This is a genomic window from Cellulomonas gilvus ATCC 13127, assembly GCF_000218545.1.
GTDB classification, from domain to species: domain Bacteria; phylum Actinomycetota; class Actinomycetes; order Actinomycetales; family Cellulomonadaceae; genus Cellulomonas; species Cellulomonas gilvus.
The window spans coordinates 1-57,671 of sequence record NC_015671.1; the positions used below are offsets into that span (position 1 = coordinate 1).

Sequence of the window (57,671 nt, forward strand, 5' to 3'; positions counted from 1 at the left end):
ACGACACAGACCGAGGTAGGACGTGGCACAGGACGAAGAGCTCTCCCGGGTCTGGGGTCACGTGGTGACCACGCTCGAGGAGAGCCCGGACATCACGCAGCGTCAGCTCGCGTTCGTCCGGCTCGCCCAGCCGCTCGGGCTCCTCGACGGGACGATCATCCTGGCGGTCGGCAACGAGTACACCAAGGAGTACCTCGAGACCAAGGTCCGCGCCGAGGTCACCTCGGCGCTGGGCTCGGCGCTCGGCCGTGACGGTCGGTTCGCGATCACGGTGGACCCGAGCCTCGTCGACGACGCTCCCCCGGCCGTCCGTGCGATGACGTCCGCCCCCGAGCTGGGCGTCGTGACCGACGGGACCGACGAGCGCGGGGCCCCGAACCGGACCGTGCCGACGGACGCCGACACCGGCCGGCACGAGCGGTCGCCGATGCTGAGCGAGTCCGCCGAGCCCACGCGCCCGGTGCGCGAGACCGCCTCGTCGCGACGCCCCGCCGCCGAGCCGGCGCGGCTCAACCCGCACTACCTGTTCGAGACGTTCGTCATCGGCTCGTCCAACCGGTTCGCGCACGCGGCGGCCGTCGCCGTCGCGGAGGCGCCCGCCAAGGCGTACAACCCGCTGTTCATCTACGGCGACTCGGGTCTGGGCAAGACGCACCTGCTGCACGCGATCGGCCACTACGCGCAGAACCTCTATCCGAGCGTGCGCGTGCGCTACGTGAACTCCGAGGAGTTCACGAACGACTTCATCAACTCGATCTCCGAGGGCAAGGCGGGTGCGTTCCAGCGCCGCTACCGCGAGGTCGACGTGCTCCTCATCGACGACATCCAGTTCCTGCAGGGCAAGGAACAGACGATGGAGGAGTTCTTCCACACGTTCAACACGCTGCACAACGCCAACAAGCAGGTGGTCATCACCTCCGACCTGCCGCCCAAGCAGCTCAACGGCTTCGAGGACCGGATGCGCTCCCGCTTCGAGTGGGGACTCATCACCGACGTCCAGCCGCCCGACCTCGAGACGCGGATCGCGATCCTGCGCAAGAAGGCCGGCGGCGACAACATGCAGGCGCCACCGGACGTCCTGGAGTACATCGCCTCCAAGATCTCCACGAACATCCGTGAGCTCGAGGGTGCGCTGATCCGCGTGACCGCGTTCGCCAGCCTGAACCGGCAGCAGGTGGACCTGTCGCTGGCCGAGATCGTCCTCAAGGACCTCATCACGGACGACCAGACCACCGAGATCACCGCCACCCAGGTCATCGGGCAGACGGCCGCGTACTTCGGCCTGAGCATCGAGGACCTGTGCGGCTCGTCCCGCTCGCGCGTGCTCGTCACCGCACGCCAGATCGCGATGTACCTGTGCCGTGAGCTCACGGACTTGTCGCTGCCCAAGATCGGGCAGGCGTTCGGCGGACGGGACCACACCACGGTGATGCACGCGAACCGCAAGATCCGCGAGCTGATGGCGGAGCGCCGGTCGATCTACAACCAGGTCACCGAGCTCACGAACCGCATCAAGCAGCAGTCCCGAGGCTGACGACAGTCTTCTCCCCAGGTTTTTCCACAGGGCGAGGGACAGCGCTGGGGATCACGTGAAAAGCATCACGCATCGGGCGTAACGGACGCTCCCGTGGCACTTATGCGGCCCTGACCAGCGATGACGCCCCTTCGACTGCGTGCACGGGACCCAGGCGCACCCGAACCCGGACAGAGCAGGACAGACCGGGGCGCGAATCGGACGACCCTCATCCCCAGGTCCAAGCATGCATGGGACGAATACTCACACCTGTGCACAGGCCTGTGGACGACGGTGGACGACGCACGCAGAGATGTGGACGCGGGGCGACGCCACGGTGGACGACGAATGACACGTCCGCGACCGTCCACCGTCGTCCACCGACCGCCCGGTGCCGCGCACAGCCGGCGTGCACATCCCGGATGGCACGCCGACCTGCACGGATGTCATCTCGTCCACACCGTGCACAGGTGCGATGACGACGACGAGACTTGACCAGGGGGATGATCCACACACCTTCGCTGGGCGAGGACGGCGAGCCGGACCGGCTCCTGGCCACGGCCCCGGTGCACCCGCACGGAGCCCGGACGAACCACACGGTCAGGCGCCTCCGGTCACGCCACGGGCGTCGGACCTCTCGCGTAGTCTTCGCCTCACGACGGCCCCGCGCCGCTCGCAGGAGACGCCGTACGACGAGAGGTAGTGGTCCATGAGGTTCCGGGTCGAGCGCGACGTTCTCGCCGAGGCCGTCACCTGGACGGCCCGCAGCCTGCCGACCCGGCCGCCCGTCCCCGTGCTGGCCGGCGTGCGGATCGAGGCGGACGCATCGGGCACCATCCAGCTCTCGAGCTTCGACTACGAGGTCTCGGCACGCTCGCAGATCCCCGCGGACGTCACGGAGCCCGGGACGGTCCTGGTCTCGGGCCGCCTGCTGGCCGAGATCTCGCGCTCGCTGCCGGACAAGCCGGTCGACGTGTCGCTCGACGGCACCAAGGTGGTCGTGACCTGCGGTGCGAGCCGCTTCACGCTGCTCACCATGCCGGTCGAGGACTACCCGAACCTCCCGGTGATGCCGCCGGTGACCGGCACGGTCGACGGCGACGCGCTCACGCACGCGGTCGCGCAGGTCTCGGTCGCGGCCAGCCGCGACGACACGCTCCCGCTGCTCACGGGCGTGCGCGTCGAGATCGAGGGCGAGAAGGTCACGCTCCTGGCCACGGACCGCTACCGCCTCGCGCTGCGTGAGCTCACGTGGACCCCCGCGTCGCCCGACATCTCGACCGTCGCGCTCGTCCGTGCGCGCACGCTCTCGGACGCGGCGAAGTCGCTCGGCAGCGCCGGCTCGGTCGCGGTGAGCCTCTCCACGGGTGCGGGTGTGGACCTCATCGGGTTCGAGGCTGCGGGACGGCAGTCCACGAGCCTGCTCGTCGACGGCGACTACCCCGCGGTGCGCCGTCTGTTCCCCGACGAGACGCCGATCCACGCGATCGTGTCGACGGGTCAGCTCGCGGAGGCCGCCAAGCGTGTCGCGCTCGTCGCGGAGCGCAACACCCCGATCCGCCTGAGCTTCTCCGAGGGTCAGGTGGTGCTCGACGCCGGTCAGGGCGACGACGCGCAGGCGTCCGAGGCGCTCACGGCGACGCTCGAGGGTGAGGACATCTCGGTCGCGTTCAACCCGCAGTTCCTCGCGGACGGGCTCGGCGCGCTCGACACCCCGTTCGTGCGGCTGTCGTTCACGCACCCGAACAAGCCGGTCGAGTTCACGGGTCAGGACTCGCTCGAGGGCGAGGACGACAAGAGCTACCGCTACCTGCTGGTCCCGATCCGCTTCGCCAGCTGAGCGATCGCGGAGAGACCAGCACGACGAGCGTCGACGCCGCTCGCTGCGGCACAGTGAGGCCAGCACGACGAACGGCACGACGCGCCACGAGGGAAGGACGCTCGTCATGAAGATCGGTCTGGTGGGCCTGGGCAAGATGGGCGCCAACATGCGCGAGCGCCTGCGGCGCGCGGGCATCGAGGTGGTCGGTTTCGACAGGAACCCCGAGGTCACGGACGTGGACTCGCTGGCGGACCTGGTCGAGGCGCTGCCGCAGGGTGAGCGCGTGGTGTGGGTCATGGTGCCGTCGGGACCCGTGACGGACGGCGTCATCACCGAGCTCGCGGGCCTGCTGGCACCGGGCGATGCGGTGATCGACGGCGGCAACTCGTACTACCAGGACGACGTCCCGCACGCGGAGCTGCTCGCCGCGCACGGGATCGGGTTCCTGGACGCGGGTGTCTCAGGCGGAGTGTGGGGGCTCGAGAACGGGTACGGCCTGATGGTGGGCGGCGACGCCGCGCTGGTCGAGCGGGTCATGCCGGTGTTCGACGCGCTGCGCCCGCCCGGTGAGCGCGTGGACGGGTTCGTGCACGCGGGCACGGTCGGCGCCGGCCACTACGCGAAGATGGTGCACAACGGCATCGAGTACGGGCTGATGCAGGCGTACGCCGAGGGCTACGAGCTGTTGGCGGCGAAGGACCTGGTCACGGACGTGCACGGCACCATGCGCGCGTGGACGCAGGGCACCGTCGTGCGCTCGTGGCTGCTCGAGCTGCTGGTCCGCGCGCTCGAGGAGGACCCCGGCCTGGCCGCGATCGACGACTGGGTCGAGGACTCGGGCGAGGGCCGGTGGACGGTGGACGAGGCGATCGACCTCGCGGTGCCGGCACCCGTCATCTCGGCCGCGCTGTTCGCGCGGTTCGCCTCGCGGCAGGGCGAGTCACCCGCGATGAAGGCGGTCGCGGCGCTGCGTCAGCAGTTCGGCGGCCACGCCGTCAAGCCCGCGCCCTGAGGACCTGATGTACGTCGCGCACCTGCACCTGACCGACTTCCGGTCGTACCCGCACGTCGAGCTCGCGCTCGACCCTGGGATCACGGCGTTCGTCGGCCCGAACGGCCAGGGCAAGACGAACCTCGTCGAGGCGGTCGGCTACGTGGCGACGCTCAGCAGCCACCGCGTCCCCACGGACGCCGCGATGGTGCGGGCGGGCACGGCGCGCGCGGTCGTGGGCACCAAGGTCGTCCGCGAGCTCGAACCGGGGCGTCCGCGCGCCACGGTGGTCGAGGTCGAGATCACCCCGGGCAAGGCGAACCGCGCGCGCGTCAACGGCGGCAGCCCGGTGCGCGCGCGGGACGTGCTCGGGATCCTGCGCACGGTCCTGTTCGCGCCCGAGGACCTCGCGCTGGTCAAGGGTGACCCGGACGGGCGGCGCCGGTTCCTCGACGAGCTGCTGGTCCAGCTCGTGCCGCGCACCGCGGCGACGGTCGCGGACTACGAGCGCGTGCTGCGGCAGCGGTCGGCGCTGCTCAAGTCCGCGGCCGCGGCGGCGCGCAACCGGCAGGGTGCGGACCTGCGCACGCTCGACGTGTGGGACGGCAAGCTCGCGCAGCTGGGCGCGCGCATCGTGGTCGAGCGCCGACGACTGGTCGCCGCGCTCGCCCCGCTGGTCGCCGAGGCGTACGAGCAGGTCAGCGCGGGTCAGGGCGCCGCCGTGATCACCTACCGGGCCTCGCTCGACAGCGCGCTCGAGGACCAGTCCCCTGCCCCGCTGGACGCGCCGGCCGAGCTCGTCGAGGCACAGCTGCTCGAGGCGATGGGGCGGCTGCGGCCCAAGGAGATCGAGCGCGGGGTGTGCCTGGTGGGTCCGCACCGGGACGACCTGGTGCTGACGCTCGCCGACCTGCCGGCCAAGGGGTACGCGAGCCATGGCGAGTCCTGGTCGTTCGCGCTGGCGCTGCGGCTCGCGTCCTGGCGCGTGCTGACCGAGGGTGCCGGGCACGAGGGTCCGGACGACGAGCCCGTGCTCATCCTGGACGACGTGTTCGCCGAGCTCGACGCGCGCCGCCGCGAGAGGCTCGCGACGCTCGTCGCACCCGCGCGCCAGGTGCTCATCACGGCGGCGGTCGCCCAGGACGTCCCCGAACCGCTGGCCGGAGCGCGCGTGGACGTCATGGGCGGTGAGGTCGCGCGTGTCCTCTAGGCGCCCGCCGGCCGCCGAGGCTCCCCGCCCGTTGCGGGAGCTCGTGGAGCTGACCCCCGAGCGACTGGTGGCCGCCGCGGCGCTCGGCCGCGCCAAGGAGAACGCCCGGCGCCGCGGGCTGCGGCCGGGTGAGGCACCCCGCCGGCGCGCCGACGTGCAGCTCGGCGACGCGCGGCCGGGCGGGCGGGACCCGCGCACGGTCGCCGAGACGCTGGACTCGCTCGTCGGCCAGCTGGCGTGGGCGCCCGGGGTGGCGGGCGGGACCATCCAGGCGCGGTGGGCCGAGCTGCTCGGCGCCGAGGTCGCGGCGCGCGCGAGCTACGTCTCGTTCGACGCGGGTGTGCTGACCATGCGCGCGGACTCGACGGCCTGGGCCACGAACCTGCGCTGGGCCGTGCCGACGATGCTGCGCACGCTGGCCACCGAGCTGGGTGAGGGAGTCGTGCTGCAGATCGAGGTGCAGGGCCCGGGCGGACCGGGCTTCGGCCGTGGGCCGCGCAGCGTGCGCGGCCGCGGCGTGCGTGACACGTACGGGTGAGCACGTCGCCCGGGGGAACGGTTCCACGCCACGCACCCGTTCGCGAGGGTCCCGGCCCGCCGGACAGGTAGACTTCTCGGGTCACTCTTGGCGCCCTGGCGCCCGGAACTCCAGCGTCACGGAGTGATCTGCCCTCCTCGCGGTCGGGCGGCCCGCTCCGGCGCTTTTCGCGGATCCTGAGGAGCACCACCGCCCGTGGCCGAGCAGCCCAGCACACAGCCGCAGTCCGACGGCTCCTACGACGCCGACGCGATCACCGTCCTCGAAGGACTCGAGGCCGTCCGCAAGCGACCGGGCATGTACATCGGCTCGACCGGTGAGCGCGGTCTGCACCACCTGGTCTACGAGATCGTCGACAACTCGGTCGACGAGGCGCTCGCGGGGTACTGCGATCACATCGAGGTGACGCTGCGCGCCGACGGTGGCGTGCGCGTCGTCGACAACGGGCGTGGCATCCCGGTGGCGATCCACCCCACCGAGGGCAAGCCCACGCTCGAGGTCGTCATGACGATCCTGCACGCGGGCGGCAAGTTCGGCGGCAGCGGGTACGCGGTCTCGGGCGGTCTGCACGGCGTGGGCGTGTCCGTGGTCAACGCGCTGTCGAGCCGTGTCGAGTCGGTCATCAAGCGTGACGGCTACACGTGGGAGATGGACTTCGAGAACGGCGGCAAGCCGGTCGGCACGTTGCGGCAGGGCGAGCCCACGCAGGAGACCGGCACGCAGCAGACGTTCTGGGCCGACGACACGATCTTCGAGACCGTCGAGTACGACTTCGAGACGCTGCGCAGCCGCTTCCAGCAGATGGCCTTCCTCAACAAGGGTCTGCAGATCACGCTCACCGACGAGCGTCCGCAGCACCTGGGGACCGAGGACGAGGTCGCGGGCGAGTCCGAGGGCGACAGCGACGCACCCGCGGCGCGCGTGGTCACCTACCGGTACGACGACGGGCTGCTCGACTACGTCAAGCACCTCAACTCGGCCAAGCGCGTCGAGCTGGTCCACCCCGAGGTCATCGACTTCGAGGCGGAGGACACCGAGCGCCGCATCTCGGTCGAGGTGGCGATGCAGTGGACCACGGCGTACTCCGAGTCGGTGCACACGTACGCCAACACGATCTCGACGACCGAGGGCGGCACGCACGAGGAGGGCTTCCGTGCGGCGATGACCGGTCTGATCAACCGGTACGCGCGGGACAAGAACCTGCTCAAGGACAAGGACGACAACCTCACGGGCGACGACATCCGCGAAGGGCTCACGGCCGTGATCTCGGTCAAGCTCGGCGAGCCGCAGTTCGAGGGGCAGACCAAGACGAAGCTCGGCAACACCGAGGCGAAGACGTTCGTGCAGCGCGTCGTCAACGACCAGCTCGGCGACTGGCTGGACTCGCACCCGAACGAGGCGCGGGACGTGATCCGCAAGTCGATCCAGGCGGCCGCGGCGCGCATGGCGGCGCGCAAGGCGCGGGAGGCCACGCGGCGCAAGGGCCTGCTCGAGTCGGGCGGCATGCCGGGCAAGCTCAAGGACTGCCAGTCCAACCGCCCGGAGGAGTGCGAGGTCTTCATCGTCGAGGGCGACTCGGCCGGCGGCTCGGCGGTGCGCGGTCGCAACCCCCGCACGCAGGCGATCCTGCCCATCCGCGGGAAGATCCTCAACGTCGAGCGCGCGCGCCTGGACCGCGCGCTGTCCAACCAGGAGGTGCAGGCGCTCATCACGGCGTTCGGCACCGGCATCGGTGAGGACTTCGACCTGGCCAAGCTGCGGTACCACAAGATCGTGCTGATGGCGGATGCCGACGTCGACGGTCAGCACATCCGCACGCTGCTGCTGACGCTGCTGTTCCGGTACATGCCCGAGCTGATCATGCACGGGCACGTCTACATGGCCCAGCCGCCCCTGTACCGGATCAAGTGGTCCAACGCCGAGCACGACTACGTGTACTCCGACCGTGAGCGCGACGCGTTCGTCACCGAGGGCACCGCCGCGGGCAAGCGCCTGCCCAAGGAGAACGCGATCCAGCGCTACAAGGGTCTGGGCGAGATGGACTACTCGGAGCTCTGGGAGACCACGATGTCGCCCGAGCACCGGACGCTGCTGCAGGTCACGCTGGACGAGGCCGCGGCGGCCGACGAGGTCTTCTCCGTGCTGATGGGCGAGGACGTGGAGGCGCGGCGCTCGTTCATCCAGCGCAACGCCAAGGACGTGCGCTTCCTCGACATCTAGCCCGTCGGCCCGGGCTGACGAACCTCTGCGTGACCACGAACTGACGAAGGACTGACGTGACCGACATCCCGAACGGCGACGGCATCGAGCACGGCCGGATCGACCAGGTCGACCTGCAGCTCGAGATGCAGCGGTCGTACCTGGACTACGCGATGGCGGTCATCGTCGGGCGCGCTCTGCCCGACGTGCGCGACGGCCTCAAGCCCGTGCACCGCCGCGTGCTGTACGCGATGTACGACGGCGGCTACCGGCCGGACCGCCAGTTCTCCAAGTGCAGCCGCGTCGTCGGCGACGTCATGGGCAAGTACCACCCGCACGGCGACACCGCGATCTACGACGCCCTGGTGCGCCTGGTCCAGGACTGGTCGCTGCGCTACCCGCTGGTGGCCGGCCAGGGCAACTTCGGCTCCCCCGGCGACGACCCCGCGGCCGCGCCGCGGTACACCGAGTGCAAGATGGCCCCGCTCGCCATGGAGATGGTGCGGGACATCGACGAGGACACGGTCGAGTTCGGCGACAACTACGACGGCCGCACGCAGGAGCCGCAGGTCCTGCCGAGCCGCTTCCCGAACCTGCTGGTCAACGGCTCGGCGGGCATCGCGGTCGGCATGGCGACGAACATCCCGCCGCACAACCTGCGTGAGGTCGCCGCGGGTGTGCAGTGGCACCTGGACCACCCGGACGCGTCCAAGGAGGAGCTGCTCGAGGCGCTCATGGAGCGCATCCAGGGGCCCGACTTCCCCACCGCCGCCACGATCCTCGGCCGGCGCGGCATCGAGGAGGCGTACCGCACGGGTCGCGGCTCGATCACCATGCGCGCCGTGGTCGAGGTCGAGGAGATCCAGGGGCGCATCTGCCTCGTCGTGACCGAGCTGCCGTACCAGGTGAACCCGGACGCCCTGGCCAAGAAGATCGCGGAGCTGGTCCGCGAGAACAAGGTCGGCGGCATCGCGGACATCCGCGACGAGACGTCGGGCCGCACCGGTCAGCGCCTGGTGATCGTGCTCAAGCGCGACGCGGTCGCCAAGGTCGTGCTGAACAACCTGTACAAGCACACGCAGCTGCAGGACACGTTCGGCGCCAACATGCTCGCGCTCGTCGACGGCGTGCCGCGCACGCTCAGCATCGACGCGTTCGTGCGGCACTGGACCGCGCACCAGCTGGACGTGATCCAGCGGCGGACGCGCTACCGGCTGCGCAAGGCCGAGGAGCAGATCCACATCTACCGCGGCTACCTCAAGGCGCTCGACGCGCTGGACGAGGTCATCGCGCTGATCCGTCGCTCGCCGGACGCCGAGGAGGCCCGCACGGGCCTGATGGAGCTCCTGGACGTCGACGAGGTGCAGGCCAACGCGATCCTCAACCTGCAGCTGCGTCGGCTCGCCGCGCTGCAGCGGCAGGAGATCCTGCAGCGCTACGCCGAGCTCGAGGCGCAGATCACGGAGTACAACGCGATCCTCGCCTCCGAGCTCCGGCAGCGGACGATCGTCTCCGAGGAGCTCGCGGAGATCGTCGAGAAGTTCGGCGACGAGCGTCGTACGCGCATCCTGCCGTTCGACGGCGAGGTCAGCGTCGAGGACCTCATCGCCGAGGAGGAGATCGTCGTGACGATCACCCGCGGCGGGTACGCCAAGCGCACGCGCAGCGACAGCTACCGCGCGCAGCGCCGCGGCGGCAAGGGCGTCAAGGGCGCGCAGCTGCGCGAGGACGACCTGGTGGACCACTTCTTCGTCACGACCACGCACCACTGGTTGCTGTTCTTCACCAACCTGGGTCGCGTGTACCGCGCCAAGGCGTACGAGCTGCCCGAGGCGGGCCGGGACGCGAAGGGTCAGCACGTCGCCAACCTGCTCGCGTTCCAGCCCGACGAGAAGATCGCCCAGGTCCTGGACCTGCGCGACTACGACCGCGCCGAGTACCTGGTGCTGGCGACGCAGCGCGGGCTGGTGAAGAAGACGCGCCTGACGGAGTACGACTCCAACCGCTCGGGCGGCGTGATCGCGATCAACCTGCGCGAGGACGAGGACGGTCTGCCCGACGAGCTCGTGGCCGCACGTCTGGTCGACGCGGACCAGGACATGATCCTGGTCTCGCGCAAGGGCCAGTCCGTGCGCTTCACGGCGGACGACGAGCAGATGCGGCCGATGGGCCGTGCGACGTCGGGCGTCAAGGGCATGGAGTTCCGGGACGACGACGAGCTGCTCGCGGCGGACGTGGTCCGCGAGGACGCGTACCTGTTCACGGTCACCGAGGGCGGCATCGCCAAGCGCACGGCGCTCACGGTCGAGAACTACCGCCAGCAGCGACGTGGCGGCCTGGGCATCAAGGTGGCCAACCTGCCGGAGCAGAACGGGAACCTGGTGGGCGCCCTGGTCGTGGACCCGGACGACGAGGTGCTGGTGATCATGGAGCGCGGCAAGGTGGTGCGCTCGGCGGTCTCCGAGGTGAACGCCACGGGACGCAACACGCAGGGCGTGATCTTCGCCAAGCCCGACTCCGGGGACCGGATCATCGCGGTCGCGCGGAACACGGAACGCCAGGAGACGGACGAAGCCGGTACCGTGGTCGGCGGAACCGACACCCCGGCGCCTGCTGACGGGGTCACCGCACCGGCCTCGACCGAGGCCACCGGCCCGGCCGAGAGCCAGTCCGACGACTCGTCCGCGGAGGACGCATGACCGATCCCGCACCCCCCTCCATCCCGCCGCGCCAGCGACCCACGAACCCGCCGACCACGTCGGCGCGTCCCGGGAAGACCTCGGCGGGGCGTGGCGGCGGGGCGCGGGGACCGGCCACGGCCGGCTCGTCGGCGGGACCGGCTGCGGTGCCCACCGGGCAGGCCGCGTCCGTCCCGGTGCCGCCGCCGCCGGCCCCGTCCGGCGGCAGCACCGCGACCCGGCCTGCGGGCGGGTCCTCCCCGAGCGGCGCAGCGACGCCGCCGGCACCCGGCGCGGAGCACGACCCGCCCACGCCGCTCATGGTGGCCGTCGACCGGACGACCGCCTGGTTCAAGAAGGCGGCCGGTGCGACGAGCACCGCCAAGTCGACCGCGACGCGCCCCACGACCGAGGACCCTGCCATGACGACGACTCCCGCGACGCGACCCGACACCGCGCCCGCCTCGGTCCCGCCCGCCGGCGCGGGCGGCGGCAAGGCCAACCCGGCCGGCTCGTCGGCCCGGCCGGCGACCGGCCGCATCCCCACCGTCTCGGCCGCGGGCGGCCCGCGACGCGTGCGGCTGGCGATCTCGCGCATCGACCCGTGGTCGGTGATGAAGCTGTCGTTCCTGATGTCGGTCGCGTTCGGCATCCTGATCGTGGTCGCGGTGGGCGTGATCTGGTACACGCTCAACGGCCTGCACGTCTTCACCAACATCGACGGGCTGGTCAAGCAGGTCACGGGCACCGAGGGCAACATCGACATCCTCAAGTACGTCGAGTTCAAGCGCGTGATCTCGGGCGCGACGCTGATCGCCGTGGTCGACGTGTTCCTGCTGACGGCGCTCGCGACCATCGGGGCGTTCCTCTACAACATCGTCGCCGCGCTGGTCGGCGGCCTGCACGTGACCATGACGGACGAGTGAGGCCGCACCACCCGGTTTGGGCGGCAGGCGGGCGCTGAGGTAGTCTCATGCGGCGCGCTGCTCGACGGTGCGCGCACGGGCCTATAGCTCAGACGGTTAGAGCGCTTCCCTGATAAGGAAGAGGTCACAGGTTCAAGTCCTGTTAGGCCCACTCTCGACCACGTGGGGGACCCGATGAAGAAGCTCCTGCTCCTGGCGGCGCTGGCCGCCGTCGGCTACGTCGTCTACCAGAAGGTGGCGCAGGACCGCGACGAGCGGGACCTGTGGTCCGAGGTCACCGACACCTTCGAGTGACACCCGTGCGCAGCGCCTGATCTCCGGTCGGCGCGGCGCGAGGGGCCATGGCGCAATTGGTAGCGCACCTGCTTTGCAAGCAGGGGGTTAGGGGTTCGAGTCCCCTTGGCTCCACCATCGTGACCACGCGGGAGACCGCGTCCGCGCGTCCCCTGGCTCAGGCGCCGCGCCGTGCGGCCGAGGCGCGGAGCGCCGTGCGCATCAGCAGTCCGGCGACCAGCGCCCAGAAGGCCGAGCCGACGCCCCAGATGGTGACGCCGCTCGCGGCGAGCAGCAACGCGACGACGGCGGCGACGCGGTCGTCGGGGTCGCTCACGGCGGCGAGGAGCGCTGCGGCCAGGGTGGACAGCAGCGCGAGCCCGGCGACGGACTCGACGAGGCCGGGCGGACCGCCGGCGACGAGCGACACGAGCGCGGGCGCCAGTGGCGCGAGCACCAGGTAGGTCCAGCCTGCCGCGGCCGATGCCCGCCACCGCTCGGCGGGGTCCGGGTGGGCCTCGGGCGAGGCGGGCAGCGCGGCGGTGATCGCGGCGAGGTTGACGGCGTGCGCGCCGGCGGGTGCGCCCAGCACCGTGCCGAAGCCGGTCAGCAGCATCGTCGGACGCCACGGTGCGGTGTACCCCGCGGCCGCGAGCACCGCGACGCCGGGGACGTTCTGCGAGGCCATCGTGACGATCCACAGCGGCAGCGCGAGGCCCAGCAGCGCTGTGCCGTCGAGCACGGGCATGGTGAGCGTGACGGACGGCAGCCCGGGCCAGCTCTGCGTGCCGTCCTGCACGCCCACCACCAGCGCGACGCCGAGCGCGACGACGAACGCCGCGGGCGCGGCCCAGCGCGGCGCGAGCAGGTGCACCACGAGCCACACCGCGACCACCGGCGCGACGACGAGGGGCGTGGCCGTCAGGGCGTGCACGGGCGCGAGGCACAGTGGCAGCAGCACGCCCGCGAGCATCGCCTGGGCGAGCGTGACGGGGATCGCGGCGACGAGCCGGCCCAGGCGTGCCCACAGCCCTGTGGCGGCGATGAGCAGGCCCGTGACGGCGAACGCCCCGACCGCGGCGGGCCAGCCCGACGCGGTGCCCGAGGCGGCGACGAGCAGGGCCGCGCCGGGGGTGGACCAGGCGAGCGTCACCGGGATCCGGTGCCGCCGGCTGAGCCACACGGTGCCGGCGCCCTGCAGCACGCACAACGTGACCAGGCCGACGGCGGCCTGGTCCGGGTCGGCACCCGTCGCCCGCAGACCCGCGAGCACCACCGCGAACGAGCTGGTGAACCCGACGAGCGCGGTGACGATGCCGGTGGTCGTGGTCTGACCGCGCGCGGCGGTCAGCGTGCGGGGCGCGGGCGCGGTCACGAGCCGAGACTAGGGGGCCGACGCGTGGCACATCACCCACTCGGCGCCTCGCGTGCGGGATGTCCGATTTGCGAGGATGACGGCTGGTGCGCGACGACGCCGTGGCCACCGGACCGAGGAGAAGCACCGTGCGCAAGACCCTGGCCGCTGCCGCGGCCGCCCTGATCGTCGTCGTCGGCCTCCTGGCGACCCCCGCGTCCGCGGTGCCCGTCCCTGCGGGACCCGTGCCCGCGGCCGGCGCGCCGTCCGCGGTGCACCACGCGGTCACGGCCCGCCTGGTGACGACGGGCGGTGCGCCGGTGGTGCTGCGTGAGGTGCGCATGGTCTCGACGCCGGGCAGCCCGGGCACGTACCGGGGCACGAGGTCCACGGACGGGACCGGCACCGCCCGGTTCCCCGACGTCCCGGACGGGACGTTCGTGGTGACGGCGTCGGTGCCGAGCGCCTCGGGCGCGGTGCAGGTGCGCCGGACCGTCCGGGTCGCGGGACAGGACGTGCGGACGACGATCGAGGTCGCGGTCGACGCGGCGCTGTTCGGCGCGGTCACGCGCGCCACGCGGCCGGTCGGGTCGGCCCTGGTGAGCGCGCGTCGGGTGGGCGCCACGGCGTGGTCGCCGACGGCGACGAGCGCCGCCAACGGCGTGTGGAGCATGACGGGCCGCTCCCCCGGCCGGTACGTGGTGATGGTCGACGGACGCGAGCGGGGCTACCTGACGACGTACTCCGGCGGCACCGTCCGGCTGCCCGACGCCGTCCCGGTCCGGGTGCGGGCGGGCGAGGCCGTACGGGCTGACGTGCGCACCGTGGCGGCCGCGACGCTCGTCGGACGCGTGCTCGACGACGACGGGGACCCCGTGGCGCGCGCGTACGTGCACGCCGACAACCTCGGGCGCTTCGGTTCGGCGGACGCGGTCACCGGGTCGGACGGGCGGTTCCGGCTCACGGGTCTGGCGACCGGGCGCGTGCGGATCGAGGTCCTCACGGGGAGCTTCGACCTGCTCGCGACGGCGGTCGTGGACGCCAAGCAGGGCGCGGTCCGCACGGTGCCGGTGCTGACCGCCCGGGCGGGTGCCCGGCCGACGCCGGGGGACGTGTGGGCCTCGCCCGTGCGCGCCGGTCGCGCCGCTGCGGGCGCGACGCTCACGGGGCGGGTCGAGCATGCGGGCGACGGCGTCGCGGGCGTGCAGGTGGTGGTCGCGACGACGAGCGGGAGCCCCGTCACCACGAAGGTGGTGACCGACGCCGACGGGAGCTGGACGATCACGGGGTGCCCGGCGGGCTCGTGGCGCGTGCAGGTCCGTGACCCGTACACGGGCGGCTACCTCGACGCGCGGCGCGCGGTGACGGTGACGGGGACGACGGTGCCGGTGGGCACGATCGTCGTGCGGTGACGCCCGCGGTCGGTCAGTCGCCCGCGCGGCGCGCGCGTTCGGTGATCTCCGCGAGCACGCGCGGCGTGTAGACGGCCACGGGCTCGGGCGACTCGGCGCCCTTCTCGAGCGTGGCCCACTGCCAGTACGGCGTGACGGACGCGCGCCGGCCCTCGACGTGCAGGCGCAGGTCCAGCAGCATCGCGTAGCGGTAGCCGAACCGACGCTGCAGCGCCTGGGCGCTGGACAGCTCGGGCACGTCGTCGGGACCCGACGCCTCGTCGACCGAGACGTGCGCGAGCAGCAGGTTGTGCTCGGGCCCGAGCAGGCCGCGCTGATGGACGATCAGGTCCGGGACGTGGCGCGTGTCCCCGTCGAACTGGACCGCCTGCTCGAGGACCATGCCCGACCTGTCGTACTCGGAGTCCACGCTCCACGTGCGCTCGACGGTCTGGCGCAGGTACCATCCCAGGTGGAATGCGATGGTGCGTGCGCTGGGCCTGCTCGTGCCGGTGGTCGGGGTGAACAGCGTCCACTCCTCGACCAGCGTGTTGGTCAGCGCGATGCGCAGGCGCGACTGCAGGTCGGCGAGGATCATGGCGGGACGCTACCGGGGCGGGTGTCACCCGGAGTGGGCCCTTCGGTTACCACCAGGTCACGTGTGCGTGCGCGGGACCGGAAACCCCTCTGCCGATGTGGGTGCCCCGGTCTACGGTGGTCCGCTGTGAGCCAGCCACCCTCCCCCGTGATCAGCGCCAGCGGACTGACCAAGACGTTCGGCGACTTCACGGCCGTCGCCGGGATCGACTTCGAGGTGCCGCCGGGTGAGGCGTTCGGGCTGCTCGGCCCGAACGGCGCGGGCAAGTCGACGACGATGCGCATGGTGGGCGCCGTGTCGCAGCGCACCGCCGGCGACCTGCGGGTGGTCGGGCTGGACCCGGACACGCACGGCCCGGAGATCCGCTCGCAGCTGGGCGTGGTGCCGCAGGAGGACAACCTCGACACCGAGCTGCGCGTGCGGGACAACCTCATCGTGTACGGCCGGTACTTCGGCATCCCGCGTGCGGTGTGCGCGCAGCGGGCCGACGAGCTGCTCGCGTTCGCGCAGCTCGAGGACAAGGCGAAGGCCAAGGTCGACGACCTCTCGGGCGGAATGAAGCGGCGTCTGACGATCGCGCGGGCGCTCATCAACAACCCGCGCATCCTCATGCTGGACGAGCCGACGACGGGCCTGGACCCGCAGGCGCGGCACGTGCTGTGGGACCGGCTGTTCCGGCTCAAGGAGCGCGGCACCACGCTGGTGCTGACCACGCACTACATGGACGAGGCCGAGCAGCTGTGCGACCGCCTGATCGTGGTGGACCACGGCCGGATCATGGCCGAGGGTTCGCCGTCCTCGCTGATCCGCGAGTACTCGACGCGTGAGGTGGTCGAGCTGCGGTTCGGCTCCGACCGCAACGCCGAGGCGGCGGCGCAGCTCGAGGGTCAGGCGGACCGGGTCGAGGTGCTGCCGGACCGTGTGCTGCTCTACACCGACGACGGTGAGCGGCTCCTCGAGCGCGTCGCGCACGCGGGCCTGCACCCGACCACGAGCCTGGTGCGTCGGTCGAGCCTCGAGGACGTGTTCCTGCGTCTCACGGGACGGAGCCTGATCGAATGAGCGCCCCGGACGTGACGACGACGAGCGCGCCCTCGATGGAGGCCGCCGCGCACACGGGTGCCGTGCGGCCGCGGCGGTTCGGCGCCTGGTACGTCGCGGAGCACCAGCTGCGGCAGATGCGCGCCTACGGCTGGACCGTGGTGATGTCCGGCATCGGCAGCCCGCTGATCTACATGCTCGGCATCGGGCTGGGCCTGGCCGCGTTCCTCGAGGTCCCGGTGGCGAGCGGACCCGACGGGCCGATCGACTACCTGTGGTTCGTGGCGCCCGCGCTTCTGGTGACGGCGGCGGTCTCGGTCACCACCGAGGAGTTCACGTACACGGTGCTCGCGGGGTTCAAGTGGCGGCGCCTGTTCTGGGCGATGAACGCCTCCCCGGTGAGCCCGGAGCAGATCTGCTCCGGCCTGGTGATCGCGGTGGCCGGCCGCATGCTCTTCGTCTCGGCCGCGTACTACGCGCTCATGGTGGCGTTCGGGGCGGTGGGGAACGTCGCGCTCGGTGCGCTGCTGGTGCCCGTGGGGGTGCTCGCGGGCTTCGCGTTCGGCCTGCCGCTGCTGGCGTTCTCGGCGTCGATCACCGACGACAAGGGCCAGTTCGCGATGGTGCAGCGGTTCGTCTTCACGCCGTTGTTCCTGTTCAGCGGCACGTTCTACCCGCTGGACACGCTGCCCGTCGGCCTGCAGTGGGTGGGCTGGGTCTCGCCCATCTGGCACGGCAGCGAGGCGGGTCGGATCCTGTCCTACGGGCCGGGGCCGGGTTCCTGGCCGATCGCCGCGCACCTCGCGGTGCTCGTGGTGATGAGCGTCGTCGGCTGGGTGGTCGCGCGGCGCGTGTTCGTGGGGAGGTTGCGCGGATGACCGCGGTCACGGCACCCGTCGAGGCGGACGAGCGACGCGTGGGGAGCCTGCGCTCGCTGTACGCGGGCAACGCCCGCGCGGTGGTCGAGCGCGCGCTGCAGGCCACGCGGTCGAGCAACTGGATGGTGGTGGCCTCGGGCTTCTTCGAGCCCGTGTTCTACCTGCTGGCCATGGGATGGGGCCTCGGCTCGTTCATCGGGGACGTCACGCTCGAGTCGGGGCGCACCGTGCCGTACGCGGCCTACATCGCCCCCGCGCTGCTTGCCGTCTCGGCCATGAACGGGGCGATCTACGACTCGACGTGGAACGTGTTCTTCAAGATGCACTTCGGCCGGCTGTACGACGCGATGCTGGCCACGTCGATCGGCCCGTTGGACGTGGCACTGGGCGAGATCCTGTACGCGCTGCTGCGCGGCGGCGTGTACGCGATCGGCTTCATGTCGGTCATGCAGGTGCTCGGCCTCAACCTGTCCTGGACCGCGGTGCTCGCCATCCCTGCCGTGCTGCTCATCGCGTTCGGCTTCGCGTCGGTCGGCATGGCCGTGACCAGCTACATGAAGACCTTCCAGCAGATGGACTGGATCACGTTCGCGATGCTGCCGATGTTCCTGTTCTCGGCGACCTTCTACCCGCTCTCGGTGTACTCCGAGCCGATCCAGTGGGTCATCAAGGCCCTGCCGCTGTGGCACGCGGTGGAGCTGGTGCGCGGGCTGACCACGGGTGTGGTCGGTCTCGGCATGCTGGTGCACGTCGCGTACTTCCTGGCGATGATCGGCGCCGGCGTGGCGTTCACCACGACGCGCCTGCGCGCGCTGTTCCTGTCCTGACCCGGCACGCCCGGACCGGGGGACGTCACATCAGGGCTGCCTCAGGTCGGAGCAGCGTCACGTCGGAGCAGCGTCACGTCAGGAGCAGCGTCACCGCGACGAGCACCAGCGTGGTCAGCGGCACCATGAGGTCGAGCAGCAGCGGTGCTCGACGGCGGGGATCCGGGTCGGAGGCCAGAGGTGAGGTGACGGGGTCGGAGTCGCTCCGCGAGCGGGCCAGGCTCACGCCGGCGCCGCCGAGCAGGAGCACGGCGCCCACCCCGAGGACGAGCGCGGCGGGCAGCGTGGCCGCGACCGCCCGCAGCAGGACGAACGGCGCGACGGTGACCGCGGACGCGGCCGCCCAGAGCAGCGCGAAGCGCCACCAGGACCGCATGCCGAGGCGGAGCACCGCCCCGCCCCACCGCACCAGGGCCGCGATCAGGCCCACCAGGACGGCGGCCGAGCCCAGCGCACCCCACGTGAGCTCGGCACCCGCACCCTCCACGAGCCCGCGCGTCCCGGTGAGCACCAGCGCCATGCCCGCGATCTGCGTGAGCATCGCGCCGACCGTGCCCCACGTGGCGAGCACACCCTGGCCCGGGTCAGGTGCGAGCGCGAGCGAGCGCGCGTACGCGACCGGGTCGCCGAACGCGGTGCGCGCGTCCTGCCCGCTGTCGACGACGTGCGCCTCGACCTCGCTCAGCACGCCGCCGATGGTCGCGCCGGCCACGCCCTGCAGGCGCAGCTCGAGCACGAGCGCATCGGTCCAGGGCTGATCCACGTGCGGCGTGAGCTCGTCGTGCGCCGGGGCGGCGCCGGCCGGGTCGGTGGTCATGGTCGTCCCTCGTCCTCGGTGGTCAGCAACGTGTGCGCGGCCGCGCTGAACGCGCGCCAGTCCGCCGCGCGGCGGACGGCCTCGGCCCGGCCCGCAGGGGTCAGCGCGTAGTACTTCCGGCCCGGTCCCCCGGTCCCGGGGCGCCACTCGACGTCCACCAGCCCGGCCTGCTCGAACCGCGCGAGCAGGGGGTAGAGCGTGCCGCCCTTGACGGCGCCGAGGCCGGCGTCCTCGAGCGCCTGGGCGATCGCGTAGCCGTAGGTCGGACCGCGTCCGACCACGTGCAGCACGCACACCTCGAGCACGCCGCGCATCCACTCGGCGGGCCAGGGCGCTGTCGGCATGGCTAGACAGTAGGACTATCTAGTCAGCGCGGCAACCTACTCCCCCGGCATGACCGCGTCGCGGAAGCTCTCGACCCCCTCGAGCGTGACGTCCAGGCGCTGCGTGGCGGGCCGAGCGTCCCAGCCGGCGCGGTCCATGACGTACTGGCGCGAGACCACGGGGGCGTCGTCCCGGACCTGGACCACCTCGCCGTTCGCGCGGTAGCCCAGCCGGCGCGTGACCCCGTTCGACGGGCCGTTGTCCGCGAAGGCCGACGTCGTGGCGCGCTCGGCGTCCAGGCCCTCGAAGAGCAGGTGCAGGACGGCTTGCCGCATGCGCGTGCCGATGCCCTGGCCCTGGAACCGGTGGCCCAGCCACGAGCCGGTCTCGGCCTGGCGCGTGACGGCGAAGCTCTCCGCGTACATGCCCTGCATCCCGACCACCACGCCGTCACGCAGCACCGCGAGCTCGAGGGCCCACTTGGCGGGCGCGAACGACGCGCGGAGCCCCCACTGGTACTGCAGCACCGACCGGCGGACCTCGTCGGCCGTCCCACGCGTCCAGGGCTTGAGGAAGGGCATGTAGTCGGCCGCGTGCACGCCCTGCGCGGCCAGGTCCGCGAGCTGGACCAGCAGCTCGTCGTCGGGGAAGCGGAGCTCGAGGTCGCCGGTCCGGACCCGGACGCCCGCGGTGGGCCACACGTCGGCAAGGGTGCGCGTCATCCCCCGAGGTTGGCGGTGGCACGCGGGTGCGGCAAGGACAAAAAGGCCCGAGGGGGCCGGTGCGCGCGGCACCGACCCCCTCGGGCGGGAGGGGCTCAGCTGCAGGTGGCGCCGTTGACCGTGAAGGACGTGGGTGCCGTGTTGGTGCCGGAGTGCGTGCCCTGGAAGCCGATCTCCGTGCTCGCACCTGGTGCGAGCGTGGCGTTCCAGGACATCCCGGTGGCCGTGACCACGGCACCGGTCTGCGTCCAGGTCGCGGACCAGCCCTGCGAGATCTTCTGGCCCGACGGGAACGTGAAGCCGAGCGACCACGTGAGCGGCGACGTGCCGGTGTTCGTGATCTTGACCGAGCCCGTGAAGCCGGTGTTCCAGCTGTTGGCCGAGTAGGTGACGGCGCACGTGCCGACCGGGTCGGTGGACCCGGCGAGCGTCCGGAACGTGACCGCCGTGCTGGTCGCGGACACGTTGCCGGCACCGTCCACCGCGCGCACCACGTACGAGTACGCGGTGTCCGCGGCCAGGCCCGTGAGCGTGGTCGTGGGTGCCGTGGGCGATGCGACGAGCGTGGTGCTCGAGCCGTCGACCCGCAGCACCTCGTACTTCGCGACCCCGGTGCCCGCGTCGGTCGAGGCGGCCCACGTGAGCGCCGCACCCGAGGACGTGATGCCCGACGCGACCGGCGTGCCCGGCACGGTGGGTGCCGTCGTGTCCACGGGAGCGGCCGTCGTCGTGAACGTCACCGCGGCCGAGGCCGCCGAGACGTTCCCGGCCACGTCACGTGCCGTGACGACGTACGAGTACGCCGTGCCCGGCGTGAGCCCGGTGACGCTCGTCGTCGCGGCCGTCGGGGAGGCGACGAGCGTGCTCGTCGTGCCCTGGACGCGGTAGACGTCGTAGGCCGCGACGCCCGAGCCGGCGTCGGTGGAGGCGGCCCACGTGAGCGTGGCGCCCGTGGACGTGACGGCGGAGGCGACCGGCGTGCCCGGGACGGTCGGTGCCGTGGTGTCGCCCGGCGTGGTGCCGGTCGGCTCGGTGCCCCACACCAGCGTCCCGCCGTCGTACAGCGTGATCGCCTTGGTCTTGGCCAGGCCCGTGGAGGTCAGGCCCGCGAACGACGGGTCGTTCGTCGCGTCCCAGCCCGCCGGGCCGGTGAGCCGGAACTGCAGCTCACGCCGGTGCTGCGACTGGCCCCCGGGGTGGATGTTCTGGCCCACGCACGTGAGCTGCACGTAGCCCAGCGTGCCGCCCGCGCTGACGCCCTTGCCGGACTGCGGCCCGCACTCGGAGTAGTTGGCGGTGAGCGTGACGTCCGAGGCCGCGAAGCCGTCGGTGCGGAACCAGTAGCGGACCGTGGCGTTCTTGAGCGACCGCGCGGGGAACGCCGACTGGTTGCGGATCATCGCCTTGATCTCGCTGAACGTGCCGCCCGGGGGCTGGTTGAGCTGCGCCTCGACGAAGATCTCGTCGCCGTCGGGCGTCTCGGGCCTCGGGAAGCTCGCGAGCGGCGTGCCGCCGTACTGGTCCACCAGGTACGCCAGCGCAGACGTGAAGCCCGCGTTGTAGTCGGTCGCGACCTCGTTGGCCACGTAGTCCTGGCGGTCGTCGACGTACGCGTCGTTCGGCGAGCTCGGGCCGCCGACGAGCGCGCCGTACAGCACGTGCCGCGTCGCGACGGGCGTCGCGCTCGAGTCGAGCCACGAGCCGTGCGCGGTGCGGTGGTGCGGCTTGGTCGGCGGGTTCACGCCGAAGCCCACCATGTACGACGAACCGCGCGGGTTGTCACCGAGCGCGTAGTCGATCTGACCCACGCCGAAGTCGTGGTACCGCGCCTTTCGCGTCGGGTCGGTGATCCAGTCCGAGTAGACGAGCGCGACGAACGAGGTGTTGGCGGCGTACCGCAGCGAGCCCCACGAGTCGAGCACCGCCTGGCCGCCCGGCGAGTAGCGGATCCGCTCGCCGTTGTACCCGGTGCTCCAGTAGTCGAGCCAGCGGTTCGCGTCGTCGACGTACTTCTGCTTGCCCGTCTCCATCGCGAGCAGCGCGTACGTGGCGAACTGCTTGTTGTCCCACGCCACGGTCCACTTGTAGGACCGCGTCGTCGACTGGTTCTCGGTGCCGAGCTTGTCGTACTCGGCCTCGGCCTTGGCCAGGTACGCCGCGTCACCCGTCGCCTTGTAGAGCCAGTAGGCACCCCAGACCAGCTCGTCCTGGTAGCCCGACCAGGACTTGTAGTACGCCGCCGCGCCGGTCACGCAGTCGGAGTACGCGCCGCGGTAGGTGTCCGCGAACGAGTACAGCTGCTTGGCGTGCGTGACGAGCTTCGCCGCGTAGGCCGGGTCGTCCTCGGCGAAGACGAGCGAGGACGCGGCCATGGCCGCCGCGGTCTCCCCCGCGACGTCCGACCCCGGGCACGACGCGGTGATCTTCATCGACGGGCGCGCCATCGTCATGACCTCGGCGGGGCCCCACCACTTGTGGTCCGCCTCGCCGTCGCCCACCTGGACGTACAGCTCGTTGGGAGCGGTGTGGGCCTTGATGAAGTAGTCGTTGACCCAGCGCAGGTTGCCCTCGAGCTCGTCGAGCTGCCCGGCCTTGGCGTAGCCGTCGGGGCTCGCGACCGCGCCCCACGCGAGCATCGTCGTGGTGAACGCCATCGGGAAGCCGAACTTCACGTGGTCGCCCGCGTCGTACCAGCCGCCCGTGAGGTCCTTGCCCACGTCCGCGCCGTCGGTCAGGCCGGAGTCGCCGCGCCACGAGACGGGGTAGCTCGCCGGCAGATCGCCCGAGGCCTGGGCCTGGTAGAAGAACATCGACTTCTGCAGGGCCTCGGCGTAGTTGAACGACGGGTCGGCCGCGTGGGCGCTCCCCGCGATCGGCGCGACGACGAGACCTGCGGCCAGCGCGAGGCCGGCGGTTCCCGCGACGCTGCGGGAACGTGCCCGGCGCCGCGGCGCACGGGCGGGAAGGTGCAGGGGGGACATGGCTCCTCTTCCGACGGACGGACGGCTGGCGCCGTCGGCGGAGGGGGCCGCCTCCGCGCGACACGCCAGGCGAATCGTCGGTGTGAAGCCGCAGGTGAGACAACGGGCTAAACGGTTCAGCGGCGGGGGTGGTGGTCCACCCCCGCCGCTGCGGGTCGTGCAGTCGGGGGCCGAGGCCCCGCGCCGTCGGGTCAGATCGCCGGGTCGTCGCCCGCGGCGTCGGGCTTCTTGGGTGCGGCGCGGCGGGTGACCTTGCGTGCGGTCTCCGATGCGGCGTCCTTGGCCTTCTCGCCGAGCTCCTCGACCTTCTCCCCGAGCTCCTCACGGGCCTCGCTCAGGGTCTCGGCAGCCTTGGTCGCAGCCTCGCGACCCTTGGCCACCGCGGTGCCCGCGGCCTCGCCGAGCGCATCCGCCGCGTGGCCCGCTGCGCCCGCCAGGTCGGCACGGGCCGAGTGGTCGTGCGTCGGGGCGTCGAACGAGTCGGTCGGCTCCCAGGGCTCGGCCCACGGGTCGACGGTCTGCTGCGACCGGCGCCACGCGAGCACGGCTGCGGCGGCACCCGCGGCACCCGCGACGAGCCAGAACACCTTGGCCCCCGTGTGCTTCTTCTCCTGCTTGGCCGCAGCGGCCGCGGCGACGGCCGCAGCGCTCACGGCAGCCTTGTCGGCCGCCACGTCGGCGGCCTTGGCCGCGGCGGCGCCGGCCTTCTCCGCCGCCTCGTTGACGGCCTGCACCAGACGCGGCAGCAGGTCGTCGACCAGCTTGTCGTGCGCCGTGTCGATCGCCGGCGAGACCTTGTCCGCGGCCTGCTCCACCTTCGGTGCCGCGGCCTTCACGCTCTCCTTGTACAGGTGCTCGACGCGCGGCACGAGCCAGTCGACGAACGCCTCCACGCGCGGGGTGGCCCACTCCTTGGTCACGCTCGCGGCGTCGGCGGCCTTCACGCTCGCGCCCCTGAGGGACTCGGCGGCGACCTTGGCCTGCTTGCCGGCCTGCTTCTTGAGCTGCTCGGTGTCCACTTCGATGCTCGGGCGACGGTTGAACGGCATCATCACTCCCCACGGATCTCTGCGCTGGCCTCACACTCTGCCACCGGTCAGGGCGCCGCGCAGCGCTCGCGAGGTGCGGGTTCGCCCGCAGCGCAGCGCACAGCCGCCGTCCCGCGGGACGTGCGTGCCAGACTGGACGGCATGTTCGCGACCCTGCACACGTCCGCCGGTGACATCCGGATCGAGCTCTACCCGAACCACGCCCCGCGCACCGTGAAGAACTTCACGGGCCTGGCCACGGGCGCCCAGGAGTGGACCGACCCGAGCTCCGGCGAGCACCGGACCGACCCGCTGTACTCGGGCATCATCTTCCACCGCGTGATCGACGGCTTCATGATCCAGGGCGGCGACCCCCAGGGCACCGGCCGCGGCGGCCCGGGCTACACGTTCGACGACGAGATCCACCCCGAGCTCACGTTCTCCGAGCCCTACCTGCTGGCCATGGCCAACGCGGGCAAGCGCATGGACCCGACCACCGGCAAGGTGGGCGGCACCAACGGCTCGCAGTTCTTCATCTCCGTCGCCGCGACGCCGTGGCTCAACGGGAAGCACACGATCTTCGGCAAGGTCGCCGACGACGCGAGCCGCGCGGTGGTCGACGCGATCGCGACCGCGCCCACCCGCCCCGGGGACCGCCCCGTGCAGGACATCGTCCTGGAGTCGGTGACCATCGAGGACTGAGCGCCCCGGCGCTCACCAGCAGGAACAGGAAGCCGACGATCAGCGAGACCCCCCAGCCGGTGGACGCACCACCGGTCTGCCCGAGACATCCCGACCGCATCGCGTACGTGAGGTGCCAGCGGTGCGGGCGTCCCACGTGCCCGGACTGCCAACGTCCGGCCGCGGTCGGCGTGCAGTGCGTCGACTGCGTCCGCGACGCGGCGCGGAGCACCCGGGACGTCCGCACGCGGTTCGGGGGCCTGGTCCACCCCGGTGCCCGGCCCGTGGTCACGCTCGCGTTCATCGCGCTGTGCGTGGTCGCGTACCTGGGCCAGTGGACGGTCGACGGGTTCACCACCGACTGGAAGTACTCGCCGCTGCGCGGTCACGCCGAGCCGTGGCGCTTCCTGACGTCGGCGTTCCTGCACTCCCCCGGCTCGATCTTCCACATCGTCCTCAACATGGTCGCGCTGTGGACCGTCGGGCCGTACCTCGAGGTGCAGCTGGGCCGCGTGCGGTACGCCACGCTCTACCTGCTGAGCGCGATCGGGGGCTCGGTCGTCGTGCTGCTGGTCGCGGCGCTCGGGTGGTCCGACTGGTACTCGGGCGTCGTGGGCGCGTCGGGTGCGGTGTTCGGCCTGTTCGGCGCCGCGTTCGTGGTGATGTGGCGCTCCGGGCACCCCGCGCAGGGGATGCTCGGCGTCATCGGCGTGAACATGGTGTTCAGCTTCGTCGTGCCGGGGATCTCGTGGCAGGGCCACCTGGGCGGGCTCGTCACCGGGGCGCTGCTGGCCGCGGCGTACGCGTTCGCGCCCGCGGCACGGCGACGGCTCGTCGCCGTGGTCGCACCCGCGCTGGTGGCGGCGGGGCTGGCGGCGCTCGTGGGCTGGTCCTACGGGCAGGCACCGGCCGAGGTGCAGCAGATCTGGGACCTGCCGGACGCGGTGGAGGACAGCCTCCTGCGTGAGTGGGGACTCTGACGCTGTCGGATCGAAGGGCGCTCCCGTCCGCCGGGGGCGCCCTTCGTCGTCCACAGGAGCGGGCGCCCGCCCGTCCCCAGGCCGGGACACAGGCGGTGAATTACACGGCTGTAGTTATCCACAGAGTCATCCACCGCTGGGGACGAGCGGACGGGTGTGGCCGTTGTCGTTCCACCGACCACGGGAGACGACGAGGCGCCGGCACCCCGTGGGGTCCGGCGCCTCGTGAGCGTGCGTGGGTGGCGGGCGTCAGCGCCAGCGCGTCGTCATCGCGAAGCCCGCGATGATCACGGCCGCACCCGCGGCCAGGTTCCAGCCGCCGAGGAACGGGATGAGCAGGCTCGAGCCGTTGGTCGCGCGCCCGATGTAGAACACCACGATCCAGACCAGGCCGAGCAGCATCAGGCCGAGCATGACCGGGACCCACCAGCGCGGGTTCGGCTTGACGGCGGCCTTCTGCGTCGGCGGGGTGTACGTGGCCTTCTTGCGGGACCTCGACTCGGGCACCGGGGGCTCCTGTCCTGCGGTGGACGGGCGTGCGCCGCCACCTGTCGTCGTTCGGGCAGCACCGCCCGGTCCATCTCGCCCGACGGATCGAGCACTCGGGTGGCCGGCGCCATCGCCTAGCGTAGTGCGCGAGAATACCTGCCCCGGCCCCTGGCCGGGCGCACGCGGGACGCGGTCCCGCGCGGGACTCGCGGGACCTCACGGACGGGGGAGCGGATGAAGGGGCACGCCCACCGCTCGCGTGCCCGGCTGCGCCGCGGCACCGTGTCCGTGACGGTCGTCCTGGCGCTGTCCGGCGCGTTGTTCGCGGCCAACGCCAAGCAGGCGCACTCGTCGGCGGCCGAACGGCGACCGGACGACCTGGCGGGCCTGACGCAGGCGGAGCTCGCGCGGGTCGACAGCCTCACCGGCGAGGTCGACGCGCTGCGCGCCCAGGTCGACGAGCTGAGCGAGGCGGCGAACGAGGCCGCGGGCAACCAGGTGGTCCCACCCGCGGTGCGGTTCCGGGTGGAGAGCGGCGTCCTGCCGGTGACGGGCCCCGGCCTGACGGTCACGCTCGACGACGCCCCGCCGGACCAGGCGGGTCTGCCGGACGTCAACCCCGACGTGCTCGTCGTGCACCAGCAGGACCTGCAGGCGGTGATGAACGCGCTGTGGGCCGGCGGGGCCGAGGCGATGTCGCTCATGGACCAGCGCGTGGTCTCCACGAGCGCGTTCCGGTGCGTCGGCAACGTGCTGCGGCTGCAGGGCCAGGTGTACTCGCCGCCCTACCGCGTGCGCGCGGTCGGCGACCCGGCCCGGCTGCGCCAGGCGCTCGAGGCGTCGGCCGAGGTCAGCGCGTACCGCGCCGACGCCGCGACGGTGGGCCTGGGCTGGGACGTGGACGACGAGGACGCGCTCGCGCTGCCCGCGTACGCGGGTGTGACCGAGCTCGAGCACGCGGACGTGCCGCCGGGTACCCCGGTGCTGCCGGGCCTGCCGGTCGAGAGCGCCCGATGACCGACGCGGCCCCCGCACCGCGGCCGCCGTCGCGCGCGTCGAGGATCGCGTTCGGCACGCTCGGGGTCGCGGGCGAGCTGCTCATCACGCTGGGCGTGCTGCTGCTCGCGTTCCTGGTGTGGCAGCTGTGGTGGACGGACGTCGAGGGCAACCGCGCGCAGGCGGAGGTGGTGCGCGAGCTGCCGCGCATGCCGGTCCCGACCGCCGCACCGTCGGACGAGCCGACCGCGCAGCGGCCGCTGGTGGCCGAGCCGCGGTACGACGAGCCGCCCGTGGCGGCCGAGCCGGAGCACGCGACCACGTTCGCGACGATCCAGGTGCCACGCTGGGACGGTGAGCCCGAGCGGCCCGTCAGCCAGGGCACGGACCGCCCGACCGTCCTGGACGTGCTGGGCGTGGGCCACTACGAGGGCACGGCCATGCCGGGCGACGTCGGCAACGTCGGGCTCGCGGCGCACCGCACCACGTACGCCAAGCCGTTCCACCGGATCGCCGAGCTGAAGAAGGGTGACGCGATCGTGCTGCGCACCGCGACGCTCGACGGCGGCACGGGATCCGACACCTGGTACGTCTACCGCGTGACGTCGCACGAGGTCGTCACGCCGCAGCAGACCGAGGTGATCGCACCGGTGCCGGGTGAGCCCGGTGCGGTGCCGACCGAGCGGTTCCTGACGCTCACGACGTGCCACCCCATGTACTCCGCGCGCGAGCGCTACGTGGTGCACGCCGTGCTCGACTACTGGGCGCCCGTCGCCGACGGCACCCCGGCCGAGCTGCTCGAGGACGCGCCGTGACGAGCGAGGGGAGACCATGATGTACGGATGGCTCTGGCGGCACCTGCCCGGCCCCGCGGCCGTGCGTGTGCTGCAGCTCCTGCTGCTCGCCGCAGCGGTGCTCGCCGTCTGCTTCCTGTGGGTGTTCCCCGCGATCGCCCCGTACATGCCCTTCAACGACACCACGGTGGGTGACCAGTGACCCGGATCCTCGTCGTCGACAACTACGACTCGTTCGTCTACACGATCGTCGGCTACCTCAACCAGCTCGGGGCCGAGACGGTCGTCGTGCGCAACGACGCGGTGCCGCCGGCCGCCGAGCGTGCGGAGTTCGACGGCGTGCTGGTCTCCCCTGGACCTGGCACGCCGGCCGAGGCGGGCGCGAGCATGGACGTGATCCGGGACTGCGCCGCGTCGGGCACGCCGATGCTCGGCGTGTGCCTGGGTCACCAGGCCCTGGGCGAGGTGTTCGGCGGGACCGTGACGCACGCTCCCGAGCTCATGCACGGCAAGACCAGCGAGGTCGAGCACGCCGGCGAGGGTGTGCTCGAGGGCCTGCCCAGCCCGTTCACCGCGACGCGCTACCACTCGCTCGCGGTGGTCGCCGGCACGGTGTCCGACGAGCTCGAGGTCACGGCCCGCACCGGCGACGTGATCATGGGCCTGCAGCACCGGACCCTGCCGCTGTACGGCGTGCAGTTCCACCCCGAGTCGGTGCTGACCGAGGGCGGCCACCGTCTCCTGGCGAACTGGCTGCGCGTGTGCGGCGACGACGAGGCGGTCGCGCGGTCGGCCGGCCTGCACCCGCTCGTCCGCCTGTAACCCCCGAGACGCGGAACGGCCCCGCATCCCGGGTGGGGTGCGGGGCCGATCCGTGCGTGCGGTGCGGGCTCAGCCGCCCTGGTTGCCGTTGCCGTTGCCCTGGTCCGGCGGGGGCTCGGTCGGGTCGACCTGCTGCGGGCCGCGTGACACGTGCAGCAGCACGAGGTCGCCCTTCTCGAGCTCGGTGCCGCGATCCGGCTCCGACCACAGCACCTCGCCCGCGGGCCGGTCCGAGTCCTCGTCGACGCGCTGGGCCTCGAGGCCGAGCTTCGCGAGCGCCTGGACCGCCTGCTCGAACGACATGCCCACCAGGTTGTCCGGCACGATCACGGTCTCGGGCGCCACGGCGACCTCGATGGTGACGTTGGTGCCCTGTGCGACCAGACCCGCCTGACGGTCCTGGCTCAGCACCTCACCGGCGGGCTTCTCGGTGGTGGTGACCTCGCGGACGGTCGAGGTCAGCTTGAGCTCGTTGAGCTTCTTGAGCGCCTCGTCCTGCTGCATGCCCACCAGGTCCGGCAGCTCGACGTTGCCCGTGGAGACCCACAGCGTGACCGAGGTGCCCGTGTCCACGAGCTCACCCTCCGCGGGGTCGGTCTTGGTGACCTGGCCCTTGGGGAAGTTGGGGTTGTTGTCGTCCTGGCGGTCCGGGTTGACCGTGAGCTTGGCGTCCTCGAGCTCGGCCTGCGCGCGCGCCTCCGTCAGCCCCGCGACCTCGGGGACGGTCGTCGAGTCCGCACCGCTCGAGACGTAGTAGGTCACGGTCGAGCCGGGCAGGACCGGGGTGCCCTCGGCCGGGTTCGACTCGATGACCTCGCCCTCCGGCACGTCGTCCGACGCACGGGACTCGCGCTTGCCCTTGAGCTGGGCCTCCGTGAGCGCGGCCTCGGCCTGGTCCGCGGTCAGCCCCACCAGCGTGGGCACCGCGACCTGCTTGTCCTCGGGCTCGTCCTGCGAGTTCGCGACGATCAGCGCGATGATCCCCGCGACCGCGAGCACCGCGATCCCGACGAGCACCCAGATGAGCCAGGGCCGCTTGTCCTCGTCCTCGTCGTGCTCGACCGTCGCCAGCGCGGTGGTGCCCTCGACGCCCGTGGCACCCCACGGCGTCGCGGGCGGGAAGGCCTGCGTGGTCGCGACCGCGGGCGTCATGACCTGCGTGGCGTCCGCCGCGGCCACCGGCGCGACGGCCGCGCCCGCGGCGGCGAGCGGCGGCGCGCTCACGTGCGTGCCGCGCAGCACGGCTTCGAGGTCCGCGCGGTACTCGCCCGCCGAGGAGTAGCGCGAGTCGCGCTCCTTGGCCAGCGCCTTCATGGTGATGCGGTCCAGCGCCTCGGGGACGTCCGACGCGAGCGAGCTCGGCACCGGCGCGGCCTCGCGCACGTGCTGGTAGGCCACCGACACGGGGGAGTCGCCCGTGAAGGGCGGCCGGCCCGTGAGCAGCTCGAACAGCAGGCAGCCGGTCGAGTACAGGTCGGACCGCGCGTCCACGGTCTCGCCGCGGGCCTGCTCGGGGGACAGGTACTGCGCGGTGCCGATCACGGCCTGGGTCTGCGTCATCGTGGCCGCGGAGTCGGCGACCGCGCGCGCGATGCCGAAGTCCATGACCTTGACCGCGCCCGTCGGCGTGAGCATGACGTTCGCGGGCTTGATGTCGCGGTGCACGATGCCGGCGTGGTGCGAGTACTCGAGCGCCGAGAGCACACCGATGGTGATCTCGACGGCCTCCTCGATCGGCACGGCGTTGCCGTCCCGGAGGATGTCGCGGACCGTGTGCCCCTCGACGTACTCCATGACGATGAACGGCACGTGCGCGACGACGCCCGTCGGCTCCGTGAACACGTCCTCGCCCGTGTCGTACACCGCGACGATCGCCGGGTGGTTGAGCGCCGCGGCGGCCTGCGCCTCGCGGCGGAACCGGTTCTGGAACGACGGGTCACGCGCCAGGTCGGAGCGCAGGATCTTGATCGCGACCGTCCGGCCCAGGCGCGTGTCGTGCCCGATGTGCACCTCGGCCATGCCCCCGCGGCCGATGAGCTCACCGACCTCGTACCGGCCGGCGAGGATGCGGGATCCGCTGTCCACCACTAGGCGTCCTTCACTTCCGTCGTCGACCCGCGGACCTGGCGGTCCGCGGGTACATCCTGGCCGATCATCGCACCTGTCGGTACGGCAGCCCGTGAGGTCCAGGTCACGATACGGGCGTCGCCGGTGCCGCCCGTGGCGCGCGTCGTGCCCACGGACGGTGCCGCGACGACGGGCGCGGGCGCCTCGCCGTCGGCCTTGGTGAGCTGCCCCGCGAGCGCCGCACCCAGCAGCCCGCCCAGCAGCAGCACCAGGGCGAGCACGGGCCAGCCGACGCGCCCGAGCGGTCCGAGCCGCGGTCCGGACCGGTGCAGCGGCCCGCGCGACGACGCCGAGCGCGGCGGGCCCGCATCCGGGCGCCGCGGCGTGGCGGGCGGGAACGACGGCGGCTGGTCCGCGTGCGCCGCACCGTGCCGCGGGGCGTCGGCCGGTCGGGTGGGGCTCGGCGGTGCGCCCGGCGGGCGTTCGGCGGCGCGCGTCGGCCGCTGGACCAGCATCGGGACCCCGCTCGGAGGCGTGCGCGGCATGAGCCGGTCGAGCTGCTCGGCGAGCTCGGCACCCGACTGCGGCCGCTGCGCGGGGTCCTTGGACAGCAGGCTCGCCACCAGATCGGCGAGCGGCTTGGCGACCGACTTGGGCAGCGGGGGCACGGGCGAGTTCACGTGCGCGACCGCGATGTCCACCGCGGTGGGCCCGGTGAACGGGCGGTTGCCCGCCAGCGCCTCGAACGCGATGATCCCGAGCGAGTACAGGTCGGACAGCGGAGTCGCGGGACGTCCCACGGCCTGCTCGGGGGACAGGTACTGCGCGGTGCCCATGACCATGCCCGTGGCGGTCATCGTCATCTGGTTCTGCGCGAGCGAGACGCCGAAGTCCGTGATCTTCACCCGCCCGCCGCGGCCCAGCAGGATGTTGCCGGGCTTGACGTCGCGGTGCACCACGCCGGCCTCGTGCGCCGCGTGCAGACCGCGCGCGGTCTGGGCCAGGATCGGCAGGAGGCGGCGCACCGGCAGCACGGGTTCACGCTCGAGCAGGTCGGACAGCGGCTCGCCCGGCACCAGCTCGATGACCAGGTAGCCCGAACCCTCCTGCTCGCCGTAGTCGAACAGCTGCGCGATGTTGGGGTGGGACAGCGACGCCGAGTTGCGCGCCTCGGTGCGGAACCGCTCGAGGAAGCCCGCGTCGCCCGCGAACTCCGCCTTGAGCACCTTGACCGCGACCGAGCGGGCCAGCGACTCGTCGTAGCCCTCCCACACCTCACCCATGCCGCCGACGGCGATCTGCCGGACCAGGCGGTAGCGGTCCCCGAGCGCGACGCCCGCACCGGTCCTCACGAGCCCAGCACCGCCTGGATCACGGCCCGCGCGATCGGCGCCGCGACCCGGCCACCCGTCGCCTCCGAGCCCATCGCCCCGCCGTGCTCGACGATCACCGCGACCGCGACCTGCGGGTCGTCGGCCGGCGCGAACGCGGTGAACCACGCGTGCGGGGCCGCATCGCTCGAGGTCTGCGCGGTACCCGTCTTGCCCGCCACCTGCACGCCGCTGATCTGGGCGGACGTGCCGGAGCCGTCCTGCACCACGCCGATCATCATGTCCGTGAGCTGCTGCGCGGTGCCGGGCGAGACCGCGGTGGACATGAGCGACGGCTCGGTCTGCGAGACCACGCTCAGGTCGGCGGCGCGCACGCGCTCGACGACGTACGGCGTCATGAGCCGGCCGTCGTTCGCGATCGCGGCGGACACCATGGCCATCTGGAGCGGCGTCGCGGCCACGTCGAACTGCCCGATCGCGGACTGCGCGGTCTGCGGCTGGTTCGGCGCGGCCGGGAACCGGCTGTCCGCCACCGACATCGGGATCGTCAGGTCCTGGCCGAACCCGAACCGCTCGGCCTGCTCGCGCAGCGCGTCCGCGCCCAGGTCCATGCCCAGCTGCGCGAACGCGGTGTTGCAGGAGACCCGCAGCGCGTCCTTGAGCGAGATCGGGTCCGCGCCGCACCCGCCGCCGCCGAAGTTCCCGATGGTCGCGGACGTCTGCGGGAGGGTCAGGCGGTTCGGCGCCGCGAGCGTCGCGTCCTCGTCGTACGTGCCGCTCTCCAGGGCCGCCGCGGCGGTGACGAGCTTGAACGTCGAACCCGGCGGGTACGTCTCGTGCGTCGCGTTGCTGCGCAGCGGGTTGCCGTCCGCACCCGCGAGCTCGGTGTACGCCGCCGACGCCTCCGCCATGTCGTGCGACGCGAGGTCGTTGGGGTCGAACCCGGGTGTCGAGACGAGCGCAAGGATCCGGCCCGTGCTCGGCTCGATCGCCACGACCGCGCCCTGCTGGTCGCCCAGCCCCTCGAGCGCCGCCTCCTGCGCAGCGGGCAGCAGCGTGGTCTCGACCGCGGCGCCCTCGGGCTTGCGGCCCGTGATCAGGTCCCGCAGGCGCGAGAAGAACAGCTGGTCGCTGCGGCCCGTGAGCTGGTCGTTGGCGGCGCGCTCGAGCTCGGAGCTGCCGTTGACGATCGAGTAGAAGCCGGTGACCGTCGAGTACAGCTCCGCGTCGGTGTACTTGCGCTGGTAGCCGTACGGGTCGTCCACCTGGACCGACTCCGCGATCGCGTCACCCGCGACCACGATCGGGCCACGCGCGTTGCCGAACTCGCGGTACAGCGTCCGGACGTTGCGCGGGTCGGTGTTGAGGTCCTCGGCCTGCACGTACTGGACGGACGTGGCCGCGCCCATGAGGACCACGAACATCGCGAGCATGACGGTCGCGACCCGGCGCAGGGGCGTGTTCATCGTGTGCCCTCGATCCGCTGGGTCGGCTGGTCGTCGTCCGGCAGCGCGTCCTCGTCGTCCGCACGTGCGCGGGACCGCACGGCGGCGGGGGCCGGGCCGGAGTCGGCTCCGGCGTCGAGCAGCGACGCGGGGATGGGCTCGTCGTAGCGCAGGCCGCGGACCGCGGGGGCGGGGCGGCGAGCGTCGTCGGAGATGCGCAGCAGCAGCGCCACGATCATCCAGTTGGCCAGGAGGCTCGAGCCGCCGTACGCGAGGAACGGCGTGGTCAGCCCCGTGAGCGGGATGAGCCGGGTCACGCCGCCGACGACGACGAAGCACTGCCACGCGACGACGAACGCCAGACCGCCCGCGAGCAGCTTGCCGAACCCGTCCCGCACGCCGATCGCGGCGCGCATGCCGCGCTGCGTGAGGATCACGTACAGCGCGAGCAGCGCGAGCAGGCCCGTCAGGCCCAGCTCCTCGCCGAGCGACGCGACGATGAAGTCCGACTCCGCGTACGGCACCAGGTCGGGGCGGCCCTGCCCCAGGCCCGTGCCGAACATCCCGCCGCTGGCCATGCCGAACAGACCGCGGACCAGCTGGCCCGAGCCGCCGGGGTCACGGTCGAAGACCTCCGGGTCGAGCGCGTGGAGCCACACGTCGAACCGGGCACCCACGTGCGCGAACGCCGTGGCCGCGAGCACCGCGCCGCCCACGAACATCAGCAGACCCAGGACCACCCAGCTGATGCGCTCGGTGGCCAGGTAGAGCATCGCGACGAACAGGCCGAAGATCAGCAGCGACGTGCCCAGGTCACGCTCGAACACGAGCACGCCGATCGAGCCCGCCCACACGAGCAGGATCGGGCCCAGGTCCCGCGCACGCGGCAGCTGCAGGCCCAGCACCCGCGGACCGGCCAGCGCGAGCGTGTCGCGGTGCGTGACCAGGTACCCCGCGAAGAAGACCGCCAGCGCGAGCTTGGCGAACTCCGCGGGCTGCATGCCGATCGAGCCCAGGTACACCCAGATCCGCGCGCCGTTGATGGACACGCCGAGCCCCGGCACCAGGGGGAGCGCGAGCAGCCCGAGCGCGACGACCATCGCGGTGTACGTGTACCGGCGCAGCGTCCGGTGGTCCCGCAGCGCGATCAGCACGAACGCCGCGAGGGCGACCGCGATCGCCGTCCACATGAGCTGCTTGCCGGCGAACGCGTCGTCGCGGCCCTTGAGCGCGTTCGCGTGGTCGATCCGGTAGATCATGGCGAGCCCGACGCCGTTGAGCGCGATCGTCGCGGGCAGGAGGACCGGGTCCGCGTACGGCGCCCGCCACCGCAGGACCAGGTGGATGAGCACGGCCAGGGCCGTCAGGCCCGCGCCGTAGCCGAGCACGTCCGCGGGCACCTCGTCCGCCGTGCCGAGGCCGACCAGCGCGTACGCACCGATCCCGATCGCGAGGGCCACGACGAGCAGCACCAGCTCGACCCCCCGGCCGGCGCGCGCGGCGTGCGGCTCGACGGTCGCCATCAGCCGGTCACCCGCCCGTACCCGTGGGCCGGTCGGTGGGGGCGGGCGTGCGCGTCGGTGTCGGGGTGGGAGTGGGCGTGGGCGTGGGGCTGGGGGTGGGCGTCGGCGTGGGCTCGGGTGCGACCACGAGCTCGTCGACGAGCGCCCGCGCGGCCGCCAGGTCCTCGGCGTGGATCGTCTGTCCCACGCGGTCGCGCACGTACTGCGACTGGATGTCCGCCACGGCGATGCCCGTGCGCTCGGCCACGGTCGCCAGGCTCAGCGCGCCGATCGAGCCCGGAACGCCCTGGAACACGGCGACCTCGTCGCCGTCGAGACCCACGTACCACTGCGTGCGCGTCCAGGCCCACGCACCGCCCACGAGCGCGACGAGCGCGACGACGACGAGCGCCCCCGCGAGCGTGCCGCGGACCCGACGCCGCGGCGCAGGCTCGTCGGTGCCGGGCACGAGCGGCTCGTCGTCGGTGTCGCTGTCGCCCGCCCCGGCCGCCGGGTCGTCGGCGTCCGCCGCGGGCGTGACCGGACGGCCGGCGCGCTGCGCGCGGGCCGCGGCCTGCGCGAGCCCCGCCGCGCGCGCGGCCGGACCGTCGGCCGCGACCGTCGGGTCGTCGCGCGTCGTCGCGGCCGCACCCACCACCTGCGGGGCCGTGCCGGGCGCCGCACCGTCCGCGGCGTCGTCGAGGTCGACCACGTCCGCGAGCACCACGCTCACGTTGTCGCCCCCGCCGCCGCGCAGCGCGAGCTGGACCAGCCGGTCCGCGCACGCCTCGATGTCGGTCAGGTCGCGCATGGTCGTCTCGATCGTCTCGGCCGAGACGAAGCCGGACAGGCCGTCGGAGCACAGCAGCCAGCGGTCGCCGGGCCGCGCCTCGCGCACCGAGAGGTCGGGCGTCAGGTCGGTCTCGAAGTCGCCCAGCACGCGCATCACCACCGAGCGCTGCGGGTGGTGCTCCGCCTCCTCGGGCGTGATGCGGCCGATGTCCACCAGGTGCTGCACGAACGTGTGGTCGGTGGTGACCTGGGTCAGCGCGCCGTCCCGCAGCAGGTAGCCGCGCGAGTCGCCCAGGTGCACCATCGCGAGCTTGTTGCCCGTGCGCAGGATCGCGGTGACGGTGGTCCCCATGCCGGCGAGCTCGGGCTCGGCCTTGGCGCGCGCCAGGATCTCCTCGCGCGCGTCGTCCAGCGCCTGCTCGAGCTCGTCGAGCGCGTCGTCGGGGCCGTGCGCCTCGTCGTCCAGCGGTGCGAACGTCGCGACGACGACCGACGACGCGACGTCGCCGCCCGCGTGGCCGCCCATGCCGTCCGCGACCATGAGCAGGTGCGGTCCGGCGTACGCGGAGTCCTGGTTGTTGGTGCGCACCAGCCCGACGTCGGACCGTGCCGTGTACCGCAGCGCGACGGACATGGCCCTACCCCTGCAGCTCGACCACGCTGCGCCCGACGCGCACCGTGGATCCGGGGGCCAGCCTGACGGGCTGCTCGACGCGCTGCTCGCCGACGAACGTCCCGTTGGTCGAGCCGAGGTCCTCGACGTACCAGTCGCCGCCCTGCGGGTAGATGCGCGCGTGGCGCGAGCTCGAGTAGTCGTCGTCGAGCACCAGCGTGCAGCCGGGTGCGCGGCCGATCAGCACCGCCGACTGCGTGAGCGGCACGATCGTGCCCGTGAGCGGACCCTGCGTGACCACCAGGCGGGACTGGCGCGTGCCGCGTGCCGCACGCGGGCTGACCGCGGGCGTCGGCGCGGTCACGGGCGGAGCTCCGGGCGCCGCGGGTGCCGCGGGTGCGGGCTGCGGGGCCGACGAGCGGCGCTTGGTGATCCGGGTCCCGTACAGGTCGCGCCGGAGCACCGCGATCGAGGACAGCACCAGCAGCCACAGCAGGGCCAGGTAGCCCAGCCGCAGCAGGGTGACGGTCAGCTCGCTCATCGCGTCCGGCTCACCTGCTCGTGCGTCGCGCGGCTCGACGGGGCCGTGCGCGTGCTCGGCCGGCTCACTCGTCAGCGTCCGCGTCGCCGCCCGTCCAGAACAGGATGCGTGTCCGGCCGATGGTCAGGGTGTTCCCGTCCAGCAACGTCGCCGCGGGGACCTTGTGACCCTCGACGAACAGGCCGTTGGTGGATCCCATGTCGCTCGCGACGACGCCGTCGGGGTTGACCCGGATCTCCAGGTGGCGGCGGGACACGCCCGGGTCGTCGACGATGATGTCCGCCTCCGAGCCGCGGCCGATCACCGTGACGGGGCCGGTCAGCAGGTAGCGCTGCCCGTCGATGTCCAGCAGCGGGTGACGCGGGCTGGGCGCCGCGGCGGTGGCCGGTGCGACCGCGCCGCGCACCGTGGCGCTGTGCACCTCGAAGCGCCCCGCCTCGAGCTCGGTGTCCTCGGTGAAGCTCACCGTGACCGGCCCGACGAACGCGTAGCGCTGGCTGGCGGCGTAGTCCGTGACGTTCGCGGCGAACTCGTCGGCGAGCGCCTCCGCGCCCCACGCCTCGACCTGGTCGTAGTCCGGCGTGGAGAGCTCGATGGTGAACTCGTTCGGCACGACGGTGCGGTCACGGCCCACCACGGCCGCGCGCTCGTCGACCTCGCGGCGCAGCCGGCTCGCCATGTCCACGGGCTTGAGGTCGCTGCGGAAGGTCCGGGCGAACGCGTTGTTCACCGCGCGCTCGACGCCGTTCTCGAACTTGTCCAGGAATCCCATCCGCCCACCTCCTTCCGTCCGCACTCTGCCACGCACCGCACGCGCAGCACGCATGACGGCGCCGTCGGCGACGACGCGCGTCTGCTCGATGGTATCCGCGCGGCAGCCGACGGCGGCCGTGACGCACCCGTTCGGCCTCAGGGGGTCCTCACGGGGTGGTGCGGTCACCCTTCTGCTCGTCGAGCAGGTCCTTGGCCTTGTCGACCACCTGGTCGACCTTCGCGTCGGTCCCGTCGTCCGTGCGCGCCTTGAGCGCGTCGGCCGCCTTGTCGAGCGCGTCCTTGGCCTGCTCCTCGTGCCCCGAGAGCGCACCCTTGGCCTTCGCCACGAGGTCGTCGATGCCCATCGCGTCCACCTCCCGCACCGGCACGGGCCCTGCGCCGCATGCCACCGCCCAGTCTCCCGACCCCGGGCTCCCGCTGCACGCCGACCGCACGATCGTGCGGATCGTGCGCCTCCCGGCGTGCCGGGGCGGGCGTGTGGGTGGTCGGGAGCACCCTGGGGGCATGGTGACGATCTCCTGCTCGTGCGGCGCGGTCACGACGTCGCGCCGCAACCCCCTGCACGCGATGTCCGCCGCGGAGCGGTTCGAGTGCGTGCGCACCGCGTGGAGCGCGTGCGACGGGTTCCTCACGATCGAGGTGGACGCCTCCTGGCACCCGGGCACCGACGCGCCCGACGAGCGCTGCGTCGTGCTGGTGGACATGGACGCGCTCGACGCGTGCGCGGGCCTGGACCCGATCGAGGCGGAGGGGATCGCCGCGCTGCTGCGGCTCGCGCACGTGCGCGGCCGGGTGCTGCCCGATCCGGTGCTCGTCGGGCCGGTGCGCTTCCGCGTGACGCCGGCCGAGGAGTTCACGGGTGCCGTCACGTACCTGGTGCACGACGGCGCGACCACGCTCCTCGAGCACACGTGCGCGTACGGCGGCCGCGACGAGCTCGCGTCGCTCGTGGACCTGTACCGCGAGCACGGCGCACCGGCCCTGGTGCAGGTCGACGGCCTCGCCGACCGGCTGGGCCTCGCGCTCGCGGTCCAAGGCGTGCGGCGCGCGCGCACCCCGTCGGTCGCCTGACCCCGGCGCGCCTGCCGCCGATGTCCGGTCATCGGTCGGCCGACGCCCCCGCGTCCTCCCGCGGTTCCTGACCGTTCGCCCTCCCGTCACCCGCGGCTGCCATCGTCGGGCCGCCCGGCCGACCGACCGGGACCCGGTGGACGGGCCGGCCGTGCCCGGCGGGAGGAGCGCAGCGCCCGATGGCTGCCATCGACGTGCCGCGCCGCATCAGCACGCGGCGAGCGCCCAGCGACCGCGCCTTCCGGGCGGTGCTCACGGTCAGCGGCATCGGCGTGCTCGTCGTCATGGCGACCGTCGGCGGGTTCCTGCTGCTGCGCGCGTGGGACGCGCTGCGGGTCTCGGGGTGGTCCTTCCTCACGACGCAGGCGTGGGAGCCGGACTCGGGCAACTTCGGGATCGCCGCGATCCTCGTCGGGACGGTGCTCATCGCGCTCGTCGCGATCCTGGTGGCCGTGCCGTTCGCCCTGGGCGTCGCGCTCTACATCAACGAGTTCGCGCCGCCGCGCGTCAAGGCCGCGCTGACCAGCACGGTCGACCTCATGGCCGCGATCCCGTCCGTGGTGTTCGGGCTGTGGGGCTTCTTCTTCCTGCAGGGTCACGTCACCGGACTGGCGCGGTGGCTGTCGACGACCTTCGCGTGGTTCCCGCCGTTCCGGGTGCCGGGCACGGACCCCGACGACCCGCTCGCGAGCGCGACGGTCTACACGTCGTCCACGTTCATCGCGGGCCTGGTGGTGGCGATGATGATCACGCCGGTGATCGCCTCGATCATGCGGGAGGTGTTCTCGCAGGCTCCCGTGGGTGAGCGCGAGGGTGCGCTCGCGCTCGGCTCGACGCGCTGGGGCATGATCCGCGCGGTGGTGCTCCCGTTCGGCAAGGGCGGCATCATCGGCGGCACCATGCTGGGCCTGGGCCGTGCGCTCGGGGAGACGATCGCGGTCTACATGATCATCTCGCCCGTGTTCGCCATCCAGTGGCACGTGCTGGCGAACGGCGGCAGCTCGGTGTCCTCGCTGATCGCGCTGCGCTACGGCGAGTCGACGCCGTTCGGCATGTCGGCGCTGATGGCCGCGGGCCTGGCGCTGTTCCTCATGACGCTCGTCGTGAACTTCGCGGCGTCCTCGGTGGTCGCGCGCTCGCGGTCGGGGGCGAGCAGCTGATGACGCTGGTCGCCGAGCCGCCGACCGCCCCGCCGGCGGCACCCCCGGACACGCCCCCCACGCCCGGCCCGCTCCCGCCGCCGGCCGCACCCGTCGCGCGCGCCGTGGAGCAACGTCGTCAGCTGCGCGGCACGCGCCTCGGGGACGTGCTGGACGTGGCCGGCGCGGCCGTCGCGGCGCTCGCGCTCACCGGGCTGCTGGCCTCCCAGGTGCTGCCGATCAACCATCCGCTGGGGTTCGGCGCGCTGGCCGCGGTGACGTTCCTCGCGCTGTACGCGCTCCTGGTCTCGCTCACCGAGGGCGCCGTGATGGTGCGGGACCGCCTGGTCGCAGTCGTCGTGCACGGCCTCGCGGGTGCCGTGGTGCTGACGCTCGGCTTCGTCGTGGTGTTCACCGTCGCGCGCGGCGCGACCGCGCTGCCGCACGTCAACTTCTTCACGCAGGACATGGCGCAGGCCGGCCCGCTCGACCCGCTGGACCGTGGCGGGATCGTGCACGCGATCGTCGGGACGCTCCTGCAGATCACGATCGCGCTGGCGATCACCGTCCCGCTCGGGCTGCTGACCGCGCTGTTCCTGAGCGAGATGCCGGGACGCCTGGCCCGCCTGGTGCGGACCGTCGTGGAGGCCATGACCGCGCTGCCGTCGATCGTCGCGGGGCTGTTCGTGTACGCGACGCTGATCCTGGCGCTCGGGGTGCCCAAGTCGGGGCTCGCGGCCGCGACGGCGATCAGCATCATGATGCTGCCGATCATGGTCCGGTCCTCGGACGTGGTGCTGCGCCTGGTCCCCGGGACGCTCAAGGAGGCGTCCTACGCGCTGGGGGCCGGGCAGCTGCGGACCGTGACGCACGTCGTGCTGCCGACCGCACGTTCGGGGCTGACCACGGCGGTCATCCTCGCGACCGCGCGCGGCATCGGCGAGACGTCTCCCGTACTGCTGACCTCGGGCTTCACCGCCGCCATGAACGCCGACCCGACGCAGGGCCCGATGGTCTCGCTGCCGCTCGCGATCTTCCAGTTCGTCAAGTCGCCCGAACCCACGATGGTCGCGCGCGGGTTCGGCACGGCCGCGGTCCTGATGCTGCTCGTGCTGCTGCTGTTCGTCGCGGCCCGTGTGGTCGGCGGACGCACGCCCCAGGCGCGTGAGGACCGCCGCCTGCGGCGGGTGGCCGCGCGTGACCGAGGCCGTGCCCGCGACGCCACCGCGCCCACCCTCGCGCCCGCGCTCGCGCCCGCCCCCCGCCGACCCCGTGGCCGGCGTCCCGTCCGTGCCCCGGAACCTCTCGAGGAGACCCCGTGAACCACCGCCTGCGCGCCGCCGTGACCGCGGTCGGCGTGCTGCTCGTCGGGCTGCTCGGCGCCGCACCGGCCGCCGCCGAGTCGTTCGTCCCCGTCAACGGAGCCGGCTCGTCCTGGAGCTCGAACGCCGTGGACCAGTGGCGGCGCAACGTCGAGCAGTACGGCATGCGCATCAACTACGCGAGCACGGGATCGTCCGACGGCCGCAACCAGTTCAAGGCCGGCACGGTCGACTTCGCGATCACCGAGATCCCGTACGGGCTCAAGGACGGCGGCGTGGTGGACACGCCGCCCACGCGCGGGTTCGTGTACCTGCCGATCGTCGCGGGCGGGACCGCGTTCATGTACAACCTCACGTCCGGCGGCAAGCGGATCACCAACCTGCGGCTTTCGGGCGAGGCGATCACCGGCATCTTCACGGGCACGATCACCACGTGGGACGACCCGCTCATCGCGGACGACAACCCGTCCCTGCAGCTCCCCAAGCGCAAGATCGTCCCGGTGGTGCGCTCGGACGGCTCGGGCTCGACCGCCCAGTTCGCCACGTGGATGGCCTCGCAGCACCGCTCGGCATGGGACGCGTACTGCCGTGCCGCGGGGCGGTCCACGCCGTGCGGCGTGACGTCCACCTACCCCGTGGTCCCGGGGCGCGGCTTCGTCGCGCAGCCGAACTCGCAGGGCGTCGCGGGCTACGTCGCGCAGACCGGCAACGAGGGCACGATCACGTACGTCGAATACTCCTACGCGCTCAAGACCGGTTACCCGGTGGCGAAGGTGCTCAACTCGGCCGACTACTTCGTGGAGCCCACCGCCTCGAACGTCGCGGTGGGGCTGCTGGGTGCGCGCATCAACACCGACGAGGGCTCGCCCAGCTACCTCACGCAGGACCTCACCGGCGTGTTCACCAACCGCGACGACCGGACGTACCCGCTGTCGTCCTACTCCTACATCGTGGTGCCCACGGGCACGGAGAACGGGTTCACGACCGCGAAGGGGTACACGCTCGGCGCGTTCGCCAACTACTTCCTGTGCGAGGGCCAGCAGCAGGCCGAGGTGCTCGGGTACTCGCCCCTGCCGATCAACCTGGTCAAGGCCGGCATGGAGCAGATCGTCAAGATCCCGGGCTCGACCACGGTGACCACCGACATCGCGAAGTGCAACAACCCGACGTTCTCCTCCGACGGCGGCAACACGCTCGCCGAGAAGGCGCCGCACCCGTCGAAGTGCGACCACCGGGACGCGACCGAGCAGTGCGACCGGCCGACCGGCGGCGCGCCGGGCGCACCCGACCCGGGTGACGGCGGTGACGACGGCGGTCCGGGTGACGACGGCGGCACGGACGGCGGCGGCACGGGCACGGGAGACGACGAGGGCGCCGGGACGCCCGACGACGGGTCGACCACCGGGCCCGGCTCGGGCACCGGCACGGACGGCACGGGCGGTGGCGGCGGCGGACCGCAGGGCTGGGACGCGGTCACCGGCGGCGGGCCCGTGGTGTGCGAGGACGACACCGGCGTGTGCACCCAGGTGGTGTCGATGCCCGTCGAGACGTCCGCGACCGGTGCGAGCGGTCTGAGCCCCTGGGCCGTGGTCGCGGCCTGCGTGCTGCTGCTCGCGACCGTGGTGGTCCCGCCGCTCGTGGCGCGGTCGCGCCGGTCCGCCGGGGTGGCCGCGTGAACGCGCGGCAGCTGCGCCGTGCGGGTGCGGGTCTGACGGCGGCCGGGCTGCTCGTGGCGGCGCTCGGCACGTCGCTCCTGCTCGCGAGCGGCAGCGCGGCGGCCGGTGCGGTGCCGCAGGGCGTCGGTGTCCCCGGGGCGAACGAGGGCGGTTCGCAGGTGGTGCAGGCGTGGTCCGACGCGTCGGTGGTGGGGGAGCGGGACCGGTCGGACGACGACTACGCGACGTTCCGGGACCTGCAGGTCACGGTGAGCCAGACCCAGGACCTGACGCACCAGGGGGTCGTCGTCACGTGGTCGGGTGCACGGCCCACCAGCGCGGGGCGGTTCGCGACGAACTTCCTGCAGGTCATGCAGTGCTGGGGGGATGCGGCCACGGGCCCGACGCCCGAGCAGTGCCAGTGGGGCGCGCCCAACCCGGCGCTGTCCTCGCTGCTGGGCGACCGCGTGGGGCTGCGCACGCTCAAGGCGGGCGAGGACCCCGAGCAGGTCTACGACGAGGCGCACCGCGTCCCGCCACCGGTCACCAACCCGTTCCTCAAGGCCTACACGACGCCGTTCCACCCCGTCGGCGGCTCGCCCGTGACCGACGTCTCGGACTTCTTCACGCCGACGTCGACCAACGAGATCACGGGCGCCCGCACAGGTGAGGACGGCACGGGCGCCGCGACGTTCGAGGTGCAGACCGCGCTCGAGGCGCCGCACCTTGGCTGCGGCGAACGGCTCGAGCAGGGCGCCGCGCGCAGCTGCTGGCTGGTCGTCGTGCCACGTGGCGAGCTGCTCGCCGACGGCTCGTCCGCCCAGGGCACGCCCTCCGGCGCGCTCGAGGGCTCACCGCTCACCGCGTCGGTGTGGGCCAACCGCATGGTGTTCCCGCTGCGGTTCTCGGGCATCGGCTCGTCGTGCGCGATCGGCGGCGCGGAGCAGCGCCTGGTCGGCAACGAGCTGTTCTCGGCCGCGATGACGTCCTGGCAGCCCGCGCTGTGCGCGACGGGCACGACGTACGGCTACTCCCAGATCGGCGACGACGAGGCGCGTCAGCAGCTGGTGAGCGCGGTCGAGGGCGCGTCCCGGTTCGCCGTGGTCAACCAGCCCGTCGCCGTGGACGTGGCCAAGGGCCGTGGCCTGGCGTACGCCCCGGTCGCGCAGGGCGCCGTGGTGATCGCCTACCAGGTGGACCGTGCGCTGCGCGCGGACAGCCCGGACGCCGGCCGCGTCGGGACGCCCGTGGAGGACCTGGTGCTCAACGCGCGGCTCGTGGCCAAGCTGCTCACGCAGTCCTACCGCGCGGACGTGCCGGGCGGCGGGACCACCGAGCCGCTCACCACCAACCCGCGCAGCATCGTCAACGACCCCGAGTTCGTCGCGCTCAACCCGGAGATGGCGCAGTTCCTGCCCACCGCCGCGCCCGAGGGCCTCATGGTCTCGCTCGGCTCGTCGGACGCGTACGCCGAGGTCTGGCGCTGGGTGGTCGCGGACCCGTTCGCGCGTGCGTTCCTGCAGGGCGAGCCCGACGAGCACGGCATGCGGATCAACCCGGTCTACCGCCAGCTGGACCTCGCGTCCGACCCGGAGCTGGACAGCTTCCCCAAGTCCGACCTGAGCACGCACCGTCAGGACGAGACCGTGCCCGAGCCGGGCTACGGGACGCTCGACCTGCGCCCCTACACGTCCGACATGGCCGACGCCGCGGTCCGGACGCAACGCGCCAACGCGGGCGCCAAGATCGTGTGGGAGCCCAACAAGGTGCCCGCGGGCTTCGTCTCGTCGGGCGCGCAGCTGCCCGGGCAGCGCTTCGAGATCGCGCTCACCGACCTGGCGTCCGCGCAGCGCTACGGGCTGCGCACCGCGCGCCTGGTCAACGCGGCCGGTCAGGCGGTCGCCGCGGATGCGCCCAGCCTGCGGGCGGCGGTGGACGCGATGGTCCCCACGGACGTCGACGGCGTGCGCCGGACCGATCCCGCGGCCCGCGTGCGCGGCGCCTACCCGCTCGCGCTCGTGGACTACGCGGGTGTCGCGGTGTGCGCGGCCGACGAGGACCAGCGCGCGGACTACGCCGCGCTCCTGCGGTACGCGGTGACCACGGGTCAGCAGCCCGGTGACGCCAAGGGGCTGCTGCCGCGGGGCTATCTCCCGCTCGACGAGCAGGACGTGCAGACCGCGCTCGAGCTGGCCGATGCGCTGCAGGACGGCTCGGCGGCGGCCGAGGCGTGCCCCACCGCGCCCCCGACACCCGGGCCGAGCCCGAGCCCGACGCCGACGTCCGAGCCGACGACGCCCGCACCCGCGGCGCCCACCGCGGCCCCGCCCGCGCCGCCCGCGCCGGCCCCCGCACCGACCACCACCGCCGCACCCCCGGCCGACCCGGACACGGGCGTCGCGGGCCCGTCGGCCCAGGCACCGCTGACCGGCGCGGGGCTGCTCGGTCCCGCGCGCCTGGGTGTCGCCGGCTCGGTCGGCCTCGGCGCGGCGTGCGCGGTCGCGGGTCCGCTGCTCATGCGTCGCTCGCGCGTGCTCGCGGAGCGGGAGGCGTCGCTTTGAGAGACGAACTTCGCACCCGGATGGGGCGCCGTTACCGGCCGCGCCACCTGGAGTTCGTCGGGTCTTCCTAGGTTCGGCGCGGCGCGGCTCGGCCGCACCGTCTCGTCACCTTCTTCGCCTCAGAGAGGAACACCATGAAGGTCTCCACCTTCGGGCGGATCGGCCTGACCGCGGGCGTCGTCGCGCTCGTCGTCGGCACGGTCGGCACCCCCGCGCTCGCGGACCCGCCGGCCGGCACGTTCGGCACGCTCGCCGGGCTCGGCTCGGACACGACGCAGGACGTCGTGGGCGGTCTGGCCACCGCGATCGGCGGCGGCGTGCTCGCGTCCTACGACGCGACCGGCTCGGCGACCGTGACCACGCGCTCGGGCGGCACGGCCGTCCCGCGCGCCAACAACTCGGGTGGCGGCCGTGACCTGCTGCGCGTCGCGATCGGCCAGACCGAGACCGCGTCGATCCCGGTGTTCGGCTCGACCCCGTCGACCGTGACCACGGCCCAGCTGGCCGGTCAGGTGCAGTTCGCGCGCTCGTCGAGCGGCCCGTCCAGCAGCGACGTGACCCCCGAGGGCGTCCTGACCTACGTGCCGTTCGCGATCGACGCGGTCTCCTACGCGACCGCACCCGACTCGGTGATCCCCGCGAACCTCACGAAGGCGCAGCTCGTCTCGATCTACAAGGGCGAGTACACGCAGGTCGTCGTGAACGGAGGCGCGACCTCGCTGCAGGGCCCGTCCTACGTGCCGGTGCCCGGTGACACGGTCACCGCGATCACGTCGTTCCTGCCCGCCGCGGGCTCCGGGACGCGCTCCTACTGGCTGGGCCAGATGGGCATCACCGAGCAGCAGATCGCCGACGGCACCTACCCGAACCTCAAGGCCGTGGACTTCGCGGGCGCCGGGGTGCAGGAGCACAAGGGCGCGGCGCTGGTCTCCGGCACGGTCGCGCAGAACGCGGGCGCGATCGCGCCGTTCTCGATCGCGCAGTGGGTCGCGCAGGGCAACGCGAAGGTGACCGACCACCGCGCGGGCGTGCACATCAACGGCGTCAACGGCGTGGTCCCCACCACGGGCGACGAGGCCGCGCACACGCTCGCGCTCAACCCCGCGTTCAACGCCTACACGCGCCCCGTCTACAACGTGGTGCCGTCGGTCCTGGCCGACGACCCGACGTCGCAGGTCGCGCGCACGTTCGTCGGCACCGGCTCGCTGGTCTGCCAGGAGACGGCGACCATCACGGCCTACGGGTTCGGCCTGCTCTCGGGCAGCGTGAGCTGCGGCGACACCACGACGCGCGCCTACCGTCCCTCGACGAGCCAGACGAGCGTGACCCTGGCGAGCGCGACCGCGGTGGCGGGCAGCCCCGTGGGCGTCGACGTCGCGGTGACGTCGGTCGGCGACGGCGGTGGCACGGTCCGCCTGTACTCGGCGACCGACACGCTGCTCGGCTCGGTGGCGGTGCCCGCGGGCGCCGCGACCGCCTCGGGGACGTTCACGCCCACGTCGGCCGGTGCGCTCGCGGTGCGCGGCGTGTTCGTGCCGCGCCTGGCGGGTGTGGCCGCATCCGAGTCGCCCGCGCAGCAGCTGACGGTGACCGCACCCGCGGTCTCCTCGACGACGCGCGTGACGGTCAGCTCGCCGCGCGTCGTGGGCCGTGCGTTCACCGCCACGGCCACGGTGACCGCGACCAAGCCCGTGCCCGGCACGGTCACGTTCTTCGACGGCACGACGAAGCTCGGCACGGTCTCGATCGCGTCGGGCAAGACCACCGCCGCGCTCGCGATCAAGGCCACCAAGACCGCGTACGCGCTCAAGGCCGTCTACGCCCCGGCCGGCGCCGCGACCGTCAAGGGCAGCACCAGCGCGGTCGTGAAGGTGGCCGTCGCCAAGGCCACCGCCAAGCTCGCGGTCACCGCGCCGACGAGCATCGCGAAGGGCAAGGCGGCGACCGTGAAGGTCACCGTCACCGCGACGGGCGTGAGCCCCACGGGCAAGGTCACGGTCAAGGAGGGCGCGAAGGTCCTCGGCACCGCGACGCTCAAGGCCGGCAAGGCGACGCTCACGGTCAAGGGCCTCAAGGTCGGCTCGCACAAGCTCGTGGTGACCTACGCGGGCAGTGCGACCGTCGCCAAGGCCTCGGTCACCAAGACCGTCAAGGTGGTCTGACCCGCCGATGACCACCACCGCCCACCGCCTGGACACCGCCCTCGTCCCCGTCCCACCGAGCGAGCGCTCCCGCCTGCTCGGTGCGACGTCGGCGATCGTGGCCGCCCTCGCGGTGGGCGTGGTGGCCGGCGCGGTCCTGCTCTCGCCGCTGCACCACGCGCGCGACCAGCGGCTCGCGCGGGCCGACCTCCGGTACGACCTGGCCAACGGCACCGCGCCCGTCGGCCAGGTCACCCCGTCCGACGAGCTGGTCGCCCCGGGCACGCCCGTCGCGATCCTGCAGATCCCCCGCCTGGGGGTCGACGAGGTGGTGCTCGAGGGGACCACGTCGTCGGTGCTCAAGTCGGGGGCCGGTCACCGCCGGGACACCGTCCTGCCGGGTCAGGCCGGGCCGAGCGTGCTCATGGGCCGCGCGAACGCGTACGGCGGCGTGCTCGGCCGGATCGACCAGCTGCGCCCCGGTGACACCGTCCGCACGACCACGGGTCAGGGTGAGGCGACGTTCACGGTCACGGGGGTCCGGCGCGCGGGCGACCCGCTGCCCGACCCGCTCGGCCCGGGTGACGGCCGGCTCACGCTCGTCAGTGCGAGCGGCGCGCGCTGGCTGCCCGACGAGCTCGTCCGCGTGGACGCCGAGCTCGTCACGCCTTCGTTCCCCACACCCGTGAGCGTGCTCGCGGCACCCGTCCTGGGCGACGACGAGCAGGCGTTCGTCGGTCAGTCGTCGGCGTGGCCCACGTTCCTGCTGGGCCTGACCGCGCTCGCGGCCGCGGCCGTGCTGCTGGTGGTCATGCGGCGGTGGTGGGGCCGGTGGCAGGCCTGGGTCGTGGGACTGCCCGTGGTCGCGCTGTGCGCGGCGCTCACGGTGGACCAGCTGTTCTCGTTGCTGCCGAACCTGGTGTGACCGTGCCGGTTCCCGGCCCGGCGTCCGCCGGGCCGTCCGGTCGCGTTCGCCCGCCGTTCACCCCCGCGTCGTCGTGCGCGGGCAGGGTGGTGCGGTGAGCCTCGACACCGCCCCGGCCCGGGACCTGCTGCACGACACGATGGTGCTGCCGCCCGTGGCGCAGCCTCCCGAGCGTGCGGCCATGGAGGCGCGGGACGTGTCCGCGTGGTTCGGCTCGCACAAGGTGCTCGAGCGCGTCTCGCTGGTGATCCCCGCGGGGCAGGTGACCGCGTTGATCGGCCCGTCGGGGTGCGGCAAGTCCACGTTCCTGCGCATCCTCAACCGCATGCACGAGCTCGTGCCGTCGGCCGCGCTGGCCGGTCAGGTGCTGCTCGAGGGCGAGGACATCTACGACCCGGGCCGCCGCGTCACGCACGCGCGCCGCCACGTCGGCATGGTGTTCCAGAAGCCCAACCCGTTCCCCGCGATGTCCATCCAGGACAACGTCACCGCAGGGCTCGCGCTGACCGGCGTGCGCGTCTCCGCGCGTGAGCGCGCCGACCTGGTCGAGGAGTGCCTGACCCGCGCGGGCCTGTGGTCCGAGGTCAAGGACCGCCTGCGCGCCCCGGGCGGCGGCCTGTCCGGCGGTCAGCAGCAGCGTCTGTGCATCGCGCGCAGCCTCGCGGTCCGGCCGCGCGTGCTCCTCATGGACGAGCCGTGCTCCGCGCTCGACCCGACGTCCACGCGGCGCGTCGAGGAGACCATCGCGGCGCTGCGCGGTGAGGTCACCATCGTGATCGTCACGCACAACATGCAGCAGGCCGCGCGCGTCTCGGACCGGTGCGCATTCTTCCTGGCGGAGGCAGGGACACCGGGCGGGATCGTCGAGCACGGGCCGACGCCCGCGATGTTCGGCACGCCCCGCGACCAGCGGACGTCCGACTACGTCAACGGCCGCTTCGGCTGACCTGTCCCGCCCGGGCGGTCGTCTCCGCCCACAGCGGCGTCGTCGCGCGCAGTTTCAAGCGGAACGTTCGGTATATTTCCGTGACGCTCGACGAGGGGCCGGCCAGGGGAGGCAGCACGTGGCGCAGCAGGCGAGGGCGATCGCTACGCGCCGCGCGATCATCGAGGCCGCAGCGACGGAGTTCATCGAGCACGGCTTCACGGGCGCGAGCATCGCGGACATCGCGGAGCGCTCGGGTGCGACCAAGGGTGCGATGTACTTCCACTTCCGCTCCAAGGAGCTGCTCGCGCAGGCCGTGATCGAGCAGCAGCAGGAGGCCAACGCCGCGCTGCAGGAGCAGTTCGTGACCAGCGACCTGAGCGCGCTCGCGATCCTCGTCTCGATGGTGCGTGAGCTGGGCCTGCAGATGAAGAACGACGTGGTGGTCCTGGCCGCGATGCGCCTGGCCGTGGAGATCCCGGAGTCGGAGCAGGGCACGGGCGCGACGTACGAGGCGTGGGCGGCTCCCACCGAGGTGGTCATCGAGCACGCGATCGCGCAGGGTGACATCCGGGACACGCTCGAGCCCGGCACGCTGTCCCGCCTGCTCGTCGCCTCGTTCACCGGCATCCAGACCGTCTCGTTCGCGACGACGCGGCTCGACGACCTCATGCCGCGGCTGCGTGAGATGTGGACCGTGATGCTCCCGGGCATCGTCGCGCCCGGTCGCGAGCACATCATCCCGGACGTCCTGCAGCGCGCCTGAGCGCGCGCGAGGTCAGACCAGCGCTCTCGCGGGCACCTCGGCCGGGCGGCTCAACGGCGGGAGAGCGGCGCTCGCGCACGTGACCGTGGCGGCGACGTGGCCACCCTGGGCGAACGAGGTCTGCGTCCCGGCCGCGGTCCGCGTGGCGTGCACGTCCGCGGGCGCGCCCAGGTCCACGTAGCGCGAGCAGCGGACGTCGAGCGACGTGACGGCGGTGTCCGCGGTGAGCAGGTGGTGCGCCGTCATGGCCGCCCGGGCCAGGTGCATCGCGGGGATGTGGTCCACGCCGTGGTCGAACACCATGCGGTCGTCCGCGTCCCAGCCGAGCCACGCGTCCAGGCCGTCGGCCGTGGTGCGCACCGAGCCCAGCGCGGCGAGGTCGTGCCGCTGCTCGGCCTCCTCCCAGGTGGGGGCACCCGAGCGCAGCCGTGCGTGCACGCGCGGGTCCACGCACTGCAGGTCGCCCGAGGCCTGTGCGACCACGGCGTCCCCGACCGTCACGGTCGCGTCGAACACGTGCCGCACCAGGACGCCGCGGCGGTGCTCGGCGCGCACCGTGCGGAACTCGATCGAGGCGGGCACCAGCCCCGTGACGCCGGACAGGTCCTGCGTCCACTCCATCGCGATCCGCGTCGCGATGAACTTGTGGTCCAGCGGGACGCCGCCGCCGAGGTGCGCGAGCGCCGTGCCGGCCTGGCGGAACGCCTCGAGGCCCAGCAGCGTCGCGCTCTGGTGCGCGTAGACGGGGTGCGCGACGTCGAGCGGCAGCTCGATGGCCACGTGCCAGGACGAGCCGACGGCTATGCCGGGGCCGTCGTCGTCGGCGCCCTCGGGAGCCGCGCCGGCGCGGACCCCGGTGACCAGCACTGCCGACGCGTCGAGCTTGTGCACGTGCTTGCGCTCGATACCGGTCCGCTCGCGCATCGCTGGCCTCCGTCCGGGGCGCCTCGCGCGCTCTCCCTGGGCCGACAGTAAGCCAGCGGCACAGGTGGGAACAAGGCGGACGGTCGGCTTTTGTCGTCAGCCGAAGTGTCCGCCCTGCGTGCATTGACCCGCGCCCACGCGTGGTCCACAGTGAAACAAGCCGGATGCACGGTATGTTTACCGCCGGCTCGAGGACGAGCCTCCAGGGAGGGGACACGGCGTGGACGCGAGGACGGGTGTGGTGCGCCTGCGCTCCGGCGCGCGCTCGCGCGCGCTCGACGGCCGGGGGGTGGCCGTGAGCGCGGGCGACGACGCCGTCGTCGTCGAAGGTCCCGACGCCGGTGCCCTGTGGGCCGTCCTCGAGCCGGTCCTGCGCGACGGTGTGGACCGCGGACGTCTGCTCGCCGACTTCGGGGAGCCGACGCGGCGGGCCGTGCAGGCGATCCTCGACCGGCTCGACGAGCATCAGCTGCTGCGCTCCGTCGAGCCCGTGGCGCACGACGTGGCCGCTGCGGCGTTCCTCGAGACGGTCGCGCGACGACCCGCGGCGGCCGCGACGCTCGTCGGGGTCACGCCGCTGCGGGTGCGCGGCGCCGGGCCCGTCGCGCGCACGGCCGCCGAGCACCTGGTGCGGGCCGGGTACGCGCAGGTCACGCTCGAGAGCGGCAGCGACGACGACGCGGCGGCCGATGCGGTGCACGTCGACCGGCTCGCGCCCGACGGCGCCTGGTACCCGGTCGCGTTCGCCGTGAGCGCGGGGGCGACCACGGTCCTCGGCCCCCGCAACCGCGACGCCGACGCGTCGCTCGAGGCCGCGGTGCGCGCGCGCCTGGGGGAGCGTGCGCCCGCCGACGAGCCGGCCGCACCGCACGCCCTGGTGGGGACGCAGCTCGCCCTCGTGGTGCTCACCGCGACGGCCCGCGCGGCCGACGGGCGGCCCGGCCCGCGCACGTGGCCCGAGTACCTGGTGACCACGTCCGGCCTGGTCTCGGAGCCGCACCCGCACGCGATCCTCCCGCCGCTCGCCGCGCCCGCGGCGGACCCCGGGCCCGCGACCGCCGGCCCCGCGCCCACGGCCGACGACGAGGCACGCGACTGGACTCCTCCCGCCGGGTTCCCGCACCACGCGGACCAGGCCGACGTGCCCGACGAGGACGCGCTGACCCGGCTCGCGCCCGCGTGGGACCCGGTCCTGGGCGTGGTCGCCGAACCCGTGCTGCTCGACCTGCCGCAGCGTCCCGTGGGGCTCGCCGCGCTCGTCGACGCCGAGGGCAGGACCCGCGCGGGGATCGGCACCGGCACGGCCGCGGCCCGGCTGGACGCGGTCCTCGCCGAGCTGCGTGCGGTGGCGGGCGAGCCGGCCGGCTGGACCACCGGGCTGGGCACCTCGACCGACGCGGCGCGCGTCGACGCCGCGGTGCGCCTGGTCGAGCGCGCCGAGCTGGGCTGGCAGCCGCACCGCCTGGGGGCGGCCGACTGCGGGCCGCTCGCGCAGCAGCGGCTCGACGTGGTGGCCGGTGTGCTCGGGTACGCCCCGCACCTGGCGCTCGCGGCCGCCGCCGGCCTGTGCCGCGTGGACGTGCGGGCCGCCGACGGCACGTTGCTGGGCCGTGCGGTGGCGACCACGCCGGGTGCCGCGGCCACGGGCGCGCTGCTGCGCGCGGCCGGCACGCTCCAGTGGCGCACGTCGCACACCGCGCTGGTGACCGCGACGCCCGAGGTCGACCCGCTCGACACGCGGTCGCCGGGGGTGCGCGAGCAGGTCGCGCAGTGGCTGGCCGGCCCGGGGGCGCAGCTCGTGCGCGTCGCGGTGCCCGCGGCGGCCCGCAGCTGGCAGGGCGTCGGGCTGCGAGCGGTGGTGACCGCGTGGACGTGATCGTCACGGAGCACGTCCCCGACGCGGTCGACGCCGCGCTGCGCACGGGACGCGCACGGCTGCGCGTGCGTGCGGGCGAGCTCTCGATCTCGGCGCACGGCAGCCACGTGCTCGTCGGACCGCTGCTGCCCGCCGACACCGCGGGCGACGCGTCGGCCGACGACCCGACCGGCTGCCTCGAGTGCGCGCTCGCGTGGCGGGCCGACGTGGCGCCGCACCAGGTCGGCGGACCGCCCACCGACGTCGGCCTGGACTGGTCCGCGACCGTGGAGGCGCTCGTGGCGAGCGTCGTCGCCGACGGGCCCGCCGCGTGGCAGCGTCGCGTGCTCGCGCTCGACCGCGCGACCGGCACCCTGACGCCCCACCGCTTCCTGGTGCACCCCGCGTGCATCGTGTGCTCGGCCGCGTGGGAGCCGCCGGCCCCGCTCGACGTGACGACGCCCCAGCCCGCCCGGCCCGCGACGCTGCGCACGCGCTCGTTCGACCGCAGCGCGCTGCGCACGTGGTTGTCGGACACGCAGTTCGGTCCCGTGACGCGCGTCCGCCCGCGCGGCGACCAGGTGCTGGTCGAGGTCGAGTCGGTGGTGCCGGGCCGCGCGCGGCGGGAGATCGGGCGTGCCCGCGGCACCACGTACGCGGCCGCGGAGGTGGGTGCCTACCTCGAGGTGCTCGAGCGCATGCTCGGCGGGTACCGCCGCCCGTCGGTGCCCGTGGTCGTGGCGTCGTGGCAGGAGGTCGCGCACCAGGCGGTCGACCCGCGCACGCTCGGCGGGCACGTCCCCGAGCTGTTCACGCGGTCCGCGCAGGTCGAGCCGTTCGCACCGCGCACGACCACCAGCTGGGTGTGGGGCAGGTCGACGCGTGAGGACCGCCCCGTGCTGGTGCCCGAGCACGTCGCGTTCTGCCAGGAGCGCGGCGTGGGCGCACGGTTCCTGCACGAGACGACGGCCGCGTGCGCGATCGGGGCGACGCGTGAGGAGGCCGTGCTGCACGCGCTGCTGCGCACCGTCGAGCGTGACGCGTTCCTGCTCGCCTGGTACTCGCGGGCTCGCCTGGTCGAGATCGCACCGCAGGCGGGCAGCGCGCTGGACCACGGTCGCCGGCTGCTGGCCCGGCACGGCGCCCGGCTGCGCGTGCTGGACCTCACGACCGACTTCGGGGTGCCGGTCGCGCTCGCGGTCGCCACGTCCGACGACGAGCAGGCGGTGCGCTCCGGGCGCGTGCCTGCCGTCACCTATGCGTGCAGCGCCGCCGCGGACCCGGCCAACGCCGTCCGTGGCGCCGTGCGGCGCTGCACCACCACCGTGCTCGCCCACAGCAGGGGGGTGGGCGAGCACGAGCGGTCGGGTCGTCCGAGGCTGCACGACGACTTCGACCGGGTGTGCTCCGACCAGGACCGCACCGAGCTGCACGCGTCGTGGGAGGCGCGGCGGCTCGGTGCGTTCCTGGAGCATCCGGCCGCCGTGGTCGCCGAGACCGAGCACGCGGCGCTGCCGGGCCTGCCCGGCCGGGACGTCGCGCACGCGCTCGGCGTGCTGCTCGAGCGCACGCACGGGCTGGGCATGGACGCGATCGTGATCGACCAGAGCCAGCCCGAGCTCGTCGAGGCGGTCGGGCTGCACGTCGTCAAGGTGCTCGTGCCCGGGACCGTGCCCCGCACGGAGGGGCACGCCCTGCGCCGCACCGTCGGTCTGCCGCGGCTCGCGGCGGGCGCCACCATCCTGAGAGGAGCCCGGACATGGACCGACGACCCGCGACCCAACCCGGTGCCGCACCCGTGACGCCCGCCCACGAGGCGACCCGTCCGCCCCGCACGTGCTCCGTCGGCGCACGATGATGCGCACCCTCGCCCGCGCGGACGACGCGATCGGCTCCGCGCACGCCGCGGAACGGGCCCGCGACCTGTACCGCGAGCTGCACCGCATGCCCGAGCTGAGCGGACGCGAGCGGGAGACCGCCGCACTGGTGGCTGCCCGGCTCGTCGACAGCGGCGCGCAGGTGCGGACGCGCGTGGGCGGCCACGGCGTCGTCGGCGTGCTCAGCAACGGACCGGGGCCGGTGGTGGCGCTGCGCGCCGAGCTCGACGGTCTCGCGGTGGCCGAGTCGACCGGGCTGCCGTACGCGTCCGACCGGCGCACGTCGTTGGACGGGCGGCAGGTGGGCGTCTCGCACGCATGCGGGCACGACGTGCACATGGCGGCCGTGCTGAGCGCGGTCGAGCACCTGGCGGCCACGCGCGCGCAGTGGCAGGGCACGGTGCTGACCGTGTTCCAGCCGGCCCAGGAGTCCGGGAAGGGTGCGGCCGCGATGGTCGCGGACGGGTTGTTCGAGCGTGAGCCGGCCCCGCACGTGCTGCTGGCCCAGCACGTGCGACCCGATCCGCTGGGGGTCATCACGCTCACCTCGGGTGCGATGCTCACGTCCTCGGTCACGCTCACGGTCACGGTCCACGGCACGGGCGGCCACGTCGGGGCGACGCACGGCACGGTCGACGTGGTCGCGGTCCTGCTGGACCTGCTGGCGACCGCGCGCGACCTCGCGTCCGACGCGGGCGTCTCGTTCGCGGTGAGCGCGGTGCACGGCGGTGCGTCGCAGAACACCTACCCGCAGACGGTGCGCGCCGACGTCGCGCTGCGCGGCGACGACGAGCGCGCGCTCGACGTCCTGGTCGAGTCCGTCACGGCGCTCGCGCGGCACGTGAGCGTGCGCTCGGGGTGCCCGCGGCCGGTCGAGGTCGCGGCCGGCACGCGGTTCGGCCCGGTGCGCAACGACCCGGTGGCGACCGAACGCGTGCACCACAGCCTGGTGGCGGGCGGTGTGCCGACGTACCCGCTGCACCGGCCGTCGGCGGCCGGCGACGACGTCGCGACGCTGGTCACGGCCGCGGGCTGCCCGCTGGTCTACTGGTTCATCGGGGCCATGGACCCGGACGCGTTCGACACCGACGCGCTCGCGCGGATCGGCCGGGGGGAGCGCCCGGCAGGAGTGCCGGCCAACCACGCGCCCGAGTTCGCGCCGCACCTGGACGCCGTGGTGCACGCGACGCGCGCGCTCCTGGTGGCCGCCGAGCCCTGGCTCACCTGAGCGCGTCCCGCCGCGCGACGCACGGGCGGGCGTGGTTGCCTGGGTGTCGCGTCCGACGAGGGCGCTCGTCGACCCCGAGGAGATCCCGTGCCCCGCATCGGCCGGACGACCGTGCTCGTGAGCGACCAGGACGCAGCGATCGACTTCTACACGCGCGCGCTGGGGTTCCGTGTGCTGTTCGACGCGACGCTCGAGACCGGGTTCCGCTCCGTGCACGTCGGCCCGGGCGCGGTGGGCGACCCGGGCCTGTGGCTCGTCGCCTCGTCGTCGGACCGCGTGGGGGCGCAGACCGGCGGTGAGTCGCTGCTGGTGCTGTACAGCGAGGACCTGGACGCCGACCTGGCGCGCCTGGCCGACGTGGGCGTGCAGCCGCACGTCGGGCCCGCGGGGGCGCCGGGCGGGCGCTACGCGCACGTGCGGGACCCGTGGGGCACCGAGCTCGTGCTGGTGGACGCGCCGCCGCCCGGCCTCTGACGGGCGGCGGCGCGGGGGATCGACCCGGACGGCTCAGTACGTGAACGCGTTGACGCGGCCGCGCAGCTCCTCGGACAGCCGGGCGAGCTCCGAGACCGACGCCCCGACCTGGCTGAGCACGTCCGACGAGGAGTGCGCCGACGTGGCGACACCGGTGATGTTGACGGCGATCTCGCCCGAGCCGGTGGCCGCCTCGGCCACGCCGCGGGACATCTCGTTCGTGGTGGCGGTCTGCTCCTCGACCGCCGAGGCGATGGTGAGCTGGTAGTCGTTGATCGACGCGATGATGTGGGCGATCTCCCCGATCGCCGCGACCGCGCCCGTGGTGTCCTGCTGGATGGCCTCGACGCGGCGCGCGATGTCCTCGGTGGCCTTGGCGGTCTCGTTGGCGAGCTCCTTGACCTCACCGGCCACGACCGCGAAGCCCTTGCCGGCCTCACCGGCACGTGCGGCCTCGATGGTCGCGTTGAGCGCGAGCAGGTTGGTCTGCTCCGCGATCGTGGTGATGACCTTGACGACGTTGCCGATCTCCTGCGAGGAGACGCCCAGCTTGGCGACGGTCTCGTTGGTGGTCGCCGCGACCGCGGTGGCCTGACCCGCGACCTTGGCGGCCTCGGTGGCGTTCTGCGCGATCTCGCGGATCGAGGCGCCCATCTGCTCGGCACCGGCCGCGACGGCCTGCACGTTGCGGGACACCTGCTCGGCGGCGGCCGCCACGACGCCGGCCTGCGCCGAGGTCTCCTGCGCCTGGTCCGAGACCTCGCCCGAGGCAGCAGCGAGCTCCTCCGAGGCGGCCGCGACCGTCTGCGCGGTCTCGGCGACGCCCGTGAGCAGGCCGCGCAGCTTCTCCTGCGTGCGCGTGATCGCGGT

The 57,671-nt window shown here is 73.3% G+C and carries 50 protein-coding genes and 2 tRNA genes (1 of these 52 running past the window's edge); 34 read left to right on the forward strand and 18 right to left on the reverse strand.

The annotated features are described in order from the left end of the window. Positions 1-22: 22 nt before the first annotated feature. The 11 genes from dnaA (at position 23) to CELGI_RS00050 (ending at position 12,288) form a co-directional block, all read left to right on the forward strand. On the forward strand, positions 23-1,534 hold the full coding sequence (gene dnaA / locus CELGI_RS00005; protein ID WP_013882065.1) for a chromosomal replication initiator protein DnaA: 1,512 nt from the start codon (positions 23-25) through the stop codon (positions 1,532-1,534). A gap of 688 nt (positions 1,535-2,222) precedes the next feature. Further along, positions 2,223-3,353 carry a DNA polymerase III subunit beta gene (dnaN, locus tag CELGI_RS00010; RefSeq protein ID WP_013882066.1) on the forward strand — a complete coding sequence of 377 codons (1,131 nt, stop codon included), beginning with the start codon at positions 2,223-2,225 and terminating at the stop codon, positions 3,351-3,353. Positions 3,354-3,459: 106 nt separating this feature from the next. Beyond that, positions 3,460-4,347, forward strand: coding sequence for a phosphogluconate dehydrogenase (NAD(+)-dependent, decarboxylating) (gnd, locus tag CELGI_RS00015; RefSeq protein ID WP_013882067.1), 888 nt, complete (start codon positions 3,460-3,462; stop codon positions 4,345-4,347). Between the two features lie 7 nt (positions 4,348-4,354). After that, a complete protein-coding gene (gene recF / locus CELGI_RS00020) occupies positions 4,355-5,536 on the forward strand; it encodes a DNA replication/repair protein RecF (RefSeq protein WP_013882068.1) in 1,182 nt (393 codons plus the stop codon). After that, complete coding sequence (locus CELGI_RS00025) at positions 5,526-6,074, forward strand: DUF721 domain-containing protein (RefSeq protein WP_013882069.1); 549 nt, start codon at positions 5,526-5,528, stop codon at positions 6,072-6,074. Before recF ends, CELGI_RS00025 begins: the two co-directional genes overlap by 11 nt. Before the next feature lie 195 nt (positions 6,075-6,269). Continuing rightward, the gene (gene gyrB, locus CELGI_RS00030) at positions 6,270-8,294 is read left to right on the forward strand and encodes a DNA topoisomerase (ATP-hydrolyzing) subunit B (protein WP_013882070.1); all 2,025 of its coding nucleotides are present in this window, start codon (positions 6,270-6,272) and stop codon (positions 8,292-8,294) included. A 56-nt stretch (positions 8,295-8,350) separates the two neighbouring features. Further along, positions 8,351-10,972 (forward strand): DNA gyrase subunit A, encoded by a 2,622-nt coding sequence (gene gyrA, locus CELGI_RS00035; RefSeq protein ID WP_013882071.1) that lies wholly within the window; start codon positions 8,351-8,353, stop codon positions 10,970-10,972. 146 nt (positions 10,973-11,118) lie between these two features. Beyond that, a complete protein-coding gene (locus CELGI_RS00040; protein ID WP_245528122.1) occupies positions 11,119-11,877 on the forward strand; it encodes a DUF3566 domain-containing protein in 759 nt (252 codons plus the stop codon). Positions 11,878-11,954: 77 nt separating this feature from the next. Then, positions 11,955-12,028: transfer RNA gene (locus tag CELGI_RS00045), tRNA-Ile, on the forward strand. A gap of 23 nt (positions 12,029-12,051) precedes the next feature. After that, positions 12,052-12,171, forward strand: a complete 120-nt coding sequence (locus CELGI_RS17440; RefSeq protein WP_013882073.1) for a DLW-39 family protein — start codon at positions 12,052-12,054, stop codon at positions 12,169-12,171. Positions 12,172-12,212: 41 nt separating this feature from the next. Continuing rightward, a tRNA-Ala gene (locus tag CELGI_RS00050) sits at positions 12,213-12,288 on the forward strand. A gap of 40 nt (positions 12,289-12,328) precedes the next feature. On the opposite strand, the gene CELGI_RS00055 is transcribed toward CELGI_RS00050, so the two are convergent. Beyond that, the gene (locus tag CELGI_RS00055) at positions 12,329-13,525 is read right to left on the reverse strand and encodes a benzoate/H(+) symporter BenE family transporter (protein ID WP_013882074.1); all 1,197 of its coding nucleotides are present in this window, start codon (positions 13,523-13,525) and stop codon (positions 12,329-12,331) included. A 128-nt stretch (positions 13,526-13,653) separates the two neighbouring features. Here CELGI_RS00055 and CELGI_RS00060 point away from each other — a divergent pair, with 128 nt between their 5' ends. Continuing rightward, the gene (locus CELGI_RS00060; protein WP_013882075.1) at positions 13,654-14,916 is read left to right on the forward strand and encodes a carboxypeptidase-like regulatory domain-containing protein; all 1,263 of its coding nucleotides are present in this window, start codon (positions 13,654-13,656) and stop codon (positions 14,914-14,916) included. A 13-nt stretch (positions 14,917-14,929) separates the two neighbouring features. Here the strand turns inward: CELGI_RS00060 and CELGI_RS00065 are convergent, their stop codons facing one another. Next, complete coding sequence (locus CELGI_RS00065) at positions 14,930-15,493, reverse strand: hypothetical protein (RefSeq protein WP_013882076.1); 564 nt, start codon at positions 15,491-15,493, stop codon at positions 14,930-14,932. Positions 15,494-15,619: 126 nt separating this feature from the next. Here CELGI_RS00065 and CELGI_RS00070 point away from each other — a divergent pair, with 126 nt between their 5' ends. The 3 genes from CELGI_RS00070 to CELGI_RS00080 are packed head-to-tail and all read left to right on the forward strand — an operon-like array spanning position 15,620 to position 18,239. Continuing rightward, positions 15,620-16,555: an ABC transporter ATP-binding protein gene (locus CELGI_RS00070; RefSeq protein WP_013882077.1), complete on the forward strand. Its 936-nt coding sequence runs from the start codon at positions 15,620-15,622 to the stop codon at positions 16,553-16,555. Beyond that, positions 16,552-17,412: an ABC transporter permease gene (locus CELGI_RS00075; protein ID WP_013882078.1), complete on the forward strand. Its 861-nt coding sequence runs from the start codon at positions 16,552-16,554 to the stop codon at positions 17,410-17,412. The genes CELGI_RS00070 and CELGI_RS00075 overlap by 4 nt, the downstream gene beginning before the upstream one ends. Continuing rightward, positions 17,409-18,239 (forward strand): ABC transporter permease, encoded by an 831-nt coding sequence (locus CELGI_RS00080; protein WP_013882079.1) that lies wholly within the window; start codon positions 17,409-17,411, stop codon positions 18,237-18,239. Before CELGI_RS00075 ends, CELGI_RS00080 begins: the two co-directional genes overlap by 4 nt. A gap of 73 nt (positions 18,240-18,312) precedes the next feature. Here CELGI_RS00080 and CELGI_RS00085 read toward each other — a convergent pair whose 3' ends face one another. The 5 genes from CELGI_RS00085 to CELGI_RS00105 all read right to left on the reverse strand — a co-directional run bounded on the left by CELGI_RS00085 (position 18,313) and on the right by CELGI_RS00105 (position 24,102). After that, positions 18,313-19,056 (reverse strand): hypothetical protein, encoded by a 744-nt coding sequence (locus CELGI_RS00085; RefSeq protein ID WP_013882080.1) that lies wholly within the window; start codon positions 19,054-19,056, stop codon positions 18,313-18,315. Further along, on the reverse strand, positions 19,053-19,400 hold the full coding sequence (locus CELGI_RS00090) for a PadR family transcriptional regulator (RefSeq protein WP_013882081.1): 348 nt from the start codon (positions 19,398-19,400) through the stop codon (positions 19,053-19,055). The genes CELGI_RS00085 and CELGI_RS00090 overlap by 4 nt, the downstream gene beginning before the upstream one ends. Before the next feature lie 36 nt (positions 19,401-19,436). After that, on the reverse strand, positions 19,437-20,102 hold the full coding sequence (locus CELGI_RS00095) for a GNAT family N-acetyltransferase (protein WP_013882082.1): 666 nt from the start codon (positions 20,100-20,102) through the stop codon (positions 19,437-19,439). A 95-nt stretch (positions 20,103-20,197) separates the two neighbouring features. Continuing rightward, the gene (locus tag CELGI_RS00100) at positions 20,198-23,083 is read right to left on the reverse strand and encodes a glycoside hydrolase family 9 protein (RefSeq protein ID WP_013882083.1); all 2,886 of its coding nucleotides are present in this window, start codon (positions 23,081-23,083) and stop codon (positions 20,198-20,200) included. Positions 23,084-23,274: 191 nt separating this feature from the next. After that, a complete protein-coding gene (locus CELGI_RS00105; protein ID WP_245528123.1) occupies positions 23,275-24,102 on the reverse strand; it encodes a hypothetical protein in 828 nt (275 codons plus the stop codon). A gap of 171 nt (positions 24,103-24,273) precedes the next feature. On the opposite strand from CELGI_RS00105, the gene CELGI_RS00110 reads away from it, so the two are divergent. Beyond that, positions 24,274-24,813, forward strand: coding sequence for a peptidylprolyl isomerase (locus CELGI_RS00110; RefSeq protein WP_013882085.1), 540 nt, complete (start codon positions 24,274-24,276; stop codon positions 24,811-24,813). A gap of 170 nt (positions 24,814-24,983) precedes the next feature. Further along, positions 24,984-25,772 (forward strand): rhomboid family intramembrane serine protease, encoded by a 789-nt coding sequence (locus CELGI_RS00115; protein ID WP_245528125.1) that lies wholly within the window; start codon positions 24,984-24,986, stop codon positions 25,770-25,772. Between the two features lie 249 nt (positions 25,773-26,021). Here CELGI_RS00115 and CELGI_RS00120 read toward each other — a convergent pair whose 3' ends face one another. After that, positions 26,022-26,279 (reverse strand): cell division protein CrgA, encoded by a 258-nt coding sequence (locus CELGI_RS00120; protein ID WP_013882087.1) that lies wholly within the window; start codon positions 26,277-26,279, stop codon positions 26,022-26,024. Between the two features lie 216 nt (positions 26,280-26,495). Here CELGI_RS00120 and CELGI_RS00125 point away from each other — a divergent pair, with 216 nt between their 5' ends. From CELGI_RS00125 to CELGI_RS00140, 4 genes are read left to right on the forward strand one after another with little or no spacing between them, the layout of a single operon-like run. Beyond that, the gene (locus tag CELGI_RS00125) at positions 26,496-27,278 is read left to right on the forward strand and encodes a DUF881 domain-containing protein (RefSeq protein ID WP_013882088.1); all 783 of its coding nucleotides are present in this window, start codon (positions 26,496-26,498) and stop codon (positions 27,276-27,278) included. Further along, the gene (locus CELGI_RS00130; protein ID WP_013882089.1) at positions 27,275-28,072 is read left to right on the forward strand and encodes a class E sortase; all 798 of its coding nucleotides are present in this window, start codon (positions 27,275-27,277) and stop codon (positions 28,070-28,072) included. The genes CELGI_RS00125 and CELGI_RS00130 overlap by 4 nt, the downstream gene beginning before the upstream one ends. Positions 28,073-28,091: 19 nt before the next feature. Beyond that, complete coding sequence (locus tag CELGI_RS17220; RefSeq protein WP_041574253.1) at positions 28,092-28,253, forward strand: hypothetical protein; 162 nt, start codon at positions 28,092-28,094, stop codon at positions 28,251-28,253. Further along, complete coding sequence (locus CELGI_RS00140) at positions 28,250-28,873, forward strand: aminodeoxychorismate/anthranilate synthase component II (protein WP_013882091.1); 624 nt, start codon at positions 28,250-28,252, stop codon at positions 28,871-28,873. The genes CELGI_RS17220 and CELGI_RS00140 overlap by 4 nt, the downstream gene beginning before the upstream one ends. A gap of 69 nt (positions 28,874-28,942) precedes the next feature. On the opposite strand, the gene pknB is transcribed toward CELGI_RS00140, so the two are convergent. From pknB to CELGI_RS00180, 8 genes are all read right to left on the reverse strand, one after another. Next, positions 28,943-30,961: a Stk1 family PASTA domain-containing Ser/Thr kinase gene (pknB, locus tag CELGI_RS00145; RefSeq protein WP_013882092.1), complete on the reverse strand. Its 2,019-nt coding sequence runs from the start codon at positions 30,959-30,961 to the stop codon at positions 28,943-28,945. Continuing rightward, positions 30,961-32,292 (reverse strand): serine/threonine-protein kinase, encoded by a 1,332-nt coding sequence (locus CELGI_RS00150; protein ID WP_013882093.1) that lies wholly within the window; start codon positions 32,290-32,292, stop codon positions 30,961-30,963. The genes pknB and CELGI_RS00150 overlap by 1 nt, the downstream gene beginning before the upstream one ends. Then, the gene (locus tag CELGI_RS00155; protein ID WP_013882094.1) at positions 32,289-33,737 is read right to left on the reverse strand and encodes a peptidoglycan D,D-transpeptidase FtsI family protein; all 1,449 of its coding nucleotides are present in this window, start codon (positions 33,735-33,737) and stop codon (positions 32,289-32,291) included. Before CELGI_RS00155 ends, CELGI_RS00150 begins: the two co-directional genes overlap by 4 nt. Beyond that, the gene (locus CELGI_RS00160) at positions 33,734-35,239 is read right to left on the reverse strand and encodes an FtsW/RodA/SpoVE family cell cycle protein (protein WP_013882095.1); all 1,506 of its coding nucleotides are present in this window, start codon (positions 35,237-35,239) and stop codon (positions 33,734-33,736) included. Before CELGI_RS00160 ends, CELGI_RS00155 begins: the two co-directional genes overlap by 4 nt. A gap of 7 nt (positions 35,240-35,246) precedes the next feature. Then, complete coding sequence (locus tag CELGI_RS00165; protein ID WP_013882096.1) at positions 35,247-36,644, reverse strand: PP2C family protein-serine/threonine phosphatase; 1,398 nt, start codon at positions 36,642-36,644, stop codon at positions 35,247-35,249. Positions 36,645-36,648: 4 nt separating this feature from the next. Next, positions 36,649-37,164 (reverse strand): FHA domain-containing protein FhaB/FipA, encoded by a 516-nt coding sequence (locus CELGI_RS00170; protein ID WP_013882097.1) that lies wholly within the window; start codon positions 37,162-37,164, stop codon positions 36,649-36,651. Positions 37,165-37,228: 64 nt separating this feature from the next. Continuing rightward, positions 37,229-37,936, reverse strand: coding sequence for an FhaA domain-containing protein (locus CELGI_RS00175; RefSeq protein WP_013882098.1), 708 nt, complete (start codon positions 37,934-37,936; stop codon positions 37,229-37,231). 148 nt (positions 37,937-38,084) lie between these two features. Beyond that, complete coding sequence (locus tag CELGI_RS00180; protein ID WP_013882099.1) at positions 38,085-38,282, reverse strand: antitoxin; 198 nt, start codon at positions 38,280-38,282, stop codon at positions 38,085-38,087. Between the two features lie 160 nt (positions 38,283-38,442). Between CELGI_RS00180 and CELGI_RS00185 the strand changes: the two genes are divergently transcribed. The 9 genes from CELGI_RS00185 to CELGI_RS00225 all read left to right on the forward strand — a co-directional run bounded on the left by CELGI_RS00185 (position 38,443) and on the right by CELGI_RS00225 (position 50,443). Next, positions 38,443-39,009: a hypothetical protein gene (locus CELGI_RS00185; protein WP_150104617.1), complete on the forward strand. Its 567-nt coding sequence runs from the start codon at positions 38,443-38,445 to the stop codon at positions 39,007-39,009. A 179-nt stretch (positions 39,010-39,188) separates the two neighbouring features. Next, complete coding sequence (pstC, locus tag CELGI_RS00190) at positions 39,189-40,169, forward strand: phosphate ABC transporter permease subunit PstC (protein ID WP_013882100.1); 981 nt, start codon at positions 39,189-39,191, stop codon at positions 40,167-40,169. After that, entirely contained in the window at positions 40,169-41,470 is a 1,302-nt protein-coding gene (gene pstA / locus CELGI_RS00195; RefSeq protein WP_013882101.1) for a phosphate ABC transporter permease PstA, read from the forward strand. The genes pstC and pstA overlap by 1 nt, the downstream gene beginning before the upstream one ends. After that, positions 41,467-43,146, forward strand: a complete 1,680-nt coding sequence (locus CELGI_RS00200; RefSeq protein ID WP_013882102.1) for a phosphate ABC transporter substrate-binding protein PstS — start codon at positions 41,467-41,469, stop codon at positions 43,144-43,146. The genes pstA and CELGI_RS00200 overlap by 4 nt, the downstream gene beginning before the upstream one ends. Further along, positions 43,143-45,686 (forward strand): hypothetical protein, encoded by a 2,544-nt coding sequence (locus CELGI_RS17225; RefSeq protein ID WP_013882103.1) that lies wholly within the window; start codon positions 43,143-43,145, stop codon positions 45,684-45,686. The genes CELGI_RS00200 and CELGI_RS17225 overlap by 4 nt, the downstream gene beginning before the upstream one ends. Before the next feature lie 134 nt (positions 45,687-45,820). After that, complete coding sequence (locus CELGI_RS00210) at positions 45,821-47,848, forward strand: Ig-like domain repeat protein (RefSeq protein ID WP_013882104.1); 2,028 nt, start codon at positions 45,821-45,823, stop codon at positions 47,846-47,848. Between the two features lie 7 nt (positions 47,849-47,855). Continuing rightward, positions 47,856-48,752: a sortase gene (locus tag CELGI_RS00215; RefSeq protein ID WP_013882105.1), complete on the forward strand. Its 897-nt coding sequence runs from the start codon at positions 47,856-47,858 to the stop codon at positions 48,750-48,752. Positions 48,753-48,891: 139 nt separating this feature from the next. Continuing rightward, a complete protein-coding gene (locus CELGI_RS00220) occupies positions 48,892-49,698 on the forward strand; it encodes a phosphate ABC transporter ATP-binding protein (protein ID WP_041574259.1) in 807 nt (268 codons plus the stop codon). A gap of 118 nt (positions 49,699-49,816) precedes the next feature. Then, a complete protein-coding gene (locus CELGI_RS00225; protein WP_013882107.1) occupies positions 49,817-50,443 on the forward strand; it encodes a ScbR family autoregulator-binding transcription factor in 627 nt (208 codons plus the stop codon). 12 nt (positions 50,444-50,455) lie between these two features. Here the strand turns inward: CELGI_RS00225 and CELGI_RS00230 are convergent, their stop codons facing one another. Next, positions 50,456-51,367, reverse strand: a complete 912-nt coding sequence (locus CELGI_RS00230; RefSeq protein WP_013882108.1) for an AfsA-related hotdog domain-containing protein — start codon at positions 51,365-51,367, stop codon at positions 50,456-50,458. A gap of 220 nt (positions 51,368-51,587) precedes the next feature. Between CELGI_RS00230 and CELGI_RS17230 the strand changes: the two genes are divergently transcribed. The 4 genes from CELGI_RS17230 (at position 51,588) to CELGI_RS00250 (ending at position 56,801) form a co-directional block, all read left to right on the forward strand. Continuing rightward, entirely contained in the window at positions 51,588-53,243 is a 1,656-nt protein-coding gene (locus CELGI_RS17230; protein WP_013882109.1) for a hypothetical protein, read from the forward strand. After that, on the forward strand, positions 53,234-55,024 hold the full coding sequence (locus CELGI_RS16860; RefSeq protein WP_013882110.1) for a YcaO-like family protein: 1,791 nt from the start codon (positions 53,234-53,236) through the stop codon (positions 55,022-55,024). The genes CELGI_RS17230 and CELGI_RS16860 overlap by 10 nt, the downstream gene beginning before the upstream one ends. Positions 55,025-55,076: 52 nt before the next feature. Continuing rightward, positions 55,077-56,327, forward strand: coding sequence for a M20/M25/M40 family metallo-hydrolase (locus tag CELGI_RS00245; RefSeq protein ID WP_013882111.1), 1,251 nt, complete (start codon positions 55,077-55,079; stop codon positions 56,325-56,327). A gap of 87 nt (positions 56,328-56,414) precedes the next feature. Next, a complete protein-coding gene (locus CELGI_RS00250; RefSeq protein ID WP_013882112.1) occupies positions 56,415-56,801 on the forward strand; it encodes a VOC family protein in 387 nt (128 codons plus the stop codon). A gap of 33 nt (positions 56,802-56,834) precedes the next feature. Here the strand turns inward: CELGI_RS00250 and CELGI_RS00255 are convergent, their stop codons facing one another. Beyond that, positions 56,835-57,671: the 3' portion of a methyl-accepting chemotaxis protein gene (locus CELGI_RS00255; RefSeq protein WP_013882113.1), read on the reverse strand. Its footprint extends 270 nt past the window's final position; the window shows 837 of its 1,107 coding nt (coding positions 271-1,107); its start codon lies off the right edge, out of view; it ends in the stop codon at positions 56,835-56,837.

Coding starts and splice junctions, on each gene's coding strand:
- dnaN (WP_013882066.1), top strand. CDS start 2,223: ATGAGGTTCCGGGTCGAGCGCGACGTTCTCGCCGAGGCCGTCACCTGG.
- gnd (WP_013882067.1), top strand. CDS start 3,460: ATGAAGATCGGTCTGGTGGGCCTGGGCAAGATGGGCGCCAACATGCGC.
- recF (WP_013882068.1), top strand. CDS start 4,355: ATGTACGTCGCGCACCTGCACCTGACCGACTTCCGGTCGTACCCGCAC.
- CELGI_RS17440 (WP_013882073.1), top strand. CDS start 12,052: ATGAAGAAGCTCCTGCTCCTGGCGGCGCTGGCCGCCGTCGGCTACGTC.
- CELGI_RS00065 (WP_013882076.1), bottom strand. CDS start 15,493: ATGATCCTCGCCGACCTGCAGTCGCGCCTGCGCATCGCGCTGACCAAC.
- CELGI_RS00075 (WP_013882078.1), top strand. CDS start 16,552: ATGAGCGCCCCGGACGTGACGACGACGAGCGCGCCCTCGATGGAGGCC.
- CELGI_RS00080 (WP_013882079.1), top strand. CDS start 17,409: ATGACCGCGGTCACGGCACCCGTCGAGGCGGACGAGCGACGCGTGGGG.
- CELGI_RS00085 (WP_013882080.1), bottom strand. CDS start 19,056: ATGACCACCGACCCGGCCGGCGCCGCCCCGGCGCACGACGAGCTCACG.
- CELGI_RS00090 (WP_013882081.1), bottom strand. CDS start 19,400: ATGCCGACAGCGCCCTGGCCCGCCGAGTGGATGCGCGGCGTGCTCGAG.
- CELGI_RS00095 (WP_013882082.1), bottom strand. CDS start 20,102: ATGACGCGCACCCTTGCCGACGTGTGGCCCACCGCGGGCGTCCGGGTC.
- CELGI_RS00100 (WP_013882083.1), bottom strand. CDS start 23,083: ATGTCCCCCCTGCACCTTCCCGCCCGTGCGCCGCGGCGCCGGGCACGT.
- CELGI_RS00110 (WP_013882085.1), top strand. CDS start 24,274: ATGTTCGCGACCCTGCACACGTCCGCCGGTGACATCCGGATCGAGCTC.
- CELGI_RS00125 (WP_013882088.1), top strand. CDS start 26,496: ATGAAGGGGCACGCCCACCGCTCGCGTGCCCGGCTGCGCCGCGGCACC.
- CELGI_RS00130 (WP_013882089.1), top strand. CDS start 27,275: ATGACCGACGCGGCCCCCGCACCGCGGCCGCCGTCGCGCGCGTCGAGG.
- CELGI_RS17220 (WP_041574253.1), top strand. CDS start 28,092: ATGTACGGATGGCTCTGGCGGCACCTGCCCGGCCCCGCGGCCGTGCGT.
- CELGI_RS00155 (WP_013882094.1), bottom strand. CDS start 33,737: ATGAACACGCCCCTGCGCCGGGTCGCGACCGTCATGCTCGCGATGTTC.
- CELGI_RS00160 (WP_013882095.1), bottom strand. CDS start 35,239: ATGGCGACCGTCGAGCCGCACGCCGCGCGCGCCGGCCGGGGGGTCGAG.
- CELGI_RS00165 (WP_013882096.1), bottom strand. CDS start 36,644: ATGTCCGTCGCGCTGCGGTACACGGCACGGTCCGACGTCGGGCTGGTG.
- CELGI_RS00170 (WP_013882097.1), bottom strand. CDS start 37,164: ATGAGCGAGCTGACCGTCACCCTGCTGCGGCTGGGCTACCTGGCCCTG.
- CELGI_RS00175 (WP_013882098.1), bottom strand. CDS start 37,936: ATGGGATTCCTGGACAAGTTCGAGAACGGCGTCGAGCGCGCGGTGAAC.
- CELGI_RS00180 (WP_013882099.1), bottom strand. CDS start 38,282: ATGGGCATCGACGACCTCGTGGCGAAGGCCAAGGGTGCGCTCTCGGGG.
- CELGI_RS00185 (WP_150104617.1), top strand. CDS start 38,443: ATGGTGACGATCTCCTGCTCGTGCGGCGCGGTCACGACGTCGCGCCGC.
- pstC (WP_013882100.1), top strand. CDS start 39,189: ATGGCTGCCATCGACGTGCCGCGCCGCATCAGCACGCGGCGAGCGCCC.
- pstA (WP_013882101.1), top strand. CDS start 40,169: ATGACGCTGGTCGCCGAGCCGCCGACCGCCCCGCCGGCGGCACCCCCG.
- CELGI_RS00210 (WP_013882104.1), top strand. CDS start 45,821: ATGAAGGTCTCCACCTTCGGGCGGATCGGCCTGACCGCGGGCGTCGTC.
- CELGI_RS00215 (WP_013882105.1), top strand. CDS start 47,856: ATGACCACCACCGCCCACCGCCTGGACACCGCCCTCGTCCCCGTCCCA.
- CELGI_RS00220 (WP_041574259.1), top strand. CDS start 48,892: ATGGTGCTGCCGCCCGTGGCGCAGCCTCCCGAGCGTGCGGCCATGGAG.
- CELGI_RS00230 (WP_013882108.1), bottom strand. CDS start 51,367: ATGCGCGAGCGGACCGGTATCGAGCGCAAGCACGTGCACAAGCTCGAC.
- CELGI_RS00245 (WP_013882111.1), top strand. CDS start 55,077: ATGATGCGCACCCTCGCCCGCGCGGACGACGCGATCGGCTCCGCGCAC.